The organism is Pseudomonas sp. PS01270, assembly GCF_029959775.1.
Classification (GTDB): Bacteria; Pseudomonadota; Gammaproteobacteria; order Pseudomonadales; family Pseudomonadaceae; genus Aquipseudomonas; species Aquipseudomonas atacamensis.
In genome coordinates this window covers 1-47283 of the sequence record NZ_JASCPT010000031.1, presented here as the reverse complement: position 1 = coordinate 47283, position 47283 = coordinate 1, and the positions used below count along the sequence as shown (strand labels likewise).

40 protein-coding genes and 3 tRNA genes are annotated in these 47283 nt (G+C 59.1%); 23 read left to right on the top strand and 20 right to left on the bottom strand.

Annotated elements, in window-relative coordinates; all coding sequences use genetic code 11:
- Both QMX86_RS12000 and QMX86_RS11995 read left to right on the top strand, forming a co-directional pair.
- Positions 1–492 (top strand): ATP-binding protein (locus QMX86_RS12000; protein WP_282390393.1); only part of this gene is annotated, 492 nt, incomplete at its 5' end.
- On the top strand, positions 489–704 hold the full coding sequence (locus QMX86_RS11995) for a hypothetical protein (RefSeq protein ID WP_282382751.1): 216 nt from the start codon (positions 489–491) through the stop codon (positions 702–704). The genes QMX86_RS12000 and QMX86_RS11995, both read left to right, overlap by 4 nt.
- An 18-nt stretch (positions 705–722) precedes the next feature.
- Here QMX86_RS11995 and QMX86_RS11990 read toward each other — a convergent pair whose 3' ends face one another.
- Positions 723–1610, bottom strand: coding sequence for a universal stress protein (locus QMX86_RS11990; RefSeq protein ID WP_282382754.1), 888 nt, complete (start codon positions 1608–1610; stop codon positions 723–725).
- Positions 1611–2053: 443 nt separating this feature from the next.
- Between QMX86_RS11990 and QMX86_RS11985 the strand changes: the two genes are divergently transcribed.
- Positions 2054–2266, top strand: a complete 213-nt coding sequence (locus tag QMX86_RS11985; protein WP_225914367.1) for a hypothetical protein — start codon at positions 2054–2056, stop codon at positions 2264–2266.
- 44 nt (positions 2267–2310) lie between these two features.
- On the opposite strand, the gene QMX86_RS11980 is transcribed toward QMX86_RS11985, so the two are convergent.
- Positions 2311–3231, bottom strand: coding sequence for a universal stress protein (locus QMX86_RS11980; protein WP_282382764.1), 921 nt, complete (start codon positions 3229–3231; stop codon positions 2311–2313).
- Positions 3232–3464: 233 nt separating this feature from the next.
- On the opposite strand from QMX86_RS11980, the gene fnr reads away from it, so the two are divergent.
- The 4 genes from fnr (at position 3465) to QMX86_RS11960 (ending at position 8046) form a co-directional block, all read left to right on the top strand.
- Positions 3465–4205, top strand: coding sequence for a fumarate/nitrate reduction transcriptional regulator Fnr (fnr, locus tag QMX86_RS11975; protein WP_073474686.1), 741 nt, complete (start codon positions 3465–3467; stop codon positions 4203–4205).
- 131 nt (positions 4206–4336) lie between these two features.
- Positions 4337–5527 carry a cation:proton antiporter gene (locus QMX86_RS11970; RefSeq protein ID WP_282382772.1) on the top strand — a complete coding sequence of 397 codons (1191 nt, stop codon included), beginning with the start codon at positions 4337–4339 and terminating at the stop codon, positions 5525–5527.
- A 223-nt stretch (positions 5528–5750) separates the two neighbouring features.
- The gene (gene potE / locus QMX86_RS11965) at positions 5751–7091 is read left to right on the top strand and encodes a putrescine-ornithine antiporter (RefSeq protein WP_282382775.1); all 1341 of its coding nucleotides are present in this window, start codon (positions 5751–5753) and stop codon (positions 7089–7091) included.
- Positions 7092–7140: 49 nt separating this feature from the next.
- Positions 7141–8046: an amino acid ABC transporter substrate-binding protein gene (locus QMX86_RS11960; protein WP_282382778.1), complete on the top strand. Its 906-nt coding sequence runs from the start codon at positions 7141–7143 to the stop codon at positions 8044–8046.
- Between the two features lie 41 nt (positions 8047–8087).
- On the opposite strand, the gene QMX86_RS11955 is transcribed toward QMX86_RS11960, so the two are convergent.
- The gene (locus QMX86_RS11955) at positions 8088–8999 is read right to left on the bottom strand and encodes a universal stress protein (RefSeq protein ID WP_282382783.1); all 912 of its coding nucleotides are present in this window, start codon (positions 8997–8999) and stop codon (positions 8088–8090) included.
- A gap of 212 nt (positions 9000–9211) precedes the next feature.
- On the opposite strand from QMX86_RS11955, the gene QMX86_RS11950 reads away from it, so the two are divergent.
- Positions 9212–9775 carry a GNAT family N-acetyltransferase gene (locus QMX86_RS11950; RefSeq protein WP_282382786.1) on the top strand — a complete coding sequence of 188 codons (564 nt, stop codon included), beginning with the start codon at positions 9212–9214 and terminating at the stop codon, positions 9773–9775.
- Between the two features lie 53 nt (positions 9776–9828).
- Here QMX86_RS11950 and QMX86_RS11945 read toward each other — a convergent pair whose 3' ends face one another.
- From QMX86_RS11945 to QMX86_RS11930, 4 genes are all read right to left on the bottom strand, one after another.
- Entirely contained in the window at positions 9829–10752 is a 924-nt protein-coding gene (locus QMX86_RS11945; RefSeq protein ID WP_282382789.1) for a universal stress protein, read from the bottom strand.
- A 100-nt stretch (positions 10753–10852) separates the two neighbouring features.
- Entirely contained in the window at positions 10853–12094 is a 1242-nt protein-coding gene (locus tag QMX86_RS11940) for a DUF4010 domain-containing protein (RefSeq protein WP_122602036.1), read from the bottom strand.
- 37 nt (positions 12095–12131) lie between these two features.
- Positions 12132–12356 carry a hypothetical protein gene (locus tag QMX86_RS11935; protein WP_016774525.1) on the bottom strand — a complete coding sequence of 75 codons (225 nt, stop codon included), beginning with the start codon at positions 12354–12356 and terminating at the stop codon, positions 12132–12134.
- A 35-nt stretch (positions 12357–12391) separates the two neighbouring features.
- A complete protein-coding gene (locus QMX86_RS11930; protein ID WP_282382797.1) occupies positions 12392–13465 on the bottom strand; it encodes an NAD(P)-dependent alcohol dehydrogenase in 1074 nt (357 codons plus the stop codon).
- Positions 13466–13721: 256 nt separating this feature from the next.
- Here QMX86_RS11930 and QMX86_RS11925 point away from each other — a divergent pair, with 256 nt between their 5' ends.
- Positions 13722–14648: a universal stress protein gene (locus tag QMX86_RS11925; RefSeq protein WP_282382800.1), complete on the top strand. Its 927-nt coding sequence runs from the start codon at positions 13722–13724 to the stop codon at positions 14646–14648.
- 144 nt (positions 14649–14792) lie between these two features.
- On the opposite strand, the gene QMX86_RS11920 is transcribed toward QMX86_RS11925, so the two are convergent.
- Positions 14793–14879: transfer RNA gene (locus QMX86_RS11920), tRNA-Leu, on the bottom strand.
- A 485-nt stretch (positions 14880–15364) separates the two neighbouring features.
- Here QMX86_RS11920 and QMX86_RS11915 point away from each other — a divergent pair.
- Positions 15365–15904, top strand: a complete 540-nt coding sequence (locus QMX86_RS11915; RefSeq protein WP_016774514.1) for a GAF domain-containing protein — start codon at positions 15365–15367, stop codon at positions 15902–15904.
- A gap of 83 nt (positions 15905–15987) precedes the next feature.
- On the opposite strand, the gene QMX86_RS11910 is transcribed toward QMX86_RS11915, so the two are convergent.
- The 6 genes from QMX86_RS11910 to QMX86_RS11885 all read right to left on the bottom strand — a co-directional run bounded on the left by QMX86_RS11910 (position 15988) and on the right by QMX86_RS11885 (position 19875).
- Positions 15988–16061: transfer RNA gene (locus tag QMX86_RS11910), tRNA-Cys, on the bottom strand.
- Positions 16062–16107: 46 nt separating this feature from the next.
- Positions 16108–16183: transfer RNA gene (locus QMX86_RS11905), tRNA-Gly, on the bottom strand.
- A 60-nt stretch (positions 16184–16243) separates the two neighbouring features.
- Positions 16244–16804 (bottom strand): CDP-diacylglycerol--glycerol-3-phosphate 3-phosphatidyltransferase, encoded by a 561-nt coding sequence (pgsA, locus tag QMX86_RS11900; RefSeq protein ID WP_016774513.1) that lies wholly within the window; start codon positions 16802–16804, stop codon positions 16244–16246.
- Positions 16805–16836: 32 nt separating this feature from the next.
- A complete protein-coding gene (uvrC, locus tag QMX86_RS11895) occupies positions 16837–18660 on the bottom strand; it encodes an excinuclease ABC subunit UvrC (RefSeq protein WP_024012762.1) in 1824 nt (607 codons plus the stop codon).
- A 2-nt stretch (positions 18661–18662) separates the two neighbouring features.
- Positions 18663–19304 (bottom strand): UvrY/SirA/GacA family response regulator transcription factor, encoded by a 642-nt coding sequence (gene uvrY, locus QMX86_RS11890; RefSeq protein ID WP_024012761.1) that lies wholly within the window; start codon positions 19302–19304, stop codon positions 18663–18665.
- A 127-nt stretch (positions 19305–19431) separates the two neighbouring features.
- The gene (locus tag QMX86_RS11885; RefSeq protein ID WP_071172274.1) at positions 19432–19875 is read right to left on the bottom strand and encodes a GNAT family N-acetyltransferase; all 444 of its coding nucleotides are present in this window, start codon (positions 19873–19875) and stop codon (positions 19432–19434) included.
- Positions 19876–20478: 603 nt separating this feature from the next.
- On the opposite strand from QMX86_RS11885, the gene QMX86_RS11880 reads away from it, so the two are divergent.
- Positions 20479–21552: a 3-deoxy-7-phosphoheptulonate synthase gene (locus QMX86_RS11880; RefSeq protein WP_282382805.1), complete on the top strand. Its 1074-nt coding sequence runs from the start codon at positions 20479–20481 to the stop codon at positions 21550–21552.
- A 17-nt stretch (positions 21553–21569) separates the two neighbouring features.
- Here QMX86_RS11880 and QMX86_RS11875 read toward each other — a convergent pair whose 3' ends face one another.
- The gene (locus QMX86_RS11875; protein WP_282382809.1) at positions 21570–22682 is read right to left on the bottom strand and encodes a hypothetical protein; all 1113 of its coding nucleotides are present in this window, start codon (positions 22680–22682) and stop codon (positions 21570–21572) included.
- A 334-nt stretch (positions 22683–23016) separates the two neighbouring features.
- Here QMX86_RS11875 and QMX86_RS11870 point away from each other — a divergent pair, with 334 nt between their 5' ends.
- From QMX86_RS11870 to QMX86_RS11825, 10 genes are all read left to right on the top strand, one after another.
- A complete protein-coding gene (locus QMX86_RS11870; RefSeq protein ID WP_073474794.1) occupies positions 23017–23886 on the top strand; it encodes a triacylglycerol lipase in 870 nt (289 codons plus the stop codon).
- 95 nt (positions 23887–23981) lie between these two features.
- Positions 23982–24263 carry a peptidylprolyl isomerase gene (locus tag QMX86_RS11865; RefSeq protein WP_073474718.1) on the top strand — a complete coding sequence of 94 codons (282 nt, stop codon included), beginning with the start codon at positions 23982–23984 and terminating at the stop codon, positions 24261–24263.
- A 131-nt stretch (positions 24264–24394) separates the two neighbouring features.
- Positions 24395–26263: an extracellular solute-binding protein gene (locus QMX86_RS11860; RefSeq protein WP_282382815.1), complete on the top strand. Its 1869-nt coding sequence runs from the start codon at positions 24395–24397 to the stop codon at positions 26261–26263.
- Positions 26263–27324 (top strand): microcin C ABC transporter permease YejB, encoded by a 1062-nt coding sequence (locus QMX86_RS11855; protein ID WP_039758569.1) that lies wholly within the window; start codon positions 26263–26265, stop codon positions 27322–27324. Before QMX86_RS11860 ends, QMX86_RS11855 begins: the two co-directional genes overlap by 1 nt.
- Complete coding sequence (locus tag QMX86_RS11850; RefSeq protein ID WP_024012756.1) at positions 27324–28346, top strand: ABC transporter permease; 1023 nt, start codon at positions 27324–27326, stop codon at positions 28344–28346. Before QMX86_RS11855 ends, QMX86_RS11850 begins: the two co-directional genes overlap by 1 nt.
- Before the next feature lie 9 nt (positions 28347–28355).
- A complete protein-coding gene (locus QMX86_RS11845; RefSeq protein ID WP_073474724.1) occupies positions 28356–29930 on the top strand; it encodes an ABC transporter ATP-binding protein in 1575 nt (524 codons plus the stop codon).
- Positions 29931–30061: 131 nt separating this feature from the next.
- On the top strand, positions 30062–31477 hold the full coding sequence (locus tag QMX86_RS11840; protein WP_073474726.1) for a sigma 54-interacting transcriptional regulator: 1416 nt from the start codon (positions 30062–30064) through the stop codon (positions 31475–31477).
- Positions 31478–31751: 274 nt separating this feature from the next.
- Complete coding sequence (locus tag QMX86_RS11835; protein WP_016774505.1) at positions 31752–33143, top strand: GntP family permease; 1392 nt, start codon at positions 31752–31754, stop codon at positions 33141–33143.
- A gap of 7 nt (positions 33144–33150) precedes the next feature.
- Complete coding sequence (gene hbdH, locus QMX86_RS11830; RefSeq protein ID WP_110646508.1) at positions 33151–33924, top strand: 3-hydroxybutyrate dehydrogenase; 774 nt, start codon at positions 33151–33153, stop codon at positions 33922–33924.
- 58 nt (positions 33925–33982) lie between these two features.
- Positions 33983–35938, top strand: a complete 1956-nt coding sequence (locus tag QMX86_RS11825; protein WP_282386334.1) for an acetoacetate--CoA ligase — start codon at positions 33983–33985, stop codon at positions 35936–35938.
- A 48-nt stretch (positions 35939–35986) separates the two neighbouring features.
- On the opposite strand, the gene QMX86_RS11820 is transcribed toward QMX86_RS11825, so the two are convergent.
- Together QMX86_RS11820 and QMX86_RS11815 are read right to left on the bottom strand one after the other, a co-directional pair.
- Positions 35987–39745: a hypothetical protein gene (locus QMX86_RS11820; protein ID WP_282386336.1), complete on the bottom strand. Its 3759-nt coding sequence runs from the start codon at positions 39743–39745 to the stop codon at positions 35987–35989.
- Positions 39746–39879: 134 nt separating this feature from the next.
- Positions 39880–40989 carry a PilT/PilU family type 4a pilus ATPase gene (locus QMX86_RS11815; protein ID WP_282386338.1) on the bottom strand — a complete coding sequence of 370 codons (1110 nt, stop codon included), beginning with the start codon at positions 40987–40989 and terminating at the stop codon, positions 39880–39882.
- A gap of 109 nt (positions 40990–41098) precedes the next feature.
- Here QMX86_RS11815 and QMX86_RS11810 point away from each other — a divergent pair, with 109 nt between their 5' ends.
- Both QMX86_RS11810 and QMX86_RS11805 read left to right on the top strand, forming a co-directional pair.
- The gene (locus QMX86_RS11810) at positions 41099–43648 is read left to right on the top strand and encodes a PAS domain-containing protein (protein WP_073474740.1); all 2550 of its coding nucleotides are present in this window, start codon (positions 41099–41101) and stop codon (positions 43646–43648) included.
- A gap of 40 nt (positions 43649–43688) precedes the next feature.
- The gene (locus QMX86_RS11805) at positions 43689–43964 is read left to right on the top strand and encodes a peptidylprolyl isomerase (protein ID WP_007912322.1); all 276 of its coding nucleotides are present in this window, start codon (positions 43689–43691) and stop codon (positions 43962–43964) included.
- A gap of 110 nt (positions 43965–44074) precedes the next feature.
- On the opposite strand, the gene QMX86_RS11800 is transcribed toward QMX86_RS11805, so the two are convergent.
- The 3 genes from QMX86_RS11800 to QMX86_RS11790 all read right to left on the bottom strand — a co-directional run bounded on the left by QMX86_RS11800 (position 44075) and on the right by QMX86_RS11790 (position 47147).
- On the bottom strand, positions 44075–44995 hold the full coding sequence (locus tag QMX86_RS11800; RefSeq protein ID WP_282387981.1) for a sugar kinase: 921 nt from the start codon (positions 44993–44995) through the stop codon (positions 44075–44077).
- Between the two features lie 134 nt (positions 44996–45129).
- Positions 45130–46344 (bottom strand): amino acid deaminase, encoded by a 1215-nt coding sequence (locus QMX86_RS11795; RefSeq protein ID WP_282387884.1) that lies wholly within the window; start codon positions 46342–46344, stop codon positions 45130–45132.
- A 38-nt stretch (positions 46345–46382) separates the two neighbouring features.
- Positions 46383–47147 (bottom strand): IclR family transcriptional regulator, encoded by a 765-nt coding sequence (locus QMX86_RS11790; protein WP_016774498.1) that lies wholly within the window; start codon positions 47145–47147, stop codon positions 46383–46385.
- Positions 47148–47283: the final 136 nt, after the last annotated feature.

Genomic DNA, 47283 nt, shown 5'->3' with positions numbered 1-47283 from the left:
CTGCTGACCATGGCGCGCCTTGAACCCAAACCCAACCCGCCGCCACTGCAACGCATTGATCTCAGCGAAACCGTACGCAACAGCCTGGTGCAATTGACACCGTGGTTGCTGAGCAAACACCTTGAGTTGATCTTCGAGGTCAGCGACCAACCGTTTCATGTCCTCGCCGACCCCGCCGCCATCGATATCGCGCTGAATAACCTGATCACCAACGCGGCGAATTTCTCCCCCGAACACGGTGCGATCACCGTGCACCTGAGCAAGTCCGATGGCTTCTGTCATTTGACGGTTGACGATCAAGGGCCGGGAATCGATGAATCGGACAGAGAGCGATTGTTCGAGCGTTTCTACAGCCGTGGCACGGCGCATGGCGCCGGGTTGGGGTTGACCATTGTCAACACCATCGCGATGCGACTGAACGGACGGATTGAACTGACAAACCGCGCAGAGGGAGGTTTGAGGGCGACGTTATCGATTCCGGCGGGGGAATGATCATCCGATTGATTCAGCTGTATGCCGCCGGCCCCAAATACCTGCTGCTCAGCGCTCTGCTCTACGCGCCTGGCTCGTTGATTCACCTGGGCACGTTGAAAACGCGCCAGGGCCAGCCGCTCAGCGGTCCGGAAACGGGTGTGTTGATCATCATCTGGGCCGTCGCGATTTACGCTGGCCGGATGTTGTGGGCCGGAACGCTGACTTTGTAAGGTGCACCAGCGTTTGCGCTAGACCGCCAGTACGCTGCAGGGGACCTGGTACAGAATATGTTCGGTGGTACTTCCCAGCAGTTTTTCCAGCCCGTGACGTTGAACCCTGCCCATCACAATCACGTCCACATCGTGCTCATCGGCAAACTCACTGATCGCCGCCACGGGATGTCCCTCCCTGCTATGCCTGTGCTCGGCCGTCACACCGAATTTCCTCGCCAAAGCGCAGTAATGCGCTTGCAGTTCCTGGCGCCGGGCATTCATCAATTCCGAAACCGTCCAGTTGTTCACCACTTCATCCAGATAATTTTGCGAGACGTCATAGGCATATAACAGGTGCAACTCTGCACCGAACTGAGTGGCGAAGGATGTCGCCTGTTCGACGATCCGGTCATTGAGAGCGCCCCCATCATCTTCGCTTGCAGCTACATCCACTGCCGCTACGACCTTGCGCGGCAGACCCGGGCCAGCAGCGCCCAACAGGTAGACCGGCACCGGACAATCACGCAGCAGCTGCCAATCCAATGGGGTAAACAAAGCGCGTTTGAGTAAGGATTCGTGCTGCACTTCCTTGATCAGCAAGTCGGGCTGGTTCACGGTGACGTGATCGAGGATCTCCCGTTTCATGTCTTCGGACCAGCCAACCTCCGTCGTCACCCGCAAACCTTCGGCTCGCAGGCTGGCAGCCTGGCTTGCCAGCCACTCGTGATGGTCCTGCAAATAGGCCGCACGGGCCCTTGCCCGATCCCCTTCCTCCAGCAGCGACAGGAAATCCCACCATTTGATCAAGGCTGCGATGTGCAGCGACGCGCCGCTGGCTTTAGCCAGGGCGGCGGCCTGCCTTATCGCCGGGGAATGGCGCAGGGCCGGGTTGATGATCAGCAACAAGTGTTGATATTGGCTCATGTTTGTCTCCAGAGAGATGGACGTCTGCGCTCATGTCACTCGCAGCTGACCCGGGCCGAAAGAACCGGACAACAACGTCAATCGAGGTTGCGCCATAGCCCGGCGACTTCCTTGATAAATGTCATATGCAAGGCCCCTGGTGCGCGTCCTCCCCCTGAAAAACCTGAATATCGAGGCTTGTCCACCACCCTTGCGCAAGCGCCTGGAAAACCGACAAAGCGGCGATGAAACTGGCGAGCGACATTGATCTGGATCAATCGCTGCGACGACAAACTGGATCGAAATAGAGTCATGACTCGGCTGCGCCCGCATCTCGGATCAGGGACAGTCACAAGCTGCTCGAAGGCGTGAAGGTTACAGATGCGGCCACAGGGTGACAGGTCCGCAACCCACCCTCATTCTTGCTTTGCGAGGTTCACGATATGGTCATCAATGATCCAGCCATGACAACCGCCAATGTCCCCGACGCGATCGATGACAGTGGCGCACTGTTTCACGAAGCCGATCGGCTCAGCGAACGGGCCTATGCCGTCCTTGAAGAGCCGTTTTCTCCAGACACCATGCACAAGTTCACTGAAGCGAGGAAACGCGCCGATGAGAAATATCGGCACGCCTGGCAACAATGGCATTACGCACACGGCGGGCGCAGTCACTGATGGATTACCCCCAACCGATTACCATCAACTGCTGCGATGACCGGTCAGGCTGTGGCAGGCATTGCCTTGACCATCAACAAACTGCAAGGAGCCCGGTTCATCAGGCATTCGGCCGTGCCGCCGATAAAGCCGTCGAGCGCTTGATGGTGACAGATGCCGAGCACCAGCAGATCGAACGCGTGCTGCCGGGCGAAGTCTTCGATCACCCGGAACGGGACACCTGAGAGCAGGTGGCTATGTTCTTCATCGAGACCATAGCGCTCGGCCAGCGTATCGAAGGCTTCCTGCTGAGTGTCGTTGATCGCATCGCGCAAACTGTGATCCAGACTCAAGTTCGGCACACTCATCGCCGCATCACCCACCACTGACCAATTGGCGACGTTCAACAAGTGCAACGATGCATCGCATTTCGACGCCAATGTCGATGCAACGCCGAGTATCCGGTCGTTGAGCCCTTGGGTCAGATCCTCGAGATGCGACAGGTCAATGGCCGCCAGTATCTTCAAGGGTTTCGGATGTGCGGCCTCGGTGACCAGATGCACGCAGGCGGGACAATCTCGTACCAATAGCCAGTCCAACGGCTGGTGAAACGTTTGATTGAGTGCTGAAACATGGTGAGCATCCTTGATCACCAGATCGACATGAAAGTCATTGATGTACTCAAGTACATGCGCCGGCGTGGCCCTGGCCCAGACCACTTCGGTGCTGACTTGCACGCCGGCGCCACGTTGAAACCGGGCCTGCTGCTCCAGCCACTGGCGATGCATCTGCAAATAGCCTTCACGCGCTTGCGCCATGGCGTCGTGGTCGAACAGACCGGCCAACGCCAGGGACTGGACATGATCGAACGCCACGATGTGCAGCAACGCGCCAGTGGCCCGAGCCAGCGCCTGGGCGCGATCAAACGCCGGGGTGCGGGTCATTTCGGCAGGTGCGATCAACAGAATTCGTTTGAGCCTGAACATCACGTGTATTTCCAGTCAGCGCCATTGGACGATTCTGCAACTCTGCCAACCGCCACGCTTGATATGCATCAAGTCTCCCCATCAACCCTGCGACACAAGAGCGGCGCAGAGGCCGTTGCCTTTGTGATTCCCCTCCCCGCCGTTCGTCCGTAATCACGCTGGCACGCCAAACGAAAGGCACGTGCGCTGCGAAGACTTCTATGCTTATCACACTCATTGGAGGCTGCTAATCCATGCTTGAAGCCCACTCGCCCCCGCCGATTCTCAAAACTGCCTGTTCCAACTGCAGCGTGGTTGAGTTATGCCTGCCGCTTGGCCTGACGGGCGCGGAGGTCGAGCGGCTCGACACGCTGATCGTGCAGCGATACAAGGTGAAGAAAGGTGCCGCTCTCTACCGGACCGGGGACCCGCTGCGCTCGCTGTACGCTGTGCGAATAGGTTCGTTCAAGACCAGCGTGGTCTCCGTCGATGGCCGCGAGCAAGTGACCGGTTTTCATATTCCCGGCGAAATGCTCGGGCTGGACGCCATCAGCATCGATCAACACGCGTGTACTGCGTATGCGCTGGAAGACAGCGAAGTCTGTCCGATTCACTTCGCACAGCTGGAAAAACTCGCGCAAAGCCTGCCATCGCTGCAGCACAACCTCAACAAGTTGCTGAGCCGGGAAATCGTGCGCGACCACAGCATGTTGATGCTCATGGGCAACATGAACTCCGATGAGCGTCTGGCCGCTTTCCTGCTCAACCTCTCACAACGCCTGAGCTCCCGTGGCTATTCCTCGAAAGAGTTCGTGCTGAAAATGCGCCGCGAAGAAATCGGCTCCTACCTTGGGCTGCGTCTGGAGACCATTTGCCGCGGCATTGCCCACTTGCGCGATCAGGGTTTGGTGGAAATCACCGCGCGCGACGTGAAAATCCGCAACATGGACGGCCTCAAGCAGATGGTGTCCGGCTGCAACCGCCAGAGTCATTGAGCCCTTCCATGCCCGCCCGCCGAGGCTTTGCGCTCATTGGGGCAAGTCGTATCGGAGCGATGGGCGCCCTGTCCGCCTGAGAAGGCCCGTAATGCCATTGCTGTGGCATCCATCAGAACAGGCAAGCGGTCATGTATCAGAACCTCGCCCTGCTTGCCGCTTTCCTTCTGACCTACAGCATATTTGCCGGGCGATTCGAGTCACGTCTGCTCAATGGACCACTGATGTTCATGCTGGCGGGTCTGATTCTCGGCCCGGCGTTTCTGGGCATTCTGCAACCACGGATCGATAGTCATGGGCTCAGGATTCTTGCAGAACTGACATTGGCGATCGTCCTGTTCAGCGATGCCGCCAATGCCGATCTCAAAGTTCTCAAGGCGCACGAAGGATTACCGCTGCGCTTGCTGTTGATCGGTCTGCCGCTGACCATGCTGAGTGGCTGGCTGCTGGGCATCTGGCTGTTCCCGCAGGCGCCCTTGATCGAGTTGGCATTACTGGCAATCCTTCTGGCCCCCACAGACGCAGCGCTGGGCAAGGCTGTCGTGAGCAATCCCAAGGTTGCGGCGCCCGTGCGCGAGGGATTGAACGTGGAAAGCGGGCTCAACGACGGCATTTGTGTTCCGGTGTTGTTGATGTTCCTGGCCTTGTTGATCGAAGAGCACACGCAGTCCCCCCTCTCGCTGGCGATAGAGCTTTTTTTCGAGGAGCTTGGTATCGGCGCGCTCATCGGCGGCACCCTGACTTTCATGGCCTGGCTGATGCAGCGCTACTCTGCAAAACATCACTGGCAGACACCGATGTGGTCGCAGCTGACGCTGCCCGGGTTGGCGGTGCTTTGCTTTGCCACCGCCCAGACACTGGGTGGTAGCGGGTTTATCGCCGCGTTCGTCGGCGGGCTGCTCGCCAGCTATCTGTTCGCTGAACAAAAACATGACCTGCTCAAGGCCAGTGAAGAGTTCGCCAGCCTGCTGTCGATCATCACCTGGGTCGTGTTCGGCGCACTGGTGATCCCCTCGGTCTGGAGCAGTTTCACGGTCGATGTCTGGCTGTATGCGTTGCTCAGTCTGACCGTGATTCGCATCGTGCCGGTACTTGTCAGCCTGGCGGGAACCGGCTTCGATTTCGAAACCCGCCTGTTCATCGGCTGGTTCGGCCCGCGAGGTTTGGCCAGCATCGTCTTCGCCATAATGATTTTGGACTACCCTCTGCAAACCGGTCGGACGTTGGTAGCCGTGGCGGCCTGTACCGTTTTACTCAGCGTGCTGCTCCATGGCTTGAGTGCCAATCCATGGGTGTCACGGCTGGCAAATCGGATTAATTGATAATTGTCAGAAATGCCACCGTCTGCCGCGACTAGGGTTGTGACGGGACGTGATCAAGCGTCTGCCCGAACACCCCTCACAGCGCAAGGAATGGGCAGGCGCATGAGCCTTCTCCGGCAGTTGCTCAGATAGCCCGTCGCCATTTTCGTCGGCAGCCTGAGCCTGTCTCCCAGTGCGTTCGATGGCTGAGCGGTGACGCGTTGCGCAAATCGAGGGAACTCCGATGGCCGACTCAAGCAAGAAAATGAGCCTCGTGGGGCTCACCACACTGGTGACGGTGAACATGATGGGCTCAGGCATCATCATGTTGCCGACGAGCATGGCCCAACTCGGGGCTGTTTCATTGCTGTCATGGATCGTCACCGCTGTCGGCTCGATGGCTATCGCGTACTGCTTTTCCCAATGCGGGATCTTCTGCCTGCGCTCAGGCGGGCTATCCGCCTACACCGAAGAGGCGCATGCAAAGTCAGGCTTTTTTCTGTGCTCTTACCTGTACTTCCTGTCGCTGGCCATCGCCAACGTGGCGGTGGCCATTTCGGCAGTGGGCTACATGACGTCGTTCATGCCCTGGCTGGGAAGCGGCGCCATTCCATTATTCATTGGAACGGTCGGCCTGCTCTGGCTGACCACCGTGGCGAATTTCGGCGGCCCAGGCATCACCGGCAGGATTGGTGCAGTTACGGTGTGGGGGGTGATCATTCCTGTAGCGGGCTTGAGCATCATCGGTTGGTTCTGGTTCAAACCGGAGCTGATCATCGCCGCCTGGAACCCGAACCAACTGCCAATATCCGAGGCCATCAGCAAAGCGATTCCCCTCACGCTTTGGGCGTTTCTCGGCATGGAGTCGGCAGCCCAGGCCTCAGATGCGGTGGAAAACCCCAAGCGCACCGTACCGCTGGCCTGTCTGTTCGGGACACTGGGGGCAGCGGTGGTCTATGTGCTATCGACGACGGTCATTCAGGGCATTATTCCCAACGCCGAACTGGCCAACTCGTCAGCGCCTTTCGCGCTCGTTTATGCGCACATGTTCAATCCCCTGGTCGGCAACATCATCATGGCGCTCGCGGTGATGGCCTGTGTTGGCTCGCTGCTGGGCTGGCAGTTCACATTGGCGCAAACGGCCAAGGTGACCGCTGATCAGGGCATGTTTCCAAAATTTTTCTGCAAGGTCAGCGCACGCAACGCCCCCATCGTCGGGATGCTGGTCTGCGGCGTCCTGCAGACCTGTATGGCGCTGTCGACCATTTCGCCGAACGCGAGCGCGCAGTTTGGAAAACTCGTCAGCCTCGCCGCGGTGACCAACCTGATTCCCTATGTGACGGCAGCCACCGGGCTGCTGGTGATGATGTACAAAGCCAGAGTCAGCGCCGCCGTATACACGCGCAATACCCTGCTGTTAGTGGTTGCCGTGGCCTATTCCTTGTATGCGCTGTATGCCTGCGGCAAGGACGCGGTATTCGGCGGCATCCTGGTCCTGGTGTTCGGCTACCTGCTTTACGGTTTCCTTGCCAAACGTTTTGTCGCTGCCCCTGCGCCTGTCGGCCCCCGGCCTGATAACCCTTGATCGAAGTCTTCGGTACAGCACAGATATCTGAATTCGAGGAACCGCGCGCATGAACGTGAAACTGATCAGAGCCCACCACCTGCTGCTCGCCTGCGTCCTTGCGCTGCTACCGGTAGTGACCCATGGCAACACGCTGGAGCGCATCCGTGCCAGTCAAGCGATCACCCTTGGCTACGTGCCTGACTTCATGCCGTTCAGTGATCAGGCCGCCGATAAAGCCAGCGGCTATGCCATCGATCTCTGTCTGAAAATAGCCGAGAGGGTCAGGATCGATCTGAATCTGCCGGCGTTGAAAATCCAGTACCAGCCGGTCTCGCTCAATGACGAGATGAACGCCGTCAGTTCCGGCAGGATCGACATTCTTTGTACGCCGACCCCACCCACGCTGGCGCGGCGCAGGATCGTCAGCTACTCGGTGCCGATTTACACCGCTGGCCTCTCGGCTGTGGTGCGCCAGGATGCGTCCGAAACCTTGCTCAATGTGCTGAATGGCAAAGTGGCCCATACCGGGCCAACATGGCGAGCCACGGTGAACCGTGGTCTGGCCAATCAGACCTATGCCGCCATTGCTGGTGGTGTCACCGAGACGTGGATACAACAGCAGATGCGATTGCTGGGTGTAGTAGCCACGCTGGTCACCGTAGAAAACGCAGAAGCCGGTCTGAATCTGGTTGCCAATGGCAAAGCCGATGCCTTCTTTGCTGAACGCATGCTGCTCAAGCATCTGCTGACCAGAAATTATCCATCGGGCAACCTGGTGCTGCTGGAGCGGATTTTCGAGTACGCACCGACGGCGATGGCAGTGGATCGAGAGGATGAGGATTTCCGTCTGCTGGTCGACACTGCGCTGAGTGATATGTACCGATCCGGCGAAATTGAACAGGCGTTCGACAAACATCTGGGCGGCGCCGGCGATGCGGCCAAGAAGCTGTTCAAGATCTATGCAATACCCTAGCGAGCCAGCGAACAGGCCGGCTCGCTACGCTGCGATCATGCTCACCGCACAGGCTCTTTCCTCACGGCCAGAATGCTCCCTGGCAGCGAATACAATGCGCGCTCGGTGGTGCTGCCGATCACGCGTTCGATGCCCACGCGATGAACCGTGCCCATCACCACCACGTCGGCCAGGTACTGCTCGACGAACTCATTGATGACCTGCACTGGATGGCCCATGACGAAGTGTCGACGCTCAGGGGGCACGCCGTGGCGATCGGCAAGGGCGACAAAAGCCTGATGCAGTGTCTGACGCAGTTCGTTCGCCAAATCTTCGTTCCAGCCACCGTTGATCATTGGTGCATCGCCGTTGAAAGCGGCGGACAAATCGTAGGCGCAGAGCAGGTGCAACGGCACGTCGCATTGCACCGCCAAAGCGTTCGCCGACCGTATGATCACGTCGTTCAAGCCACTGATTTGGGTATCCGGATCGAACGGGTCCACGGCTGCCACGAAACGATGCGGCAACGCATAGCGAATCTGATTGACCAGATGCACCGGAATCGGACACTCACGCAGCAGGTGGCAATCGAGTGGCGTGATGAACACGCGTTTGAGCGCCGGTTCCAGTCGCACATCCTTGATCAACAGGTCGGGCTTGAGCACATGGACGGTCTTGAGGATGTCCAGCAGCGGATGGCTGGAGAAGACCACATCAACCGTGCCGTCCAGCCCCTGGTTGCTGAGCTGCTCGAGCTCATCGGCCACCCAGCGACGGTAGCGCCGCTGATAGCGCTGAGCATCCACGTCATCGATTTTTTCCTCCCACAGATGGGTGATCGGCACCGGCTCGACGAAGGCCCGCACATCCAGCGCCGCCCCGCTCGCCTTGGCCAGCGCGATGGCACGCAGCATCGCCGCCGATTGATGCAGCGTCTGGTCGGCGACCAGCAACAGACGTTCATATTGGCCCATCACACACCTCCGCTCGGCACCGGCGCGGTGGGCCGGCAGGCTTCAAGACTGCGCCCTCTCGCCCTTGCCCGGCGTTGATTTACATCAAGCCCGGGTCAATGAAAGAGGCGTCTGATGTAGATCAGATGTCGCCGTGGGCAACCGCGTAGAAGGAAGGCAAGCGGACGCTTTTTCAGCGTCCGCCAGCCTTTCGAACCGGATGGAGAATGACCATGCTCACCGTCAAAGACCACAACGATCAGGCCGTGGCCGCTTATGCGGCGGTCGCCGGACAATACTGGATTGAGGCGCTCAAGGACGGCCGCCATGTATTGATCCGGCCCCTCACGGAAAAGGATCGCCTGCGCGAATACGACTTCATCAAGCGCCTGTCGCCCGAATCCAGGCACATGCGTTTTCTCGCCCAGATCAGCGAACCCGGCACCGCTCTGCTCGACCAGTTGATGGACACCGATAACAAACAGCGCACCGCCTTCATTGCACTGGTTCACGAGAACGGCAAGTTGATCGAAATCGGCATCAGCCGCTATGCCGGCACAGGCGCCCATCAATGCGAATGCGCGGTGACGGTCGCCGATGAATGGCAGCACTTGGGGCTGGGCACGTTGCTGATGGAGCATCTGATCAAGGCAGTCCGCCGCAACGGATTCCGCCAGATGTACTCGGTCGATGCCGCCAGTAACTCAGCGATGCGCGATCTGGCCAAAAGCCTGGGCTTCGAGACCCACAATGATCCGGACGACGCACGCCAGGTCATTCATCGTCTTGACCTGTAAATGAATCGCCCCGAGGTGAGTCGGCCAACGACGCACCTCGGGGCGATCGTGTTTCAGGATTGCAGTGTGGGTTGCGGCTTGATCGCCAACACACTGCAAGGTGCCCGATGCAGCAGCTGTTCGGCGGTGGTGCCTAACAACTTGCTCAAGCCGTGGTGCTGCACTGTGCCCATGACAATGACGTCAATCTGCTTGTCGATGGCGAACCCGCAGATACTGTGCACCGGTGCGCCCTCGATGAAGTGCCGGCATGAGACCGGCACGCCGTGGCGCTCGGCCAAGGCCGTAAATGCCTCATGCTGCGCAGTGCCCAGTGCTTCATGAATCCCGGTGGCCAGCGGCAATGCGCCGAACCCCATGTCCGTGGCGTAAACCGCCGTCCAGTCGTAAACATGCACCACATCAAGACCGGCATCGCACTGCGCGGCGAGTTGGGCGGCGGCATCAATGATCTGATCGTTGAACAGGCAGTCCTGCTCTTCGCTGCGCAAGACGTCGACGATGGCCAGGACACGGCGCAGGCGCGGATGGGTGTCGTCGGTCACCAGATGCACCGGCACCGGGCAATCGCGCAACAGTTGCCAGTCCAGCGGGGTGTAGAAAATACGCTCCAGCACGGATTCGTGCTGCACATCCTTGATGATCAATAGCAACGGCATCTCGTTGATGAACTGCAGGATCTCGGCGAAGGGATCCTGGACCCACATCACTTCGCTGGTGACCATGATCTGATGCCTCGCCAGCAATGAAGCCTGCTCTGCGAGCCACTGCCGGTGGGTGCGCAGATAACCATCGCGGGCGAGGCGGATCTGCTCGGGGGCAAACAGCCCTGCCACGGCCAGCGCCTGCAAGTAATCGAAGGCCACGATGTGCAACGGCAATTGCATGGCCTGGGCCAGTGCGGCCGCGCGCTCGAACGCCGGCGTGCGCTCCATGGCTGAAGGAGCGATCAACAGTAAACGCGGAGTCTGTGACATGGGATACCTCGGCATGCGGCCAGCCAGGAGAAACAGACTTCAGGGTGAATGCTGTGGCCATTGGCAGCTTGATCTTTGTCAGCAAGAGCACTGACTGCGCTCAAAACAGCACGTTGCCCGCCCACATGGCCAAGGTCAGCAATACCTGGCCCGGGATCACGCAGGCAGCGAAACGCCTGCCGCCGCTGACCCACGCCACCACGCATTTGCTCACCGAGTTACTGCTGACGGCAATCAGCGCTGGCACCGCTATCGAGTCATAAGGAACCTGGCCTGCCTTGGCCAGACTGGCGATGGACGCTGTTGCAGAGTGCGCATCGGCAAAGCCCGAAAGCATTGCGGTCAGCCACAAGCCTGCCTGACCAAAGTGGCTGAGCATGGCCGAGGAGACGAATGTGATGCCGGTAAGCGTCAGTGTCACGATGACCGCGAGTTTCAGATTGAACGCCCCTGCCGTGTCGACCGGCTTGCTGCGGCTCCCTCGTGTGGGGTCGGGGAACATCAGGCAGGCGCCGTACAACAACGTAGCGATCAAGCCGAAGAGCAGTGGCGCCCATAAACTGGTCAGCAGATCCGCATCAACCATCGTCAGGATCAGGCCGACCTGTATCACCGTTGCGAGATTGGAGAAAATCGCAGCGGCGCTGAGGATGCGGATATTGCCCGGCTCATGGGCAAGGCGTTGGCCCATGGTCGCGATCGTCACGGTACTGGAGGCGAAGCCGGATGCAATCGCGCTGATGACGTAGCCATAGCGCGAGCCCAAGGCGCGCACGGCAATGTGGCCGAACGCGCCGACCAGCATCAGCAACACCGTCACGGTACAAATGGTGCGCAGATTGATCGCGGCGTACGGGCCGATATATCGGTCCGGTGCCAAAGGCAGTATCACCAGCGCTGCGATCAGCAGGATCAGGCCATCACGCATTTCCGTTTCGGACAACTGGCTGTTGGCAAAGTGATGCAGCGCCTGGCGATACGCCAGAAGGCCCGCGATCACCACGCCAAGGGCAATGGCCAGCGCCGGCGCGGTTGCGCACAACGCGCCCAGGACCAGCACTGCGGTCAACGCCACCTCGCTGGTCACCCCGGGATCGTCGCTCTGACTGCGCCAGTAGGCGACGCTGGTCAGCAACGTGACACAGACAGCGATGATCCCCAGCAGCAGGCCACCGCCGACCTGTAGCGCGACATATCCCAACAGTGCGGTAATGGCGAACGTGCGCAAGCCGGCGCAGTGTCGCGCATCGCCAGTGCCCTTGTGCCGTTCACGCTCAAGACCGATGAGCATGCCGATCCCCAACGCCGCAGCGGCGCCGGACAGATCAAAAACCTCATTCATGGGTAGCGTCCCGCAGGGTTTGCGCACCCTGCTCGGCTTATGGCGAGCATTCAACACTTGCGCTGATGCGGCGAGCCGTTGCCGGCCTTGCTGGCAACGGCTGGGCAAACGCATTCGGCCACTCGTGAGGGGCGTTGATACGGGCCTCAAGCACCTCGACAAATTCCTGCGCAGCCTTGAGGCTCCTGAAGCCCACATCCCAGTCATCCATGTGCACGACCCAGCCGTGGGGAGCGTGTTTTTCAGTGATCTTGATGTTCATGCAAACCCCGGTTTCAGCGGCACGCCAAGGTGCTTTCAAGGAGTGATTGCGACTTTCATGACTCCGTCGCGTTGATGAGCGAACAACTCATAGGCCTGCTCGATGTCGTCCAGTCTGAAACGGTGAGTCACCAGCGGTGACAGATCGACGGCGCCGCTCTGCACCACCGCCATCAGGCGACGCATGCGTTCCTTGCCGCCGGGGCACAGGGTGGAAACAATGCTGTAATCGCCCAATCCGGCGGCAAACGCGCCGAGCGGGATGTGCAGATCGCTGGAATACACCCCGAGGCTGGACAAGCGCCCGCCCGGGCGCAGCACCCGCAATGCCGACTCGAACGTGCCTTGGGTGCCCAGCGCTTCGATGGACACATCCACGCCACGGCCATCGGTCAACGCCATGATCTGTTCCACCACATTGCCGTCCTTGAAATTGACGGTATGGGTCGCGCCCAGTCGGTGCGCCATGGCCATGCGTTCGGCCACCGCGTCGACACCGATAATCGTGGTGGCGCCCTTCAGCCGTGCTCCGGCCACGGCGCAGAGGCCGATCGGGCCCAATGCAAATACCGCGACAGCGTCGCCGATGGCGATCTCGCCGCGCTCCGCCCCCGAGAACCCGGTGGACATGATGTCCGGGCACATCAGCACCTGTTCATCGCTCAACTGATCGGGGATCGGGCACAGGTTGGCCTGTGCATCCGGCACCAACACGTACTCGGCCTGGCAACCGTCGATCGTGTTGCCAAACTTCCAGCCACCGATGGCCTTGAAGCCGTGCCGGGTGTCGGGGCCGTCCTGCGAGCCGCAGCCACACAGGCACGCGTAACTGTGCCCGCTGGGGGTGATGGCACCGGCGATCACCCGCTGCCCTTCGACAAATCCACGTACTTGCGAACCCAATCGCTCAATAATGCCGACCGGTTCGTGGCCGATGGTCAGCCCTTTGGCCACAGGGTATTCGCCGCGCAGGATATGCACGTCGGTGCCGCAAATGGTGGTGGTGGTCACGCGGATCAACGCATCCAGCGGCCCGACCTCGGGAATCGGCTTGTCATCGAGCACGATGCGGTTTTTTTCAACGAATATTGCGGCTTTCATGGTGGCCATGATGGCTTTCCCTCCGCCGGCGTGTGAGTGCAGAGCAGAGCTTGAGCCGCGGCGGCAGGGTCGTAGTTGATAATGGTCAACTATCCGAGGATCAGTGGTCTTGCTCGACCGTACATCCCCTCACGACCACGCGCTGATGTCTGGTTGATAAATATCAACCCCGCCCTGCTGGCTCGCTCCAGGATAAGCGCATGCGCCACTACTCACTCCAGGCATGCAGCGCAATGCCTGGGTGACCACCCTCGGGAGTCCTGTCATGTCTGAGCAATCGCGTTTCATGCTGGTCGTGTCGCCGCTGATGAAAAACAGTCCGGCGTTCGACCGCGCCGCCTCCCTGGCCAAAGCGTCCGATGCCGCACTGCATATTGTCGCGTTTGATTATCTGGAGGGCCTGGCGACCGCAGGTATGGTCAACGAGCAAGCCCTGGAGCAGATGCGCCTGGGCTATGTCGAACGCCACCATCAATGGCTCGAAGACCAGGCCCGGCCGCTGCGCAAGATCGGGGTGACCGTCACCACCGAGGTCGTCTGGGTGGACAATCCTTTGAAGGAAATCCTCATTCATTTGAAGGAACAGCCGATGGCTGTCCTTATAAAGGCTCTGGAGCACGAATCAGTTTTGTCGCGACTGATGTTCACCCCGCTGGACATCCATCTGTTGCGCGAATGCCCGGTGCCGCTGCATTTTGTCAGCCAGGTTCAACACGCTCTGCCACGCCGAATCGTCGCGGCGGTCGACCCCTTCCATCGTGATGGCCAATACCAGGGCCTCAACGATCGCATCCTGCGCGAAGCAGCAAGGCTGGCCAGTGTCTGCAATGGCAGCCTGGACGTGATTTATGCCCACGACCTGTCATCGATCAGCGCTGCCGAGTTCGGCTTCAATAACGCGTCCGCGATCTTTTCTTCCAGCGCAGCCAAGAAACTGTTCGAGGCCCAAGGCGAAGCCTTCCAGGCGTTGGCTGAACGTAACAACATTCCGGCAGAGAACCAGCACATGATTGTGGGCGATCCGGCCAAGGTGCTTTCCAGCTATGCCGATGCTTACGACATCGATGTGATCGTAATGGGCCGCGTCACCCATCGAGGAATAGGCAGACTGGTTGGCAGCACCGTGGAGCATCTGTTGTACAAAATGCCATGTAGTGTGTGGGTTGTGGCCCCGGAAACGCTTACTCGCTGATGGATGCAATCGACGCTGAAGAAAGGAGTGGATGTCCAGGCACCAGACGGTGACGGAATGGCCAGTCAGGAGCGTGGAAAACATTTCCACCGCACAAAAAATAAGGGCTTGCATGACATATGTCATGCAAGCCCTTGATATTTATGGTGCCCGAAGCCGGAATCGAACCGGCACGCCCTTACGAGCGGGGGATTTTAAGTCCCATGCGTCTACCAGTTTCGCCATTCGGGCGGTAGCGCGGTGTTGCTTCGTCAGCCCTGCGGTTGCGATCCTGACAGGATGGCCGCTTGAAAAGCCGAGCGGGGAATATATACATCACGTCCCGGTGAAGCAAGTTTGGAGTGCGTGATTTGAGAACTAAATATTGCTGACCGCGAAAAATCAAAAAGCCTCAGAAATCAGGGAGCTACGGAGTTTGCTTGAAGTAGACGCCGAGGTTAGTGGCAAATCGCAGCAACCAGACTGGAAATTGGGGCGATAAACACAAAAGATTCAAATGCTCACTATCACCGTAGATGCACGGGTGACAGATGATTCATCCATTGAGATTATGAGCAGGCAACCCAAGTCTGGACGGGATGTCTACGCTAAAGGTTGGCGCCGAAATCAATAATCAAAGGGTAATCAGCACGCCCCCCTTCAACCACGATCACGCCGCACAGAACGTCACCAGAGCAGAGCTCAGGGATGTACAAGCAATCAGGAGATTTGATTCCATGCAAATGAGTGACACCGTTCTAAAAGCGTCTTTAAGCCAAGAGGAGCGCTCGGCGATCGCCGAGATCGAAGCGACCACCAATATCCTGCAGCTTGTCACCCGTCTGACCGGTACACGCTTTGCCGGTATCGCAAAATTCACGGAAACAGAGTGGATCGTGTGTTCGGCATACGATCCCATCGAACTGGGTATAAACGTCGGCGATACGCTGGATCTGGAAACCACCCTTTGCAGTGAGTTTCGACGAAATCCGCAAGCCCTCTTCCTTCCACAAATCAGCCAGGATGGACGACTTTCGTCACGTCCAGTGGTGAAGCAGTATTCAATTGAAAGCTACGCAGGCGCGCCTGTTTTTCTGCCGGACGGGAGACTCTGGGGTGCCTTATGTGCTCTGGACTCGAGGGCTGTTCTGTTTGACAACCCCGATCTCGCAGAGACATTGACGCTGTTCGCGCGGCTTATTGGCTGCATCTTTTTCTCGAATCTGACGGTGGAAGGTGCCAGCCACATTCAGACCGGATCGTGCTTGACTGATTGACCCTCCGCAAACAGGTGAGCACCACATTTTTTTGCAGACAACAAAAAACCCCGTAGATCATTGATCTACGGGGTTTGTGATAGTGGAGGCCGAGGTCGGAATCGAACCGGCGTAGGTGGATTTGCAATCCACTGCATAACCATTTTGCTACTCGGCCTCAAAGTCTTTGCTGTCAGTAGCACAACAACAAACACTGTACAAATTGGAGCGGGAAACGAGACTCGAACTCGCGACCCCGACCTTGGCAAGGTCGTGCTCTACCAACTGAGCTATTCCCGCTTGGTGTGGCGCATTCTATAGAATTAAGATGCCCCGTCAACCCCTTGATTCAAAAAACTTTTATTTCTTTTCGACATCGGTCTTCAGGTGCGGCCAGGCGGCGCGAAGGTATTGAACCATCGACCACAGGGTCAGCCCTGCCGATACGATCAGCAGCGTATAACCGAGCACGACCCAGAAGCTGAATGCCTTTGGATGAGCCAGCAGAATCACCAACGCGAGCATTTGCGCAGCGGTTTTCCATTTGCCGAGATTGGAAACGGCCACCTGCGCTCGTGCGCCGAGTTCGGCCATCCATTCGCGCAGGGCCGAAATCACGATCTCGCGACCGATGATGACCGCCGCTGGCAGCGTGAGCCAGAGATTGCCGTGTTCCTGCACCAGCAGGACCAAGGCAACAGCGACCATCAGCTTGTCGGCGACCGGATCGAGAAACGCCCCGAACGGTGTGCTCTGCTCCAGTCGGCGCGCCAGGTAACCATCGAGCCAGTCGGTCGCAGCCGCGAAGGCGAACACCGAAGCGGAGGCCATGTAACTCCACTCGTAGGGCAGATAGAACAGCAAAATAAAGATCGGGATGAGCAGGACGCGTAGAACGGTAATCAGATTAGGGATATTCATCGGCACAACTGGCTACGAGGTGAAGGGGCATTCTACTCACTATGCAGGTTCGCATAAATCGACTCAGCGAGCTTTTTACTGATCCCCGGGGCTTTGGCGATCTCTTCGATGCTTGCACGAGACAGCTCCTGCAATCCACCAAAATGTTTCAACAGGTCACGGCGACGTGTCGGCCCTACCCCTGCCACGCCTTCCAGCGTTGAGGTTCGGCGGGTCTTGCCGCGACGAGCGCGATGCCCCGTAATTGCGAAGCGGTGCGCCTCATCGCGGATCTGCTGAATCAAGTGCAAGGCGGGCGAATCGCCGCGCAAGGTGAACTCGTGCGCTGCATCATTCAGATACAACGTTTCGAAACCGGCCTTGCGCGTGGCGCCCTTGGCCACGCCCAAAAGAATCAGATCCGGTACGGCCAGTTCGTTCAGCACATCACGGGCCATCGACAATTGGCCTTTGCCACCGTCGACCAACAGGATGTCCGGCAACTTGCCCTCGCCGTCCTTGAGTTTGCTGAACCGGCGGGTCAACGCCTGGTGCATGGCCGCGTAGTCGTCGCCGGCGGTGACGCCTTCGATGTTGTAGCGGCGGTAATCCGACTTGATCGCGCCTTCCGGCCCGAACACCACACAGGAAGCCACCGTGGCTTCGCCGCTGGAATGACTGATGTCATAGCATTCCAGGCGTTGCGGCGGTTCATCCAGATTCAGCACTTCGGCCAGCGCGTCGAATCGCGCGGCGGTGTGCTGACGGTTGGCCAGACGCGCGCCCAACGCTTGCTCAGCGTTGGTCACGGCCAGTTGCTGCCAGCGCGCACGGGTGCCGCGCACCCGATGACTGATGGCCAACTCACGGCCGCGCAATGTGTGAATCCCTTCGATCAACGCCGGGAAGTCTTCGTGAACCACGTTGACGATCAGTTCGCTCGGCAGATCGCGTTCGGGGCTGCTGATGTAGTACTGACCGAGGAACGCTGCCATGACCTCGGAAACGTCTTCCTCAATGCCGACCTGCGGGAAGAAATTCTTGCTGCCCAGCACGCGCCCGCCGCGCACACTGATCAGGTGGACACAGGCGCCGCCGGGGTTGACGAATGCGGCAATAACGTCGATATCGCCGGTTCCGCCTTCCATGCTTTGCTGGTCCTGCACCCGGCGCAGCAAGGCGATCTGGTCACGCAATTCGGCCGCGCGTTCGAATTCGAGATTGATCGCTGCCTCTTCCATCGCGGTGGACAGCTCGTTAGTCAGCGCGTGGCTGCGACCTTCGAGGAACATTACCGAGTGGCGCACGTCTTCGGCGTAGACGTCAGGCTCGACCAGGCCCACGCATGGTGCCTTGCAGCGTTTGATCTGGTACTGAAGGCACGGACGGGTGCGGTTCTTGTAATAGCTGTCCTCGCACTGACGGACGAAAAAGGTCTTTTGCAGGATGCTCAGGCTTTCGCGAATGGCGCCGGCACTCGGATAGGGGCCGAAATACTTGCCCTTGGCCTTTTTGGCGCCGCGATGGATGCTCAGGCGCGGAAACTGTCCGTCGGAGAGAAACACGTACGGATAGGACTTATCGTCGCGCAGCAGGATGTTGTACGGCGGGCGCCACTCCTTGATCAGCGTCTGTTCCAGCAGCAGCGCTTCGGTTTCGTTGGCGGTGATGGTCGTTTCGACCTGAGCGATACGCCCTACCAGTGCAGCCGTTTTCGGCGCCAGCCCGGTCTTGCGAAAGTAGCTCGCCAGACGTTTCTTCAGGTTTTTCGCTTTGCCGACATACAGCAGGCGCGCCTCGCTGTCGAACATGCGATAGACGCCCGGGCGACCGCTGACGGTCGACAGGAAAGCACTGGAATCAAATGTCTCGGTCATGGTCAGGCGCTGGCATCCACCATGCCGTGACGCACCGCGAGCAGTGTCAGCTCGACGTCGCTGCTGATCGAAAGCTTCTCGAAAATGCGGTAGCGGTAGGTGTTCACGGTTTTCGGCGACAGGCACAACTTGTCGGAAATGATCTGGACCTTCTGGCAGCCGACAATCATCAAGGCAATCTGGATTTCCCGCTCCGACAAGGCATCGAACGGCGAATCATTGGTTGGCTGAAATGATTTGATCGCCAACTGCTGAGCGATCTGCGGACTGATGTAACGCTGTCCGGCGAAAACCAGCCGAATGGCCTGAACCATTTCCGGCAGACCCGCCCCCTTGGTCAGGTAACCCGCGGCGCCGGCCTGCAGCAAACGCGTCGGGAAAGGGTCTTCCTCGCACACCGTAACCGCAACCACCTTGATGTCCGGGTGGCTGCGCAGCAGTTTTCGTGTGGCTTCGAGGCCGCCGATGCCGGGCATCTTGACGTCCATGAGCACTACGTCAGGCTTCAATTCACGGGCTTTGATCAGGGACTCTTCACCTGACTCGGCCTGACCCACCACCTGCAGGCCATCGATATCGGCCAGCATTCGTGTAATGCCTGTGCGAACGAGATCATGGTCGTCGACCACTAGCACCCTAATCAAGCAGACACCTCGCGATATGGTCTTATTGGGATGCCGGACACCTTAGCAAAAAGTGCCAGACAGACCTAGCGGAAAGCCGCATTTAAAAAGTTTCAATTCGTCATTCAGGGCTTGCCGGCTGTGGGTTTCAGAGCACAGCTGTACTCAAATCGAGCTGCATTCTGAGGAAATACTCATCCCTGCCCACGATGTGCAGTCCTTTAGATGCATACAGTTTTTGCGCCGGGTTATTGTCAAACACTGTCAGCCGCAGTGCCGGTCGCCTTGCCTGCCGAGCCATCTCGATCACTTGATCAATGGCCCAGGACCCGGCGCCCTGCCCTTGCCACGGATGATCAATCTGCAATTCGCGTATGTACAGCGCTCGGGCATCCTGGCTCAGACTGACAAAGCCGATCAGCAGTTCATCCTGAAGGATCATCCAGTTCTCACGATGCTGCCAGCCTGCGTCGAATGCCTCGTCCTGCCACAACAGATCGTGGTCAATGTAATAGCGCAGCATGTTGCGACAGGTCAGATCCCGCGCAAAAGCAAGATCATCATGGGTGGCATGCCGAATTCGATAACTCATTCAGCTCTCTCCAATCGTAAAAATGTACTTTAACCAGATCGTTTACCAGTGATAGCCGTTTCGCTCGGCACGCAATAGCATTTTCTGATTGCTGACGCGTATCAGCGTCGAGTAAGCTCGGCGTATTCATCGGAGACAGACCATGTTCAACGCCCCTTCACAGTCTTGCATCGCCAGCGCCTCGCGCTCGATTGCGGCTGCGTGGGTGAACGACGCCTGCGCTCCAGACAACTTTTATTTTGGGTATTGGTTTAGCCACTGGCGCGCCTGATACCCAAACGGCGCCCATGATAACGGGTCGCCTACCAGAGATTTCTCAACCCCCGGTCGGCCTCCCGACCGGGGGTTTTGTTTTTTCAGGCCCATTACTTTCAGCGACACACCACATTTCGAGGATTCCACCATGAACTACGCCACTTATTACCGTTACGACAGCTTTAGCGCCTGGCGATTTACCAGCCTCCGCTCGGGACAGCCTGCCGCCTCCGATCGGTCACCTACAGGTGGCAAACACACACGCCTAGCCAGTACGGCCATTTGTCGAACACCCCAGTAGGGCCGAGTGCGCGGGAAAAACCCGCCATCCGCCCAGGAAGACCGAACATGAACTCTTCAGTTTCCGCTTTGCCACTGTCCACCCTCGATTCTGCCAACGAAGCGCTGACCCTGCGCCTGCCCAGCTCGTTGCAGCTCAAACAGCAATTACCGCTCAGCCACTCCCTGCATCAGCAGGTCAATGCCCATCGCCAGGCGGTGCGCGCCATCCTCGACGGTGAAGACCCGCGCCTGCTGGTCATCGTTGGCCCCTGCTCCATCCATGATCCGCAGTCAGCAATCGAATACGCCAGCAAACTCGCTCGACTGGCCGAAGATGTCAGCAGTGAAATGCTGCTGGTCATGCGTGCCTACGTCGAAAAGCCGCGAACGACGATCGGCTGGAAAGGTCTGGCCTACGATCCGCATCTGGACGGCACTGACGATATGGCAGCCGGTCTGACGCTGTCGCGCGAACTGATGCTGGAAATGATCCGGCTCGGACTACCGGTCGCTACCGAACTCCTGCAACCCATGGCCGCCAACTACTTTGATGACCTGCTGAGCTGGGTGGCCATTGGTGCCCGCACCACCGAATCGCAAATCCACCGCGAAATGGCCAGCGGCCTGAACATGCCGGTGGGCTTCAAGAACGGCACCGACGGCGGCGCCGCCGTTGCTGTCGACGCCATGCGCTCGGCAGCCCATCCGCATCGGCACTTCGGCGTCGACAGCCAAGGGCATCCGGCGATCGTGCAGACAGCCGGCAACGCTGACACCCACATCGTGCTGCGCGGTGGCCATCAAGGGCCGAACTACGATGCAACCAGCGTGGCCAACATCAGCGCCGAGCTCAGCAGACTGAAGATCCCCAGCAGGATCATGGTCGATTGCAGCCATGCCAACAGCGGCAAGGATCCACTGCGCCAGCCAGCGGTGTTCAATGACGTCCTTGAACAACGCCTGCGTGGAAACCACTCGCTGATCGGCATGATGCTCGAATCCCATCTGTTCGAAGGCTGCCAGTCGCTGAGCAGCTCTCTGCGCTACGGCGTATCGATCACCGACGGCTGCCTCGGCTTCGATGCAACTGAGCGATTGCTGACCGATGCCGCACGACGCGTCGCGCAAGCCGAACGTTGATCGAACCGCCCTCCCGCTCATTCAAAGCGCGGAGGGCCGGCATTCACTGGCAAAGCCTCCACGCTGATTTGCCTAACGGGGGATTGCTGACTGACATCGTCCAGACGCTCCACGGTGTAGGCGATCTGCACCGTTGTGCCGTGATGCTCACGCCAGAACCGGTGAGGGACGATGAAACACACCGCTTGACCAGCCGTCTCCCGCGTAATTTCAAGATCATCCCGGTGACTGAAGAACTCACCGTCACACTTGAGATAGACCAACTCATCCTCTTGCACCTGCGCCCCTTCGATGAGAACGGAAACGCCGTCGACCGAATCCTTCAGTGACAACACGTTTTCAACTGCCTCAACGACATCCGGCGCAGGCAATTGCGCACGCACTGCAGGCCCGAGGAAAACCGTGGCAGGCTCGGACGCTCGAACCGTTCCACAGCGCTGTTCGACACGGTAGGCGACGACCACTTCACCACCTCGGTGAGCTTCGATGTAGCTCCCCGGCACCCAGAACGACAGGCATTGCGCGACGGAGTAGGCCTCCACGTTCAATGAGTCGGTAAAGATCTCGGGCGAGGTATCGCCGTGCCAGGACAACATCACCCGATCACCCGCCGACATCCTCGCGTAAGGCTGCAGAGTCACCAGGGTGCCTTCTGCCACTCGCGATGGCTCCAGCGCTCCGTTTACCGAGCCTTCGATCTGTGGCGCCAACAATTGCGTGCGTATATCGCCCACAGACAGTTGCAGGCGTGCAGATTCCACTGCCTTGGGCGCGGACGCACTTTGCAGTGTCCAGTAAACCTCCAGCGAGCCCCCGTCCAGCGCAGCCACATGCATGGCCTTGATGACGAAGATTACGTCCCTGCCGACCTGAGCCTGGCTGATGAATCGAACACTCTCGTATTGATAGGTGAAGCCTTCGATATCCAGCCCCTCCCAATACAGCGTCAACTGATCGCCGCAGCTCATGTTGGCATAAGGAGAAATGCGAACGATGGCTTTGACCAGTGAAGGATCCAACACGCTCCCACTGAGCCCGTCAATCATCGGCGCGACAAGAGTTTCGATGGACACTTCGGCAACCATCGGCTGACGCATCCGCCAGCAAAACTCGACTTCATGGCTATTCATTTTCGTTTCCACTCCCTGGAAAACGTGCCGCCCCGAATGGCGACACTGACATCTACATTGAGGACTTCTTTGAATGTTCTTGATGTCAGCCGAATACACCGCGACGACGGCGCAAGCGCTACTCGCATAGTAGGCAACAGCAGAACTCACGCGGTTATGCCGACAAACGACCCACTGAACTTCCGATTCGGATTTCACAGCTCTCCGAAATTTCGTACGCCTCGTAGTCCATTTTCAAACACAACGCGAAGCCTCTTCGTACTTCCTCAGCGACAGGGGTGTTTTAGAGTGGCTCGGTGATTTCCCGATGAACTTCTACGAAAAAGGTAAGAACATGCAACGGAATGCTACAACTCGTTATCCCATCCTGTTGGTCCACGGTCTGTTCGGGTTCGAGCGTATCGGTCATTTCGAGCTGTTCCATGACGTCAAATCCGCTCTGAAAGCGGCTGGCTGTCGATTGTTTGTTCCACACCTTTCGGCCACCCATGACAATGAAATGCGGGGTGAGCAATTGCTGTCACAGATGGCCTGCGTGCTGCGAGGCACAGGCGCGAAGAAAGTCAACCTTATAGGACACAGTCAAGGTGCACTCGCTGCACGCTATGCGGCAGCGCTTGCACCAAACGTCGTCGCTTCAGTCACCTCCGTCAGTGGTCCGAACCATGGTTCGGAGCTCGCCGACTTCCTGCGCAAGGCACTGGTCCCGGGCAAGCTGCCGGAGGTCGTTGCACAAAACGTGGCGACGCAATTTGCCGATTTGTTGTCGCTGCTCAGTGGCAGCGTGGCACTGCCACAGAATGCGGTGGCTGCTCTCAACGCACTGACCACCGTCGGCGTCGGTCAATTCAATGACAAATTCCCACAAGGCCTGCCACACACCTGGGGCGGTCACGGCCCGGAGCAAGTCAACGGCGTGCGCTATTACTCGTGGAGCGGGGTTGTTGCGCAATCCAGGCTGCCGGCGCTGGATCCGGTTCAAGCAACCTGCCGGGTCCTGTCGCAATATTTCACCACCGAACCCCAGCAGAATGACGGCTTCGTCGGACGCTTCAGTAGCCATCTCGGCCAAGTGATCCGCTCTGATTATCCAATGGATCACCTGGCGAGCTTGCGGCGCAGCCCGGGCGTAACCGCGTCTTCGCCGGACCCTATCGAGCTGTACGTCGAGCATGCCCAGCGCCTGCGTGCGGCGGATCTTTGAGTAGAGTCAGGAAATCAGAATGGAACTTTGCCGAGAATTCACCGACTGATTCCGGTACGCTCCACCTTTTATTGAAACAGTTCGGAGAATTCCCCATGGCCAAAGCCACTGCCCGCCACATCCTGGTTTCCAGCGAAGACAAGTGCAACGAACTCAAGGCTCAGATCGAAGCCGGCGCCGATTTTGCTGATGTAGCCAAAGCCAACTCCAGCTGCCCATCCAGCCGTCAGGGCGGTGACCTGGGTTCGTTCGGTCCAGGCCAGATGGTCAAGGAATTCGACACCGTGGTGTTCAGCGCGCCGATCAACGTCGTGCAAGGCCCGGTGAAGACCCAGTTCGGTTACCACCTGCTGGAAGTCACCAGCCGTCAGGACTGATTCGTCGTCCTGTTGCTGACAACGGCCCACCCTTTGGTGGGCCGTTGTGTTTCGGTTACATATACGGCTGGCGAGTGGCGCGCCGCTCGCGTACAACTTGCGCTTATCGATTTTGCGTTCCAAGGCTGACGATGCGACTGGTTTTTCCCACACTGATGCTCACCGCCCTCGCCCTGCTCACGGGTGCCGCCGGTGCGACCGCTGCCCCGCAACACGCACTGACCGTTTACGGCGAACCGGCCAAATACCCCGCCGGCTTCGGCCATTTCGACTACACCAATCCGCAGGCGCCGAAGGGTGGGACGATGCGGCGCTCGGCAATCGAAATCGGCCACTTCGATCATCTGCTGCCCTATATAGACAAAGGCATCGGCGTCACGCAGATCGACGGCCTGCTGTATTCGCCGCTGGCCCAGCGCTCGCTGGATGAGCCCTACACGGTGTACGGTCTGGTGGCGGAGAAAATGGAACGCTCTGAAGACGGTCTGTCGCTGCGCTTTTTCATCAACCCGAAGGCGCGCTTTGCCGATGGCAAACCGATCACTGCCGAAGACGTTCGCTACACCTACAACCTGCTGATGACCCAGGGCAGCCTGCGTTATCGCACCCAGTTTGCCGACGTCCAAGGCGTCGAAATCGAGGCACCACTGACCGTGCGCTTCGACTTCAAAAGTAACGAAAACCGCACCCTGCCCCTGGATATCGCGACCCTGCCGGTGTTCCCCGAACACTGGTGGAAGAGTCGCGATTTCGCCGGCGGCGGTGGTTATGAACCGCCGCTGGGCAGCGGGCCGTACCGGGTTGGCAAGGTCGACTCCGGGCGCAGCATCACTTTCGAACGCAATGGCGACTGGTGGGGCAAGGACCTGCCGGTCAGTCGCGGCCTGTACAACTTCGACCATTTCAGTATCGAGTACTTCGGCGACACCGACGTCGCCCGTCAGGTGCTGCGTGGCGGTGCCTATGACTACAACCGCGAGTTTTCCGCGACCGGCTATTCGATCGGCTACGACAGTCCCGCCCTCAGCGATGGCCGTTTACAGAAGGCCCACCTCGCCACTGAAGCGCCGCAATCGGCCCAGGGTTTTGTATTCAACCTGCAAAAGCCGATGTTTCAGGACCGTCGCGTGCGCCAGGCGCTGGCGATGCTCTGGGACTTCGAATGGAGCAACCGGCAGATGATGCGCAACGTCTATATCCGCCAGCAGAGCTACTTTTCCAATACCGATCTCGCCGCCCGGCAGTTGCCCGACGCTCAAGAGCTGAAGATTCTCGAACCGCTGCGCGGTCAGGTGCCTGAGGAAGTGTTCAGCAAAGTCTTCGAGGCGCCGAAGACCGACGGCAGCGGCATCATCCGTGACAAGCAGTTGCAAGCCCTGCAACTGCTTGAGCAGGCCGGCTGGAAACCGGATGGCGATCAACTGGTCAACGGCGCCGGCGAGCCGCTGAGCTTCACTTTTCTGGTCAGCCAGAACGGCATGGACCGCCTGCTGTTGCCCTACAAGCGCACGCTGAAGCAGATCGGCATCGAGCTGAATATCCGTCGCATCGACGCCTCGCAATACGTCAATCGCCTGATGAGTCGCGACTACGACATGATCGTCACCGGCTACCCCGTTACCACTTCTCCGGGCGGTGAGTTGCTCAACTATTTCGGCTCGGCAGCGGCCAACGATCCCGGGGCAAACAATTACATGGTGTTGAAAAACCCGGCGGTCGATACCTTGATCAACGGCCTGATCCGCGCTTCGACCCAATCGGACATGTTGCACTACGCCCATGCGCTGGACCGGGTGCTGCAATGGAATTACTACTGGATTCCCAACTATTACCCGCCGGGCACCTCGACCGTGTGGTGGAACCGCTTCGGCATTCCCACGGTGCAGGCGAGCAATGACGAAGCCATCGAGAGCTGGTGGGAAATCAGCCGCACGCCACTGACCAATCAGCAGATGACCGCTGAGAAAATCAGTCGCGGCAGACCCGGAGGGCCGCACTGATGTGGGGTTACATACTGCGGCGCCTGCTGCTGATCATTCCGACGCTGGTGATCATCCTGCTGGTCAATTTCGTCATCATCCAAGCCGCGCCAGGCGGACCAGTGGAACAAGCCATCGCCCATTTGCAAGGCATTGGCGGCGCCAGTGTCGGCGGTGGTGCCAGCGAGACATCAAGCAACGCTTCGCGCGCCAGCCGTGGTCTCGACCCGCAACTGATCAAGGACATCGAGAAACAGTACGGTTTCGACAAACCGGCCCACGAGCGTCTGTGGCTGATGCTGAAGAATTACGCGCAACTGGACTTCGGCAAGAGCTTCTTCCGTGGCGCGACAGTCACCGACCTGATTCTGGAAAAGATGCCGGTGACCATTTCGCTCGGACTGTGGGCGACACTGATCACTTATCTGGTGTCGATCCCGCTGGGCATCCGCAAGGCTGTGCACCACGGCAGCCATTTCGACATCTGGAGCAGCACGGCGATCATCATCGGTTACGCCATGCCGGCGTTTCTGTTCGCGATGTTCCTGATCGTGGTATTCGCCGGCGGTACTTCGTTGAACTGGTTTCCGGTGCGCGGGCTGGTTTCGGACAACTTCGAATCGCTATCGACGCTGGGCAAGATTGCCGACTACTTCTGGCATCTGGTGCTGCCGGTCACCGCGCTGGTGATCGGTGGATTCGCGACTCTGACGATCCTTACAAAAAACTCGTTCCTCAATGAAATCACCCGACAGTACGTAGTAACGGCCCGCGCCAAAGGCTTGAGCGAACGCCGCGTGCTGTACGGACACGTGTTTCGCAACGCCATGCTGTTGGTGGTCTCGGGCATACCTCAGGCGTTTATCAGTGTGTTCTTCGCCGGCTCACTGCTGATCGAAGTGATCTTCTCCCTCGATGGCCTTGGGCGCATGAGTTACGAAGCAGCGGTATCGCGGGACTATCCGGTGGTGTTCGGTTCGCTGTTCATCTTCACGCTGTTCGGCCTGCTGATAAAACTGATCGGCGACCTCTGCTACACCCTGGTCGACCCGCGTATCGACTTTGCCGCGAGGAATGCCTGATGTTCAAGCTCTCGCCTTTGGGTCGTCGCCGTTTCGAACGCTTCAAGAAAAACCGTCGTGGCTGGTGGTCGCTGTGGCTGTTCATCGGCCTGTTCCTGCTGACGCTGGGTGGCGAATTGATCGCCAACGACAAACCGTTGATGGTCAGTTATCAGGGCCAATGGTACTTCCCGGTGTTCAAGCGCCATACCGAACAGGAGTTCGGCGGGCAACTGCCGTTCCAGGCCGATTACCGCAGCGAGTACGTGCAGAATCTGATTCGCAAGGACGGCGGCTGGTTGCTGTTCCCGCCGATTCCGTTCAGCGACGACACGCCCAACTATGACCTGAACAAACCGGCGCCGAGTCCGCCGACTTCGGTCAATTGGCTGGGCACCGACGATCAGGCGCGCGACGTGCTGGCGCGGGTCATCTTTGGTGCCCGGGTGTCGATTCTGTTTGCCTTGATGCTGACCTTTGTCAGCGCGCTGATCGGTATCGCCGCCGGCGCGTTGCAGGGCTATTACGGTGGCTGGGTCGACCTGCTCGGACAGCGCGTGCTGGAAGTCTGGTCGGGGCTGCCGGTGTTGTATCTGCTGATCATCCTTTCCGGGTTCGTCGAGCCGAATTTCTGGTGGCTGCTGGGGATCATGGCGCTGTTTTCCTGGTTGGCGCTGGTGGACGTGGTGCGCGCCGAGTTCCTGCGCGGGCGCAATCTGGAATACGTCAAAGCCGCGCGCGCCCTGGGCCTGACTGACCGCAAGGTGATCTTCCGGCACATTCTGCCCAACGCAATGAACGCGACGCTGAGCTACCTGCCGTTCATTCTGACCGGCGCGATTTCGACGTTGACCGCGCTGGATTTCCTCGGCTTCGGCATGCCGGCCGGCAGCGCTTCGCTGGGTGAACTGATCGGTCAGGGCAAGCAGAACCTGCAAGCACCGTGGCTCGGGTTGACCGCGTTCTTTACCCTGGCGCTGATCCTCTCCTTGTTGGTATTCATCGGCGAAGCGTTACGTGACGCTTTTGACCCTCGATCCTGAAGCGTGACCATGACTGAAAACCTGATTGAAATCCGCAACCTCAATGTCGCCTTCCATGGTCAGACTGTGGTGCGTGACCTGTGCCTGGATATCCGCCCCGGTGAGTGCCTGGCGCTGGTCGGCGAATCGGGCTCGGGGAAATCGGTGACCGCGCATTCGATCCTGCAACTGCTGCCTGAGAGTGAGGCGCAAACCCGTGGCAGCATCCGCTATCGCGGGCAGGAGTTGCTCGGTGCTGATCCGAAGGTCTTGCGAGAACTGCGCGGCAATCGCATCGCCATGATCTTTCAGGAGCCGATGACTTCGCTCAATCCGCTGCACACCATCGAAAAGCAGATCGGCGAGACCCTGTTGCTGCACCGCGGCCTCGGCGGCAAGCAAGCGCAGCAGCGCATTCTCGAATTGCTCGGACTGGTCGGCATTCAAAAGCCCAAGGAACGCCTGAAAGCCTATCCGCATCAGCTCTCTGGCGGGCAACGGCAACGGGTGATGATCGCCATGGCCCTGGCCTGCGAACCGGAGTTGTTGATTGCCGACGAGCCGACCACGGCGCTGGATGTCACCGTGCAGCGCAAGATTCTCTTGCTGCTCAAATCCTTGCAACAGCGGCTCGGCATGTCGCTGCTGCTGATCAGTCATGACCTCAATCTGGTGCGCAGCATCGCGCAGCGGGTGTGCGTGATGAAGGCTGGCGAGATCGTCGAGCAGGCACCCTGCGAAACCCTGTTTACCGAACCCAAACACCCTTACAGCTGCGTGCTGTTGAACGCAGAGCCGGAAGGTGAAGCCCTGCCCCGTGACGAACGCGAAAATGTGCTGGAGGTCGCTGACCTGCGCGTCGATTTCCAGGTCGGCGGCGGGTTGTTCAGGCGCAAGCAGTACCTGCGCGCTGTCGATGGCATCAGTCTGAATATTCAGCGCGGCAAGACCTTGGGCATTGTTGGCGAGTCTGGTTCGGGCAAGTCGACGCTGGGTCAGGCGATCCTGCGTTTGCTGGACTCCGAGGGCAGCATTCGTTTTCAGGGCGAAGCGCTGGATGGCCTCAATCAAAAGCAGCTGCGGCCGTGGCGGCGGCAGATGCAGGTGGTGTTTCAGGACCCGTTTGGCAGCCTCAGCCCGCGCATGTCGGTGGCGCAGATCATCAGCGAAGGTTTGGAAGTGCATTGCGAGTCGACCGCTAACGAATGTGATGAGCAAGTGATTCGCGTGCTCAAGGAAGTCGGCCTCGACCCGGAAAGCCGCCATCGCTACCCGCATGAATTTTCCGGCGGCCAGCGCCAGCGCATCGCCATCGCCCGGGCGCTCGTGCTTAAGCCGGCGCTGATTCTGCTTGATGAGCCGACCTCGGCCCTCGACCGCACCGTACAGAAACAAGTGGTCGCCCTGCTCCGTGATTTGCAGGAAAAATATGGTTTGACCTACCTGTTTATCAGCCATGATCTGGCGGTGGTGCGCGCGTTGGCACACGACATGATCGTGATCAAGGACGGTCAGGTGGTCGAGCGTGGTGCCAGTCACGACGTGTTTGACAACCCGCAGCATCCCTACACCAAAGAGCTGTTGGCGGCGGCGCATCCGGGGTAGGTTTTTTCTGTTAATTCGCGGCGCGGCATTCGCGAGCAGGCTCGCTCCCACATTTGAATGCAGGCCCCTGTGGGAGCGAGCCTGCTCGCGAACGGGCCGTCACTGGCAACAAACAATCAGGACCAGCCTCCATGAACACCACCGAAAGCCTCAAGGACTACCAACGGGTACGCACCCTGGCGATCCGTTCGCTGTTCGAGATCATCGAGCAATCCAGCGAAGGCACGGTGATTGTTGACCGCGATGCGAATATCGTCTGGATGAACGAACGCTACGCCCGGCGCTTCGGTCTCGACTCAGCGGCAGGCGCTATCGGCAAACCCTGCGAAAGCGTGATCCCCGGCAGCCTGCTGCGCGAGGTGGTACGCACCGGTCGGCCGATTCTGCTGGATATGCAGGACACGCCAAAGGAACCGCTGGTGGTGATGCGCCTGCCGATCCACGACGACGCCGGCAGCGTGATCGGCGCCATCGGTTTCGCTCTGTTCGACGAGTTGCGCACGCTGTCGCCGATGCTCAAGCGTTACCTGAGCATGCAGGAGGAACTGGCCTCGACCCGCTCGCTACTGCGTGCGCGGCAGACCAAATACAACTTCGCCCACTTCATCGGTACCAGCGCTGCCAGCCTTGAAGTCAAACGCCGTGCGCGGCGCAGTGCCAGTGCTGATTCGCCGGTTCTGCTGCTGGGGGAAACCGGCACCGGTAAAGAGTTGCTTGCTCAAGCGATCCACAGCGCCTCACCACGCGCACACAAAGCCTTCGTCAGCATCAACAGCGCGGCAATTCCCGAGGCGCTGCTGGAAGCCGAGTTCTTTGGCACGGCACCCGGCGCCTTTACCGGCGCTGACCGCAAGGGCCGCACCGGTAAATTACAAATCGCTCAGGGTGGCACGCTGTTTCTCGATGAGATCGGCGATATGCCGCTGCCGCTGCAAAGCAAACTGCTGCGCGTGTTGCAGGAAAAGGAGTTCGAGCCGGTCGGCTCCAATGAAGTGATTCAGAGCGATGTGCGGGTAATCGCCGCGACGTCGACGGATTTGCAGGCGGCGATCAAGCGCGGCGAATTTCGCGCCGATTTGTACTACCGCCTCAACGTACTGCCGATCCAGGTGCCGCCGCTGCGTGAACGCCTCGATGATCTGCCGGCGCTGAGCGAGGCGATTCTCGAAGAACTGCGCAGCCAGCATGAACTGCACCGCGATGCGCTGGCGTTGCTCGGCCAGCATGCCTGGCCGGGCAACATCCGTGAGTTGCGCAATGTGCTGGAGCGGGCGGCGTTGCTCAGTGATGATCTGATGCTGACCGAGCAGGATATTCGCGGCGCGATTGGCACGTTTACTCCGGTTGAGCGAACGTCCGAGCCGAGCATGCAAGCCTCCGCTGGGGAGACATTTGCACAGGCGCGGGCGCGGTTTGATCGGCAGTTGATCGAGTCGACCCTGGCGCAATGCGCGGGAAAAGTGCCAGAGGCGGCGGTTCGGCTGGGGCTGGGGCGGTCGACGCTGTACAAGAAAATGGCTGCGCTGGGAATCGTTGAGTCTACATAAAGAGACACTGATCTCATATCTTGGATAGGTTTTTTTAAAATCAAAAGATTGCAGCCTTCGGCAGCTCCTACAGGGTAGATGCGTATTTCCTTGTAGGAGCTGCCGAAGGCTGCGATCTTTTCGGTCTCACAAAGGAGACAAATTCTTCGGCACTATTCCACCCCTTCATGAAATATCTATAGATATCAACATGTTAGGTATTTGGCACAGTAATCGCTAACACCTCTCCACAACCGTTCCACCCACAAAAATAACAATCCTGGAGAGACACACCATGAGTGTGATCATTGCCTTGGCAGCCCTGACGCTGCTGATGCTCGCCGCCTACCGTGGCTACAGCGTCATCCTCTTTGCCCCGATCGCCGCCCTCGGCGCGGTCCTGCTCACCGATCCGTCCGCCGTTGCCCCTGCTTTCACCGGGGTGTTCATGGACAAGATGGTCGGTTTCATCAAGCTCTATTTCCCGGTATTCCTGCTCGGCGCGGTGTTCGGCAAGCTCATCGAACTGTCCGGCTTCTCACGCTCGATCGTCGCCGCTGCGATTCGCCTGCTTGGCACCAAACAAGCGATGCTGGTGATCGTGCTGGTCTGCGCCCTGCTCACTTATGGCGGCGTGTCGTTGTTCGTCGTCGTCTTCGCTGTTTACCCGTTTGCAGCGGAGATGTTCCGCCAGAGCAATATTCCCAAACGCCTGATCCCGGCGACCATTGCCCTCGGCGCATTCTCGTTCACCATGGACGCCCTGCCCGGCACGCCGCAGATCCAGAACATCATCCCCAGCACCTTCTTCAACACCACCGCATGGGCGGCGCCGTGGCTGGGGGTGATCGGCACGATTTTCGTGTTCTGCGCCGGCATGCTGTTTCTGCAGCGCCAACGCAACAAGGCGCAACGTGCCGGCGAAGGTTACGGCACTGAACTGCGCAACGAACCGGAAACCGCCGAAGACCTGAAGCTGCCCAACCCGTGGATTGCGCTGTCACCTTTGCTGGCGGTGGGCATCATGAACCTGCTGTTCACCCAATGGATTCCGCAGTGGTACGGCAAGACCCACAGCCTCGCGCTGCCGGGCATGGCCGCGCCGGTCACTACCGAAATCGCCAAGCTCACGGCGATCTGGGCGGTGCAGGCGGCGTTACTGGTCGGCATCCTCATGGTCCTGGCGTTCGGTTTCAAGGCGATCAAAAGCAAGCTCGCCGAAGGCAGCAAAAGCGCGGTCAGCGGTGCGTTGCTCGCAGCCATGAACACCGCGTCTGAATACGGCTTTGGTGCGGTAATCGCTTCGCTGCCGGGCTTTTTGGTGCTGGCCGACTGGCTCAAGCAGATTCCCAATCCGTTGGTCAACGAAGCGATCACCGTGACGCTGCTCGCCGGCATTACCGGATCGGCGTCGGGCGGCATGAGCATCGCGCTGGCGGCGATGTCCGAGCAGTTCATCAGTGCGGCGCACGCGGCGAATATTCCGCTGGAAGTGCTGCACCGCGTGGCCGCGATGGCCAGCGGCGGCATGGACACCCTGCCGCACAACGGCGCGGTAATCACGTTGCTGGCGGTGACCGGACTGACCCACCGCGAAGCCTACAAAGACATTTTCTGTATTACGCTGATCAAGACCCTCGCGGTTTTCGTGGTGATCGGCACTTTCTACGCCACTGGCATTGTGTGAGGTATTCATGACCACTCTTTCCGGCAAGACAGCGTTGGTAACCGGCTCCACCAGCGGCATCGGCCTGGGCATCGCGCTGACTCTCGCGAAAGCGGGCGCCAACCTGATTCTCAATGGCTTCGGCGACGCCTCGAAGGTGATCGCCGACGTCGCTCAGTTCGGCGGCAAGGTCGGCCATCATCCCGCCGATGTCAGCGACCCGGCACAGATTGCCGACATGGTCGCCTACGCCGAGCGCGAGTTTGGCGGCGTCGACATTCTGGTCAACAACGCCGGCATTCAGCACGTTGCGGCCGTAGAAGAGTTTCCTGTTGAGCGCTGGGATTCGATCATCGCGATCAACCTGTCATCGGTATTCCACAGCACGCGGCTCAGCCTGCCGGGCATGCGCCGCAAGAATTGGGGGCGCATCATCAATATTGCCTCGGTGCACGGCCAGGTCGGTTCCACCGGCAAAGCCGCATACGTTGCCGCCAAGCATGGCGTGGTCGGTCTGACCAAAGTAGTCGGGCTGGAAACCGCGACCAGCAATGTCACCTGCAACGCGATCTGTCCGGGCTGGGTGTTGACGCCGCTGGTGCAGAAGCAGATCGATGATCGCGCGGCCAAGGGTGTCGATCCGCAGCAGGCGCAGCATGACCTGCTGGCGGAAAAACAGCCGTCGCTGGAGTTCGTTACACCGCAGCATCTGGGTGAGCTGGTGTTGTTTTTGTGCAGTGAAGCCGGCAGCCAGGTGCGCGGCGCGGCGTGGAATATTGATGGTGGCTGGCTGGCGCAATAAACACCTGGCCATTGTGGGAGCGAGCCCGCTCGCGAATCCGATAAGAAGAGGCAAACCCATGTCCGACATCCTCTGGCAACCCGACGCCCAGCGTATCGACCGTTCGCGGATGGACGTTTTCCGGCGCGAAATCAATCAGCGGCATTCGCTTAAGCTCGACGGCTACCCTGCCCTGCACCAATGGAGCATCGATCAGCGCCCGGCGTTCTGGCAGGCGATCGTCGATTTCTTCGACATCCGCTTCCACACTCAGCCAGACGCCATCTTGCGTGAAGGTGCAGAAATGCCCAGCGCCGAGTGGTTCACCGGCGCGACGCTGAACTTCGCTGAACACCTGCTGCGCCGCCGCGACGATGCCGTGGCGGTGGTTGCTGTGGCGGAAAACGGCCAGCGCGAACAACTGACCTGGGCCGAACTGGCCGAACACGTCGCCGGTTTTCAGGCGAGCCTGCGCGCAACAGGCGTTGGCCGGGGTGATCGCGTGGCGGCTTGCATGCCCAACACCTGGCAAACCCTGGTGGCGATGTTGGCCACCACCAGCCTCGGCGCGATCTGGTCCTGCTCGTCGCCAGACTTCGGCACCCACGGCGTGATCGATCGCTTTGGCCAGATCGAACCGAAAGTGCTGCTCACCTGTGCCGGCTATCAATACGCCGGAAACATCCTGGATCAGACCGCCAAGCTCAACGAAATCCTGATACAGCTGCCGTCGCTGCAGCAGTTGATCATCGTCCCGTACGCCCGTCCGCAAGCGCGCATCGAGGATTATCAAACCCACGCTGATGTCTGCTTGTGGGAGGATTTTTATCAACCCGGCGGCGAACCGAATTTCACCCCGGTGCCGTTCAATCATCCGCTCTACGTGCTGTACTCCAGCGGCACCACTGGCGTGCCGAAATGCATCGTCCACAGCACCGGCGGTGTGCTGCTGCAACACGTCAAGGAACATGGTTTGCACTGCGACCTCGGTCCCGGTGACCGCTTGTTCTACTACACGACCTGCGGCTGGATGATGTGGAACTGGCTGGTTTCAGCGCTCGCGGTGGGCAGCGCCGTGGTGCTCTACGACGGCTCGCCGTTTCATCCGGACCATCAGCGCTTGCTCGATCTGATCGACGATGAACGCATCAGTGTGTTTGGCACCAGTCCGAAATTCCTTGCCACATTGGAAAGCAGCGGCGCCAGGCCCCGCGAAAGTCATGACTTGAGCAGCTTGAAAACCCTGCTGTGCACGGGCTCGGCTTTGTCACCGCAAAGCTACGATTTCGTTTACCGCGACTTCAAAACCGATGTGTGCCTGGCTTCAATGTCCGGTGGTACCGACATCGTCTCGTGCTTCGTCAATGGCAACCCGCTGTCAGCGGTACGTCGCGGAGAAATCATGGGCAAGAGCCTGGGCATGGCCGTCGAGGTCTGGAACGACGCTGGCCAACCGGTGATCGGTGAGAAAGGTGAGCTGGTCTGCACACGGCATTTCCCGGCGATGCCGATCGGCTTGTGGAATGACCCCGACGGTTCAAAACTTCGCCAGTCCTACTTCAGCCTGTTCCCCGGCGTCTGGGCACAAGGTGATTACGCCGAACAGTTGCCCCACGGCGCGATGATGATCCATGGCCGCTCGGATGCGGTGTTGAACCCGGGCGGCGTGCGCATCGGCACGGCGGAAATCTATCGCCAGGTCGAGAAAATCACCGAGGTACTGGACAGCGTCGCCATCGGTCAGCAGTGGCAGGATGATGTGCGGGTCGTGCTGTTCGTGCGTCTGCGCGATGGTGTCGAACTCGATCAAGGGCTCGAACAGCGAATCCGCGAAGTGATCCGCGCCAATACCACGCCGAGGCATGTCCCGGCGCGGATTGTTGCAGTGACGGACATACCGCGCACCATCAGCGGCAAAGTCGTGGAGCTGGCGGTGCGTGATGTCGTGCATGGAAGGCCGGTAAAAAACACCGATGCACTGGCCAATCCCGAAGCGCTGGAGCAGTTTCGGGATCGGCGCGAACTGGCTGATTGAAATCGGCACTGACGCCCTCATCCGACAGGCTGGCGGCAGTGCTTTTCATCAACGAGGTTTGTTCAAGGTAATGACCACCGGCTCGCCAATCGCCCGGCCCGCACTGGCCTCGAGCGCACTGTCAAGAACAGTCATGTTTTGATCGAAAGTGACCTCGTCAGTGATCAGTTGACTCAGCAATGAGGTGACCAGCGTGAGCGAGTCGGCGTTTTCGAAGGCTCTGGACGGCGCATGACAGTCAGTGCCGCTCTGCGACTGCGCCAGGCAACCTGCCCCCAGATTGAGCAATACGGACACATCCAGCTGCTGTCCGCTGTCACTGGCATGCACGGCGTCGGTGGCATAGCCGACATCGTCGGTTTGTGCGCTGGCGTGGAACAGCTCATGAATCAGGTCGTCGGCGATCACATCGTGGTTCAGACCCATGCTGACGAAGTGTCGATTGAAGTTTTTCGTGTAGACCTCAACAAACGCTATAGCGCAATCACCGCTCGAACCCGCGTCTTTCCAGCGCTGGTAATTGTTTACATCGAACGATGCCAGGGTGTCGTTGATCTTGAGGCCGTCGAGAACCATGTTGCTCAAGGAGAAACCGGCGAAATCGAAGCGGATCAAACGCAAGTAGTTAACCAGCCGATCGGTGGACACCTGAGAAGCATCGCCGAACACGATCTTCATCAGCGCGTCGCGATCGCGTTTGAAATCATGACGGTTGAAGATTTCCAATGCGTTGTCGATCTTGGCCCGTGCACGGGGCAGGCTTTGCTCGATGAACTTGCGCGTGTAACTGAGCGGCAACGTGCGCGGCGAAGCAGGCAGTTGCAAGGGGGCTTGATACACAAAACCCTCCAGAGACTTGCCCCACAAGTTGCCGCGTCGATTCAGCGAGTACCATTTGTCACCACTGCGCGCGGCCAGCACGGCGACGGCTTCATGCGTAGCCCCGCGTGGCCGCCAGCTCCCCAACCCGAATTGCGCGTTATCGGCCGCTTCAAGCAGATCATAGGATTGCCGGCGACCGCTGATCCTGTGCAATTGCCCCCTGGCCAGAGTAATCAGGTCATGAGTGTTCTTGTTGAACCGCAGCAGGCCCTTGTGTACCAGTTTACCGCCCGCCTGCAGACCAGATGGCACACCGTCGAAGGGATTGAAAAGCGAGATGGCCGAAGTAAACGCCAGCCGGGTGAAACGCGCGGCCTTGGCAGTAGTGGAAATGGCCCTGGTGGAAATACTCAGCGCCTTCGAGCTGGCGCCAGCCACTGTTCCCACCAGGCCGATGCCGTCCATCAAACATCCGTAAACCCCGTCCACCATCTTGTTGTGTTCGCCCGAGGCGATGTCCTCGATGCATTTTTTGAACGGCACCAACAGGTCGATGAAGTAAGTCAGCAAGCGTTCGCCCTCTTCCCGGGAGAGTTCGAGCGGCGTCGGTACACGCACGAGCTCTCTGAGCTCGGTTTTATTCAGGAACGGTCTGTTCTCGGCGAGAAACCCGGCGATGCGCACGACGTTCGGGTCGTTGAATTTCTGGTAGAACCCTGTCTGCAACCGCGCAGATTGCGCTGGTGCTTTCAGCGCGCCGAAGTAATCGATGATCGCCATACTGCTGCTGATCGAAGCGTCCTCGGCCGCGGCATGGGTATAGCGCCTGATGTTCAGCGGAACGCTCTGGGTCAGGGTGTTGCTCAGGGGCGTCGTCATATTGGCACTGGCGCTCATTCTTGAGCGTTGCTGAAGCTTTCTTTCCCGTCTGATGAAAGCACCCAGCGCATCATTCCTGCGGGTTTCTGCACGCGAAGTGAATAATTCATAACAAAGATCAGCGTCTTCATCAGACGTGTACATCACAACACCGAAGCGGCCCGTGGCGGCATCCCGGCTTTGTTGTGTTTCTTGTTCAAGCCCTACATTCAAAGGCCCGCCGGCCCGGCGCGTAGTCACATAGGATGCCGATTCGCGCACGGTGAAAAAATGAATCTCGGCATTCATGAACACTTGCAGATCCGCTTCCGGCATGTGTGCCAACGCCAGCTTGATGGCAGACATCATGCCGCCGTTCACCGCTTCGAAATGCACGGCCAACTGACGATCCATTTCCTCGTCACAGGATTCAATCGTCAGCAGTCGCGGATAACGCTGATAAAGACTGAGACCCGCAGGGTTGTAGTTGATCGCAGGTTGCAGCAATCCGTTGACGATCAAACGTACGGTGCCCCTGTCCCACTGACCAGTGACCAGATCGCCCGATTGGTGCAGCTCGACCATGGACATGATTTGCTGTCCGCCTTTCTCGGAAAGCGCCTTTTCGTCCAGTGTGTCGCAGCCAGGTGCAGCTTTTCTCAATTGGCTTCGGGCAATTTCCGCTCGGTTGGGTAACGGTGTCGAAAATGCGCGGGCTAGCTGGGCGAATTGGTCTACGTGTTGCTCAAACGCGTCAATCGCCCTTCGTGTACAGGTTTCTTCTGCCTGTTCGAGCTCGGCTCTGGAGATAATCCGGTTGAGCAACGCCCACTCGACAATCGGGTCGATCAGCGCCAGATCGCGCATATGCTTCTGCGCTTCACTGACCGGCTCCAGTTCGCCGTAAGCGATGACCTGTGCATAGGTCAATTGCCGCGAGGCCCCGGTCTTTACCGCCTCGACCAATACAACAGCGCGACAGAACTTGATCCAGGCGATCGATCCAAGTGTGACCTCTGTCGGAATTTTCCTGACCAGAAATTCGGGCGCGTTGCGTGCCAGGAGAAGATGAACCACCAACGGCGCCAATATCGGATCTACCCAGCGCTTGTTCCGCACAAACCGGGTGTACTCCTCGAGTATCTCTGATGGATGGCGCTCAACATTGTCTGGCGAGTACAGGTCCCGCCGTTCGACCAAGTGGCGATGGCCGATTGATGGGTCCAGGTCGAGTAAAATCGCGGTCATCAACAATTGGCGGAGAATATTTTCGGAGAGCGTTTGCCCGTCATTCACCCCGTACCAATTCAGCCCTTTGATATAACTTCTGGCAAGATCCAGCGAAACTGGATAGGCGACAAATTCAACGAGGCGCTGCGCCGCCGTTTCGTGAGATATATCTGCGCGCCCCGTGACGTTGTACAAGGCTGACAACAGTTTTCGCTTCGGCATCAATTTGGCGGTGGCGCCACGAATATCTGCAAACTGCTCTTCGGATAACCCGTTGTGACTCTGCTCACCGGATTGAAAGTGATCCCAAAAAGCAACTGGCTCCCTGACCTCGGGTGAAAACTTGAACAAGCCGATCAAGTTACTGATCTTGGCCTTGGTGTCAGGCAGATCGATATCATGAAACTTGAACCACTGATCCAGGGTTACATCCAGATCGGGCCATACAAAACCGCCGGCGACTGCGGCAATGTCGGCGATGAGACTCACCGTCGAGCGCGTAGGTTGACTGTATTCAAAATACTGCGCCGCAACCAGATCTACCCAACCTCTGACGGCACGGACTTCCATCTTGCCTTCCGGCGTAATCCGAACCAGGCCGTTATGCTCGCGCGCCTCCTCTCGACCGATTGCACCAATGACCGGCCCGGTTTTCAGCAGTTCATTGAGCAGAAGTCTGCCGGGGTTATATATTTCATGCAGTGATGAGCCTGGTTGCAACTCTACTTCACGCCCATACCAGTCTATATCGTGATCTTCAGTGTACTCATTCAATGCCTCTTCCAGATGCCGAAGAACCATATCGCGCTCGGCGGCATCTGCCGCAGACCGATACTTCCATTCATCCAGCGCAACTTTCGACGGGCGGAATACTTTATTTTTCTTAACTTCGTTCAAGGCAAAACCTCATCAAACCAACTAGCTGACCATTCAGCGTGATGACGTTTTACCCAAACACATACAACCGAACCACGAGTTAATTATTAAGTGTTGTTGCCGCGCAATCAGTCGGCGCAATTGAAGACACCAAGTCAATCCATCAAACCCCACTCGCCGGTGCCTGTATTGTTAACACCTGCCTGATCGCGCTGAAGTTTGATTCGCAACTTCAAGTTATTCACCGAATCGGCATTCTTCAATGCTTCCTGCTCACTGATTGCACCTTCTGCAAACAGCGCAAACAGTGCCGCGTCAAATGTCTGCATACCGAGTCCGGTCGATTTTTCCATCATCGGCTTGAGCTCTTCGAACTGGCCGCGTCGGACCAGGTCAGCGATGGTCGGCGTACCCAGAAGAATTTCGACTGCCGCGCGCCTTTGCCCATCGACAGTGCGGAGCAGACGCTGCGAAACACAGGCTTTGAGGTTGTTGCCCAATGTCTGCAAAAGCTGCTCGCGCTTCTCTTCGGGGAACATATTGATGATTCGATCCAGTGCCTGATTGGCATTGGTCGCATGCAGCGTCGACAAAACAAGATGGCCGGTATCAGCGAATGACAGCGCATGCTCCATGGTTTCGCGATCGCGGATCTCACCAATCAATACAACATCCGGAGCCTGGCGCAGAGTGTTCTTCAAAGCCGCATGAAAGCTTCGGGTATCTACGCCGACTTCACGCTGATTGATAATCGAGCGCTTGTGCCGATGGATATATTCGATCGGGTCTTCGATCGTCACGATGTGTCCGGCACTGTGGCGGTTACGGTGATCGATGAGTGCCGCCAGCGAAGTTGACTTGCCTGAACTGGTCGCGCCGACAAAAAGAATCAGGCCACGTTTGAGCATCACCGTTTCCAGCAGCACCGGCGGCAGCTTCAGGTCTTCGAATCGCGGGATGTCGACCTTGACGTTGCGGATCACGATCGAAACGTCGTTGCGCTGCTTGAAAATGTTCACCCGGAACCGCCCGACGCCCGTTCGGGAGATTGCCAGGTTCATTTCCAGATCCCGGTCGAACTCCCGGCGCTGCTCGGCGTCCATCAGGGAGGTGGCGATGGCTGCGGTTTCGCCGGGTTTGAATGGCTGATCGCTGAGCGCCGTCAGCGCGCCATCAATGCGCGCACTCGGCGCTGCGCCGGTAGAGAGGAACAGATCCGAGCCGTTTTTTTGCGACAATGTTGACAACAGTGCATCGATTTCCATGGCTGAAAGCACCCGCGAAGCATTGAATGAGCAGATTTGGCCGACGCTTGGCGCGGCTCCTGCAACAATGATAGACCCCGTCTTACCGAACCACGCTCAGGATTGAAACATGAATGCTGTATCCACCACCGATGACGCTCAGGCCTTGATTGCCCGCACCGACTGGAGCCGCAGCCCGCTGGGCGCCGCCGGCACCTGGCCGCAGAGCCTGCGCACGGCGGTGGACATCGTGATTCATTCGCCGATGCCGATGCTGCTGTTATGGGGCCCGCAACTCACGCAGATCTACAACAATGGTTTTGCCCTGCTCGCTGGCAGCAAGCATCCCGAAGCGTTCGGGCAGCCGACGCATGAGGTCTGGCCAGAGGTGCGGGATTTTGCCGAGCCGATATACCAAGCGGTGCTGCAGGGCCAGGTGCGCAGCTTCAGCGAGCAGCGTTTCAGCGTGCAGCGCGACGGCAAAAAAACCGATTTCTGGCTGGATCTGACCTACAGCCCGATTCGCGATGAGACCGCACAGGTGGCCGGGATTCTGATCACTGCCATCGAAACCAACGAGCGCCGACGCATTGCCCTGGAATTGCAGCGTCGCTCCGAAGAAAGCCTCAAGGCCCAGCGCCAGTCCGAGGAGCGTCTGCAACTGGCCCTCGCCGCCACCGACGCCGTCGGCACCTGGGATTGGGACATTGGCGAAGACCGTTTCATCGCCGATGCGCATTTTGCCGAACTGCATGGCGTTGATCCGAGCAAGGCCGGGCAGTTGCCGATCAGCGAATATATGCACGGGGTGCACCCCGAAGACCGCGCCATGGTCGCGCGCGGCATCAAGTACTGCATCACCCATGGCACCGAGTACGCTGAGGAATATCGCCTGTTGCAGGCCGATGGCACGCTGCGCTGGGTGTTCGCGCGCGGGCGTTGCTACAAGGATCATCATGGTCGGCCGATGCGCTTTCTCGGCGCGGCGCTGGACCTGACCGAACGCAAACATACGGAACAGGCGCTGCGTCAGAGCCAGACCGAACTTCAGCTGATCATCAACGCCATGCCGATCCTGATCAGCTACGTGGACGCCGAAGAACGTTTTCGCCTCAACAATGCAGCGTATCTGGACTGGTACGGCCTGACGCCGCAGGAGTTGTATGGGCGCACGATCCGCGAAGTCATCGGCGAAGAGGCGTATTTCCTGCGTGCGCCGTACATCGCCGAAGCACTGGCCGGGCGCTCCTGCTCCTTCAGTTTCTACACGCCGCACCGCGACGGCAGCACCCGTCATGCCCTCATGAATTATCTGCCGCGACATGGCGCGGACGGCGCAGTGAATGGCTTCTACATATTTGTCATCGACGAAACCGAGCGCAAGAAAACCGAGGAAGCCCTGCGCAATCTCAACGAGACCCTCGAAGAGCGGGTCAGCGCGCGCACCGAGCAACTGGCGCAGGCCAACGAGCGTTTGCAGAACGAGATGTTCGAACGCGAGCGCGCCGAAGACGCCTTGCGCCACGCGCAGAAGATGGAAGCCGTCGGCCAGCTCACCGGCGGCATCGCCCATGACTTCAACAACATGCTCACCGGTATCATCGGCAGCCTCGACTTGATGCAGCGCTACATCGCCAACGGTCGCGCCGATGAGATTGGTCGCTTCACCGAGGCGGCCGTGTCGTCGGCCAACCGTGCGGCCGCGCTGACGCATCGCTTGCTGGCCTTCTCGCGGCGCCAGTCCTTGGATCGCAAGCAACTGCACGTCAACGAACTGGTGCATTCACTGGAAGACCTGATCCGCCGCACCAAGGGCGATGCGATCGAGCTGCAACTGCGCCTGCCAGAGGATTTGTGGCCGGTGAGTACCGACGTCAGCCAGCTGGAGAATGCCCTGCTCAATCTGGTGATCAATGCCCGCGACGCGATGCCCGAAGGCGGCACGTTGCTGATCCAGACCGCGAACGTGTATCTCGACAGCAGCGACATCACCATCCTCGAGCCGGTGAAGGCCGGCGAATACGTGATGCTCGCGGTCAGCGATAACGGCACCGGCATGACCCCATCAATCCGTTCGAAGGCTTTCGATCCGTTCTTTACCACCAAGCCGATCGGCCAAGGCACCGGGCTTGGGCTGTCGATGATCTACGGTTTCGCCCAGCAGTCCGGTGGCCATGTCAGCCTCGACAGTGTGCCGGGGCAAGGCACTTGTGTACGTCTGTACTTGCCGCGTTTGCTTGAGCCGACGCCCGAATCCTCGTCTGTGGAGAAAGCCGAACCGATTGCAGCTTCATCTTCAGGCGAGACCGCGATTGTGGTCGAGGATGATCCGGCAGTGCGCATGCTGGTGCTCGATCTGCTCAAGGAACTGGGCTACACAACCTTCGAAGCGGAAAACGCCACGAACGCCCTGCCCGTGCTCGAGTCCGTGCAACGCGTCGATCTGCTGGTTACCGATGTCGGGCTGCCGGGCATGAACGGACGCCAGTTGGCGGAGATTGCTCGCCAGCATCGTCCGGGGCTTAAAGTGCTGTTCATGACCGGTTACGCGCAGATTGCTGCCGAGCGTCAGGGCTTCCTTGAAGAGGGCATGGACATGGTCGCCAAGCCCTTTGTCCTTGAAGTGCTGGCGAGCAAGATTCGCAAGTTGAGCAACCCGACCCCGCGACTTGAGGCATAATCGCGCGCCCCGCTGTCACCCCGTTATCAGGTATTGCACGATGAAAGCCCAAGCCCGCCACATTCTGGTGAAAACCGCCGAAGAGGCCGAACAACTCAAACAGCGCATTGCCAAGGGCGAAGCGTTCGATGTGCTGGCGAAGAAATTTTCCACCTGCCCGTCCGGCAAACGCGGCGGTGATCTGGGCGAAGTACGTCCAGGACAGATGGTCGGCGCGATTGATGCGGTGATTTTCAAGAAACCACTGCGCACCGTGCATGGGCCGATCAAGAGCAAGTTTGGTTATCACCTGGTGCAGGTGTTTTATCGGGATTGATCGGCTGGCTGCCGGGCTTCTTCGCGAGCAGGCTCGCTCCCACATGTCGACCGCGTTGTGGGAGCGAGCCTGCTCGCGAACCGATTGCGCAGCAAGCGGCCATTCTCTGATTACCTGGGGATCAGCGCTCCAGGCACCTGTATCACCCGACTGGCCAATTCATGTCCCGCTTGCGCCGCCTCTGCCGGACTGCCACCGAGCAAGCGCCTGGCCAGGTACGCCGCACTGAACGAATCCCCCGCCGCCGTGGTGTCGACAACCTTATCGACCTTCTGCGCCGGCACTTCAAACGCGTCCCCCTGACAACGAATCAGACACGCCTCGGCGCCGCGCTTGAGCACCACTTCCGGCGTGCCGATCTGTGCATACGTGGCAAACACTTCAGCGCCATCGGCAAACCCGAACAATGCCTGTTCGTCATCCACGGTGAGTAACGCCAGATCCACATATGGCAAGACGCTGCGATACGCCGCGCGCGCCTCTTCCACCGACGCCCACAGGCGCGGGCGGTAGTTGTTGTCGAAAACGATGCGTGCGCCGCGCTGTCTGGCTTCAATCAGGGTCTTGATCAGTCGGGCGCGGCCTTGCATTCCGAGTACAGCGAGGGTGATCCCGCTGAAATACAGCACGTCGTAGTCCGGCAACGCCGCGAGGATCGGCTCGGCCGCAGGGGTGGTGAAGCAATCGCGTACCGCCGCTTCGTTGCGCCAGTACAGGAAACGCCGCTCGCCGTTGGCGTCGGTCTGGATGCAGTACAGACCGGGCAGCCGACCGGGCAGGCGCTGCACCAGATCGAGGCCGATGCCTTCGCTGCGCCAGATCTGGCACATGGCGTCGCTGAAACTGTCATCGCCCAGCGCGGTGACGTAGTCGACTTGCGCCTTGTCGCCCAGCGCACGGGACAGATACACCGCCGTGTTGAGGGTGTCGCCACCGAAGCTCTGCTGCAGACTGCCGTCGGCGCGTTGCTGCAGTTCGATCATGCATTCGCCGATCAGGGCGATGCGTGGGGTGTTGTGAAAGATTTTCATCGGGTGGGATCTCGGGTGGTTCAGTGGTGGCTAAGCGGGCGTCTTCGCGAGCAGGCTCGCTCCCACAATGGAACGCATTGATCTTGTGGGAGCGAGCCTGCTCGCGAATAGCCGCCGCAACGCAATCTCAAGCCTTAGAAACAAGTCTCCATGGTCTCGATGACCGCCAACTGCTCATCCACCAGCAACCCTACCCGCCACTTGTCAAAAGTCAGGCATGGATGCGAAGTACCAAATGAGATGATGTCGCCAATCCGCAACTCGACACCCGGCGCTACGGTCATGAACGCATGCTGATCCATCACCGCCGTGACCTTGCACGCGCCGACATCATCCCCCGCCGCCGGCACCACGCCGGCCTTGTAGCGCAACAACGGCACCGGCAAACCGGCATCGAAGGCGACGTCGCGCTTGCCCAGAGCAATCACCGCAAAACCCGGTTCCGGCAGCGACTGCACATGAGCCCAGACTTCCAGCGCCGGGTGCAGGCCTTCGTGCAGGTCGCTGCGACGGTCGAGCACGCAGCACTGCGCCTCTTTGTAGATGCCATGGTCGTGCGCCACGTAACTGCCCGGGCGCAACACACTGAGGAAGCGGCCGGCGGCGTTCTGGGTTTCGAAAGATTCGGCGATCAGGTCGTACCAGGCCGAACCCGACGCAGTGATGATCGGTCTGGCGATGGCAAAGGCGCCGCTGTCCTGTAGCTGCACCGCGAGGCGAACCAGCGACGCGGCGAATTCGCGAATGCCACGGACCGCGTGGTCGCCGTGAATAACACCTTCGTAACCTGCGATGCCGGTCAGGGCCAGTGCCGGTTGCGTATCGATGGCCTTGGCCAGCTCTATGACTTCCTGCTCGCTGCGGCAACCGCAACGGCCGCCGACCACGCCATATTCGATCATCACGTTGAGCTTGACCCCACGGGAAGCGAAGTAAGCCCCGAGGTCGGCGACGTTGTCCGGGTGGTCGACCAGACAATGGAAATCGAACGTCGGATCGGCGAGCAGATCGGCAATCAACGCCATGTTCGGCGTACCGACCAACTGGTTGGCCATCAACACGCGACGCACGCCGTGGGCATAAGCCGCGCGGGTCTGGGTGGCGCTGGCGAGGGTGATTCCCCAGGCGCCGGCGTCGAGCTGTCGTTTGAACAGTGCCGGGGTCATGCTGGTTTTGCCGTGGGGCGCCAGCTCGGCGCCGCTGTCGCTGACGAATTTCTGCATCCAGCGAATATTGTGCTCCAGCGCCTCGCGGTGCAGCACCAGCGCCGGCAGGCTGACGTCGCGGGTCAATTGCGCACCGATGGCGGCGTCGCCTTTTTCTACGGCAGAGTTGATGGCAGTGGTCATGGTCGAATCCTCACAGGCGCGGCCGCAGGCAGCCGCGGTTATTCGTTGATCCGCCGGGCGAGGCTGTTGGCGCTCTCGATCAGCACCCGGCGATAGTCGTTGTAATTGTTTTTCGCATCGGCGCGCGGGGCGACGATGCACAAAGTGCAAATGGCCACGCCCTGCGGGTCTTTGACCGGCGCGGCGAAGCAATGGGTGAAGGTGTCGGCGACGCTGTCGAAGGAGAAGAAGCCATCGCTGCCGGCCTGACGAATCTCCGCCAGAAAACGGTCCAGTGGCAGGCGTTCGCCGTCGGGCAGGATGTAGTCGTCTTCGTCGATCAGGTCGATGATCTGTTGATCGCTCAAATGCGCGAGCAATAGACGCCCGGACGCTGTCCATGGGATCGGCGCGTTTTCGCCAATATCGGAGGAAATGCGGAAATGCCGCTCGCCCTCCTTCATCAATGCAACGGTGTATTTGCGCCCGTTGAGCAGACACATCTGCGCAGTTTCGCGGGTCTGGCTGACGATCTCCTGCAAAGCGTGATCGGCCTCGCGGCTGAGGTCGAAATGCCGCAGATGCGCCTGGCCAAGGAAGTACAACTGGCGGCCAAGGTAGACGTGGCCGTCCTTGCCCACCGGCTCGAGAATTCGTCGCTCCAGCAAGGACGCGACCAGTTCGTAGACCGTCGATTTCGGACTGCCGATGCCGTTGGCGATGTCATTGGGGCGTAGGGGTTGGCCGATTTCCTTGAGAAAATCGAGGATATCGAACGCCCGGTCCAGACCGCGTGCCCGGCGCTTGATGGTGTCTTCGGTCATGTCAGTGGTTTCCATTCAAAGTCGCCGGGAGTTTACCGAGAGTCCAGTGTCGCCTGTTACATCGCTTTCGCGAGCAGGCTCGCTCCCACAGAAAAACGCATTCCAAATGTGGGAGCGAGCCTGCTCGCGCAGAGGG

Coding starts and splice junctions, on each gene's coding strand:
- QMX86_RS11995 (WP_282382751.1), top strand. CDS start 489: ATGATCATCCGATTGATTCAGCTGTATGCCGCCGGCCCCAAATACCTG.
- QMX86_RS11990 (WP_282382754.1), bottom strand. CDS start 1,610: ATGAGCCAATATCAACACTTGTTGCTGATCATCAACCCGGCCCTGCGC.
- QMX86_RS11985 (WP_225914367.1), top strand. CDS start 2,054: ATGACAACCGCCAATGTCCCCGACGCGATCGATGACAGTGGCGCACTG.
- QMX86_RS11980 (WP_282382764.1), bottom strand. CDS start 3,231: ATGTTCAGGCTCAAACGAATTCTGTTGATCGCACCTGCCGAAATGACC.
- fnr (WP_073474686.1), top strand. CDS start 3,465: ATGCTTGAAGCCCACTCGCCCCCGCCGATTCTCAAAACTGCCTGTTCC.
- QMX86_RS11970 (WP_282382772.1), top strand. CDS start 4,337: ATGTATCAGAACCTCGCCCTGCTTGCCGCTTTCCTTCTGACCTACAGC.
- potE (WP_282382775.1), top strand. CDS start 5,751: ATGGCCGACTCAAGCAAGAAAATGAGCCTCGTGGGGCTCACCACACTG.
- QMX86_RS11960 (WP_282382778.1), top strand. CDS start 7,141: ATGAACGTGAAACTGATCAGAGCCCACCACCTGCTGCTCGCCTGCGTC.
- QMX86_RS11955 (WP_282382783.1), bottom strand. CDS start 8,999: ATGGGCCAATATGAACGTCTGTTGCTGGTCGCCGACCAGACGCTGCAT.
- QMX86_RS11950 (WP_282382786.1), top strand. CDS start 9,212: ATGCTCACCGTCAAAGACCACAACGATCAGGCCGTGGCCGCTTATGCG.
- QMX86_RS11945 (WP_282382789.1), bottom strand. CDS start 10,752: ATGTCACAGACTCCGCGTTTACTGTTGATCGCTCCTTCAGCCATGGAG.
- QMX86_RS11940 (WP_122602036.1), bottom strand. CDS start 12,094: ATGAATGAGGTTTTTGATCTGTCCGGCGCCGCTGCGGCGTTGGGGATC.
- QMX86_RS11935 (WP_016774525.1), bottom strand. CDS start 12,356: ATGAACATCAAGATCACTGAAAAACACGCTCCCCACGGCTGGGTCGTG.
- QMX86_RS11930 (WP_282382797.1), bottom strand. CDS start 13,465: ATGGCCACCATGAAAGCCGCAATATTCGTTGAAAAAAACCGCATCGTG.
- QMX86_RS11925 (WP_282382800.1), top strand. CDS start 13,722: ATGTCTGAGCAATCGCGTTTCATGCTGGTCGTGTCGCCGCTGATGAAA.
- QMX86_RS11915 (WP_016774514.1), top strand. CDS start 15,365: ATGCAAATGAGTGACACCGTTCTAAAAGCGTCTTTAAGCCAAGAGGAG.
- pgsA (WP_016774513.1), bottom strand. CDS start 16,804: ATGAATATCCCTAATCTGATTACCGTTCTACGCGTCCTGCTCATCCCG.
- uvrC (WP_024012762.1), bottom strand. CDS start 18,660: ATGACCGAGACATTTGATTCCAGTGCTTTCCTGTCGACCGTCAGCGGT.
- QMX86_RS11885 (WP_071172274.1), bottom strand. CDS start 19,875: ATGAGTTATCGAATTCGGCATGCCACCCATGATGATCTTGCTTTTGCG.
- QMX86_RS11880 (WP_282382805.1), top strand. CDS start 20,479: ATGAACTCTTCAGTTTCCGCTTTGCCACTGTCCACCCTCGATTCTGCC.
- QMX86_RS11875 (WP_282382809.1), bottom strand. CDS start 22,682: ATGAATAGCCATGAAGTCGAGTTTTGCTGGCGGATGCGTCAGCCGATG.
- QMX86_RS11870 (WP_073474794.1), top strand. CDS start 23,017: ATGCAACGGAATGCTACAACTCGTTATCCCATCCTGTTGGTCCACGGT.
- QMX86_RS11865 (WP_073474718.1), top strand. CDS start 23,982: ATGGCCAAAGCCACTGCCCGCCACATCCTGGTTTCCAGCGAAGACAAG.
- QMX86_RS11860 (WP_282382815.1), top strand. CDS start 24,395: ATGCGACTGGTTTTTCCCACACTGATGCTCACCGCCCTCGCCCTGCTC.
- QMX86_RS11855 (WP_039758569.1), top strand. CDS start 26,263: ATGTGGGGTTACATACTGCGGCGCCTGCTGCTGATCATTCCGACGCTG.
- QMX86_RS11850 (WP_024012756.1), top strand. CDS start 27,324: ATGTTCAAGCTCTCGCCTTTGGGTCGTCGCCGTTTCGAACGCTTCAAG.
- QMX86_RS11845 (WP_073474724.1), top strand. CDS start 28,356: ATGACTGAAAACCTGATTGAAATCCGCAACCTCAATGTCGCCTTCCAT.
- QMX86_RS11840 (WP_073474726.1), top strand. CDS start 30,062: ATGAACACCACCGAAAGCCTCAAGGACTACCAACGGGTACGCACCCTG.
- QMX86_RS11835 (WP_016774505.1), top strand. CDS start 31,752: ATGAGTGTGATCATTGCCTTGGCAGCCCTGACGCTGCTGATGCTCGCC.
- hbdH (WP_110646508.1), top strand. CDS start 33,151: ATGACCACTCTTTCCGGCAAGACAGCGTTGGTAACCGGCTCCACCAGC.
- QMX86_RS11825 (WP_282386334.1), top strand. CDS start 33,983: ATGTCCGACATCCTCTGGCAACCCGACGCCCAGCGTATCGACCGTTCG.
- QMX86_RS11815 (WP_282386338.1), bottom strand. CDS start 40,989: ATGGAAATCGATGCACTGTTGTCAACATTGTCGCAAAAAAACGGCTCG.
- QMX86_RS11810 (WP_073474740.1), top strand. CDS start 41,099: ATGAATGCTGTATCCACCACCGATGACGCTCAGGCCTTGATTGCCCGC.
- QMX86_RS11805 (WP_007912322.1), top strand. CDS start 43,689: ATGAAAGCCCAAGCCCGCCACATTCTGGTGAAAACCGCCGAAGAGGCC.
- QMX86_RS11800 (WP_282387981.1), bottom strand. CDS start 44,995: ATGAAAATCTTTCACAACACCCCACGCATCGCCCTGATCGGCGAATGC.
- QMX86_RS11795 (WP_282387884.1), bottom strand. CDS start 46,344: ATGACCACTGCCATCAACTCTGCCGTAGAAAAAGGCGACGCCGCCATC.
- QMX86_RS11790 (WP_016774498.1), bottom strand. CDS start 47,147: ATGACCGAAGACACCATCAAGCGCCGGGCACGCGGTCTGGACCGGGCG.